Origin of the sequence: Erwinia sp. CGal63 (assembly GCF_037026505.1) — a bacterium.
In the GTDB taxonomy this organism is placed as follows: Bacteria; Pseudomonadota; Gammaproteobacteria; order Enterobacterales; family Enterobacteriaceae; genus Erwinia.
In genome coordinates, this window is sequence record NZ_JAKUMN010000001.1 from 687,116 (window position 1) to 740,341 (window position 53,226).

Consider the following 53,226-nt stretch of genomic DNA (forward strand, 5'->3'; position numbering starts at 1 on the left):
TTTGCCCAAGCAGTCGCGCGGTGCCGAGCATACCGCTGGCGCCGCCGCTGCGATGGCGCGGCGCGGAACTGATTATCGTGTGGTTATTGGGCGACTGAAACAGGCCAAAGCCCGCACCGCAGATAATCATGCGCCAGATAATGCTCCAGTTATCCGGCGAAGTCGGCAGCAGCGCCAGCGAGAACAGGCCGATAGCGAAAAAGACGAGGCCGATGGCGCCCAACAGTCCGGCATGGTAGCGCTCAATCAGCCTGCCCGCGATCGGCGCCATCACCATTGTGGCCAGCGGCCACGGCGTCAGCAGAAGACCGGTTGCCACCTCGTCGCGGTGCAGCACGGTTTGCAGAAAGAACGGCAACGAAACCATCGCCAGCATTTGGGCGCAGAATGAGCAGACCGATGTTCCCAATGAGAGCGAAAAAACCGGGATACGCAACAGATCCACCGGCAGTAGCGGCACCGGCAGACGCAGCTGCCGACGGATAAACAGCGTGCCGATAACCAGCAGCGCGATCAGCTCCGCTGCGATTAACCTGCCGCTTTGTCCCTGAGCGAAACCGCTTAGCGCGGAGATCAGCAGGCCAAAACTCAGGGCGTTCATGACGGCGCTGGGCACGTCGAAACGCTGGCCTTTGGCTTTTTGCGGATTATCCGGCAGAAAGCGTAACGCCAGCACCAGCGCCGCGATGCCTACCGGTACGTTGATCAAAAATAGCCACTTCCATGAGGCTACCGACAGCACGGCGGCGGCGACAGTAGGGCCGGCAGCGGTAGAAACCGCCACAATCAGCGAATTGATGCCCATGCCGCGTCCCAGATGGCGCTGCGGATAGATAATGCGGATCAGCGCCGTATTGACGCTCATCAGCGCCGCGCCGCCGAAACCCTGCAAGACCCTGGCGAAGGTCAGCGTCTCCAGCGAGCCGGAAAGGGCGCAGAGCAGAGAAGTCAGGGTAAAAACCACCAGTCCGCACTGATAGACGCGGCGATAGCCGAGAATATCGCCCAGAAAAGAGAGCGACAGCAGCGAGACGATAATCGCCAGCTGATAGGCGTTAACGATCCAGATAGAGGCTGCCGGACTGGCCTGCAGATCTCTGGCGATAGTGGGCAGCGCGACGTTGGCGATAGCGCCGTCCAGCACGGCGACGGTAATGCCCAGCGCGATAGCCAGAATAGCGCCGTAACGTTGTGGAACGGGCAGGCCGTCCGGTTGCGAAGTTTGCGGCATAGAGGGAAATAGTCAGGAGAGTGAATATCATAATGCTAATCATTTTTCCTGCGCCGCGCTACGGGTAAAGCGTGGCTAACTATCAGCAAATGTGTCCGTCGCGGCGCGAGGTTAACGTTGCGCTGTCAGGATGGCAAAAAGTATAATAAAAATAGTGTTCCATTTTTTATAAAACAGAAAAGGCGAAATAATGGCGAAGGATGAGGTGGATAAACAACCTGATTCGGTTTCCTCCGTACTCAAGGTTTTTGGCATTTTACAGGCGCTGGGCGAAGAGAGAGCGCACGGCATTACCGAGCTTTCCCAGCGCGTCATGATGTCCAAAAGCACCGTCTATCGTTTCCTTCAGACCATGAAGTCGCTGGGTTACGTGGCACAGGAAGGCGACACGGAAAAATATAGCCTGACGCTTAAGCTCTTTGAGCTGGGCGCGAAAGCATTGCAGAACGTTGATCTGATCCGTAGCGCCGACGTGCAGATGCGCGAGCTTTCTCGCCTGACCCGTGAAACCATTCATCTGGGCGCGCTGGAAGAGGACAGTATTGTCTACATACACAAAATCGACTCGCTTTATAACCTGCGCATGTATTCGCGCATCGGCCGGCGCAACCCGCTTTACAGCACGGCTATTGGTAAAGTGCTGCTTGCCTGGCGCGAGCCGGAAGAGGTTAAAAATATCCTTTCCCAGGTCAATTTCCAGCAAAGCACCGTCAGGACGCTGACCTCTGCGGAGGCATTAATAAGCCAGCTGGAGAGAGTCCGCGCGCAGGGCTATGGCGAAGATAATGAAGAGCAGGAAGAGGGATTGCGCTGCATCGCCGTGCCGGTGTTTGACCGCTTTGGCGTGGTTATCGCCGGGCTGAGCATCTCTTTCCCCACTATCCGCTTTACGGAAGAAGAGAAAAGCAGCTATGTTGCCATGCTGCATCGGGCGGCGAGGGTGATTTCAGAACAGATGGGCTACAGGGCTTATCCTTTCTGAATAAGCGGGTCAGCCTCGTGCCGACCCGCGCGCCGTCAATTATCCACGACTTCGCTGCTTTTGCGTAATAATGGGCAGTCGGTCACGCCGATGATGCCGCTGTCGGTATGCAGATACTGCGCGGTGGTCATACCGCGAGCGGTCAGATACTGGCACTGCAGTCCCATCCCGGCGACGTTTTTATGGCTGCCGGCAAGAACGCCATAGCCGGTGACCAGCAAAGCCAGCCAGACCACCGCCAGCAGGGCGACGAAGCGAACGAAAAATCTCATGTTATCTCCTTGGTGCGTCGGCCTTTCCTGCGCTTCGCCGACGTCTGTACATTGTGAGCAGGTACGCAATATCTTGTCAGCATACCGGATTGTTTCCACAGCGCCTGCGCGAAGGTTCCTAAATTTCTGTCAGCCCGCTATCAATTCGTTGATGAACAGGTAAAATTTCGGCTTGCAAAATTATGCGTAACATCAGGAGCGTAGGTATGTTGAATGAGGTCGCGAACGGCGCGGCGGGTACGGGATTGTTTATCGTTATCGCCATCATTGGGCTGTTCGCCTGGTTTCTGGTAAACCGCGCCAGCGTCAGAGCCAATGAGCAAATCCGGCTGCTGGAAGCGCTGCTTGAGGAGCAAAAGCGCCAGAATCAGCTATTGAAAACGCTTGTGGAAGCGCAGGAAAATCCTGCTCAGGCTGCTGAAGGCGCGACGGACGAGTCCGATTTTATTCGCTTAATTCCGGAGCGCTAACCGCTCCGGCACAAGGAGATCCGCATGGCCTGGCAAAATCCCTGGTACGATCCGCAAAAAGAGCATCATACGCCGCAAGGATTCCGTAATCCGGAGCAGGAGCTGCGGCAGCAGGGCGATCTTCAGCGCTGGCGCAAGGAGCGTAAGGCGAAAGGCCTGCCTTTTCCGCCTGCGCAGGGCTATCAGCAATTTATCCATCAGTGGTGGCAGCCCGCTGATTTGAGCGGCGACGAGGACGCGATTTGGTGGCTGGGCCATGCCTGTCTGCTGCTGCGCACGTCGGGAAAATACACGTTAATCGATCCGGCGCTGTCGCCGCGCGTCTCGCCGCTCAGTTTTTACGGGCCGAAACGCAAAACGCCTGCGCCATTAACCATCGAGCAGCTGCCTGCGCTGGATCGCGTGCTGATTTCTCACAGTCACTACGATCATCTGGACAAGCCTACGGTCAAAAAGATCCTGCGGCGTTTTCCCGACGTGCATTTTGTCGTGCCACTGGGGCTGGCGGAGTGGTTTAAAAAACGCGGCGCCAAAAACGTCACGCAGCTGGACTGGTGGCAGAGCGTCGAAGACCGCGAGCTGCAAATCGTTGCGGTTCCGGCGCGTCACTGGAGTATGCGCACGCCCTGGGATCGCAACCGTTCTCTCTGGTGCGGCTGGGTGGTGAAAAGCCAGAAGTTAAACTTCTGGTTCAGCGGCGACAGCGGCTATTCTGAAAACCTGTTGGCTATTCCGCGCAGGCTGGGGCCGTTTAACCTCGCCGCGTTGCCGACGGGCGCCTATGCACCGCAATGGTTCATGCGCGGTCAGCATATGGACCCTGAACAGGCCGTATCGCTGCATCGGGACATGGGCCAGCCGGAAACTATCCCTATCCACTGGGGCGTGTTTGAGCTGGCGGACGAATCGCTGGATGAGCCGCCGCGCGTACTGGCGGAAGCGATGCAGGCGGCCGGGCTTGAAGCACGACGTTTCAGCGCCTGGAAAATTGGCGGCAAAATGTTACTTAATAATATAAATTAAGAATAATCCTAACGGGCGAATTTAAAGCGGGCGCTCGTCAGTTGAGTTGCCCGTTAATCCAAATGGATTGAACCAGGCGCGCTCAATTAACTGATAAACCTTTGCGTTTAAATGGGGCAGGGAAAATTACATTCTCCTGATTTTGGTGCAATTTAAATTTAAATATGTACCGGATGCTTCTTTTGATACGGTAATATCATTATCCACACCGCAGCGTCGTGCCATTTTTAAATGAAGTTTTTTGAGTAAGCAATGCCATATTTTTGCAATAAACCCGGCGGAAGATAGGGGACGGCACGGTGCGGGGCCGTAGACTTCAGCGCGACGGCGGAGTATGATGCTATTCAGAAATTGCGTGACTGCCAGGCCTTTGTGATTCGGTTTTACCCTGTAAACGTTTGGCCATCCCTTTGTTGATGTGCAATAAGCGTCTGGGAAGTTTCAATTATGTGCGACAGCCCGACGACTTTATAAAAATGACTTGCCATTAATAATCGAATATGTGATAACGCTTTTGGTAAAACGGGGTACAGTTCTGTTTATGTATGGCAGCTTCAGTAAAGAAGTTCTGAGTAAAGACGTTACGTTGAATACCGCTTCCTTGCCGAGCCTTAATTCATGCCTCATGCAGTCGTGTCTCTGATTTTTCTGTACGTCACGCCCTCGGGCGAATTAACACTCTAAGGAATTTGCAAAATGGCAAAGATTAAAGGTCAGGTTAAGTGGTTCAACGAGTCTAAAGGTTTTGGCTTCATCACCCCGGCAGACGGCAGCAAAGACGTGTTCGTACACTTCTCTGCTATCCAGGGTAATGGTTTCAAAACGCTGGCCGAAGGCCAGAACGTTGAGTTCGAAATTCAGGATGGCCAGAAAGGCCCTGCTGCTGTGAACGTCACCGCTATCTAATTTTCGATCTTGCCGTTGCCCGCGCGACGGATCAGGCAAGTATCAGAATAGTAAAGCCCTGCCATAACGGCGGGGCTTTTTGCTTTCCGCGCCAGGAAACTCTGCCCTGGCCTGCCGATTTCCGGTAAACTGCCGCCCTTACTGTTTCCGGAGAGTTGTTATGTCTTATCTTTGCCCGCTTTGCCATCATCCCTTGCTGCCCGACTCAGCCGGCTGGCGATGTGAAAACCGGCATCAGTTCGATCGGGCGAAAGAGGGCTATGTCAATCTGCTGCCGGTACAGCACAAGCGTTCAAAGCAGCCGGGCGACAGCGCGGATATGATCCAGGCGCGGCGGGAATTTCTTGACGCCGGCCACTATCAGCCGCTGCAGGCGCGCGTTTGCGAAATTTTTCAGGATAGCCTGCCAGCCAGTGGCGTCAGCGTGCTTGATATCGGCTGCGGCGAAGGCTACTACACGCATGCCGTGGCGGATGCGCTGCAAAAAAGCGGCGAGGCGGAAGTGCACGCGCTGGATGTCTCCAGAGTGGCGGTTCGCGCCGGCGCGAAGCGCTACGGCAATGTTCGCTTCTGCGTGGCCTCCAGCCATCGCTTGCCTTTCGCCGACGGGCAGTTTGACGCCGTACTGCGGATCTATGCGCCGTGCAAAGCGGAAGAGCTGGCGCGCGTGGTGAAGAACGATGGCTATGTGCTGACCGTTACGCCGGGGCCGCGCCATCTGCTGCAGTTCAAAGAGCTTATCTACCAGCAGGCGCGCCTGCACGATGAAACGCCGGAAGCTTTGCAGGGCTTTACGCTGGTGGAAGAGCAGTCGCTTAATTATTTAATGCGCCTGAACAGTGAGACGGCCGCCGCGCTGCTGCAGATGACGCCTTTCGCCTGGCGGGCGCGGCCCGAAGTCTGGGGCGTACTGGCGACCACGCCGCTGTTCGAGGTAGAGACGGATTTCACGCTGCGCCTGTGGCGCCGGACGATCGAGAGGTCGAACGCCGACGAATAACAAAACAGGGCCGGCCGTTATCAGACGGCCTTCTGTAAATGTAAGCAAATATTTTGACGAGGTCTGCAACGCTGTTTACAGTAGAACTCCTTAATTTTAACAGGAGTCACGGGCTTGCGCCCTCCTTATGGATCGTCACCGAAGTCCTTTCACTCAGCTATTGGGCCTGTTGGCCGCTCCGCCTTTCACTGGCGCTTTTTCTCTCTGTCCTGACGCAAGCTGCGCGACGCGGTCGCCTGCTGCCTTTTCCCGTATCTGCTTTCGGAGCCTGTCATGGAATTTCTGTTAGACCCGTCAATCTGGGCCGGTCTGCTGACGCTGGTCGTCCTTGAGATAGTATTGGGTATAGATAACCTGGTTTTTATCGCCATCCTTGCCGATAAGCTGCCGCCAAAGCAGCGTGACAAAGCGCGTCTGATCGGACTGTCGCTGGCGCTGGTAATGCGGCTCGGCCTGCTTTCGCTGATCTCCTGGATGGTAACGCTGACGCGGCCGCTGTTCAGCGTGGCGGATTTCAGTTTCTCGGGACGCGATCTGATCCTGCTGGTCGGCGGCTTCTTTCTGCTGTTTAAAGCCACGATGGAGCTGCACGAAAGGCTGGAAAACCGCGAGCACAGCGGCGAAGGCAGTAAAGGCTACGCCAGCTTCTGGGCGGTAGTGGCTCAGATTGTGGTGCTGGACGCCGTGTTCTCGCTGGATGCCGTGATTACCGCCGTGGGCATGGTCAACGACCTGGCGATAATGATGACGGCGGTAGTGATCGCGATGGGCGTAATGCTGCTGGCTTCGAAACCGCTGACCCGCTTCGTTAACGCGCATCCTACGGTAGTGGTGCTCTGCCTCAGCTTCCTGTTAATGATTGGCCTCAGCCTGGTGGCGGAAGGTTTTGGCTTCCATATTCCGAAAGGCTATCTCTACGCGGCAATCGGCTTCTCCGTGCTGATCGAGCTCTTCAACCAGATAGCGCGGGTCAACTTCAACCGTCATCAGGCCAGAAGACCGATGCGCGAACGTACCGCAGAAGCTATTCAGCGGCTGATGGGCGGCAGACGCGGCCAGGCGGCCAACGGCGAAGAGGAGAGCGAAACGGCGAAGCTGATGCCGCAGGAAGCTTTTAAGGATGAAGAGCGCTACATGATTAACGGCGTGCTGACGCTGGCCTCGCGTTCGGTGCGTAGCATCATGACGCCGCGCGGTGAAATCTCCTGGGTCAATGCCGAACGTCCCGCGGATGAAATCCGTATCCAGCTGCTGGACACGCCACACAGCCTGTTTCCGGTTTGTCGCGGCGAGCTGGATGAGATCATAGGCGTGGTCAGAGCGAAAGAGCTGCTGGTCGCGCTGGATCATGGTATTGATGTCGCTACCTTTGCCGCCGCGACGCCGCCGGTAATCGTGCCGGAAACCCTGGATCCGATCAATCTGCTGGGCGTGCTGCGTCGCGCCAAAGGCAGCTTTGTGGTGGTGAGCAACGAGTTTGGCGTAGTGCAGGGATTGATCACGCCGCTGGACGTGCTGGAGGCGATTGCCGGCGAGTTCCCGGATGAGGATGAAACGCCCGATATCGTCGCTGACGGCGATGGCTGGCTGGTAAAAGGCGGTACCGATCTGCACTCGCTGCAGCAGCTGCTGGATACCCAGATGCTAATCAGACCCGAAGACGATCACGCTTCGCTGGCGGGTCTGCTGATTGCCCAGAAAGGGCAGCTGCCGCAGGCGGGCGAGGTGATTGAGCTGGCGCCGTTCTCGTTCCTGATCGTTTCCGCTACCGACTACCGCATCGATTTAGTGCGCGTCACGCGCGAAAATCCGCATGCGGAGGAAGAGGAATAAGCCTGACTATCAGCCGCCGCCCGGCGGCTGATGCTCGCTCAGCCACTGTGGAAAGCTTTCCAGTGGCATGGGCCGGGCAAAAAGATAACCCTGCAGCACATCCACGCCTTTCTCGCGCAGATAGGCTGCCTGCTCTTCCGTCTCGACACCTTCCGCCACCAGGCTGATATTCAGCCGCTGCGCCAGCGAAATCACCATATCCGTGACTGTGGCGTTGATAGCATCCGTGCCGAGCGCGGCGGTAAACACCTTGTCGATTTTCAGCACGTCCGGGCTCAGCGTCTTGAGATAAGAGAGCGAGCTGTGGCCGGTGCCGAAATCGTCAATCGCCAGCCTGACGCCATTTTGCCGCAGCTGCGCCACCACGCGGCGATCGACTTCCGGCAGCGCGTCGCGCTCTGTCAGCTCCACGACCAGCTGTGGCGCCGGATCGGCAGGCCACCAGATCTCTTTTAAATCCAACAGGATCTGACGGCGATGAAAATGGCTGGAGGCGACGTTGATGGCGATATGAAACTCGGGTTTGGCGGGCAGATGAGGCAGCTGGCTAACCACTTCTTTCAGCACGTAACGCGTCAGCGGCGCGATCAGGTTGTGACGTTCGGCCAGCGGGATAAACAGCTCCGGCGATATCCAGCCCTGGCGAGCGTTATGCCAGCGCAGCAGCAGCTCGATGCCTTCGCACTCGCCGTTGCGGGCGCTGATTAACGGCTGGCAGTAGACCAGAAATTCGCGCGCGTTAATGCCGTAGCTAATCTGCCAGGCGAGACTCATGCGGTTAGCGAGCGCCAGCCAGACAATATAACCGGAGAGCAGGCTCAGCAGCAGCGCCAGCGGTAACTGGTCGGGCAGGGTAGCGAGCGCCAGCCGCGTGGGCGCCGGGCCGAACAGCGTAACGGAAAAAGGATAGCGCAGCGAGGCGTCCTGATAGCTGACCTGATCTTCCGAGGGCTGCGCTTTCTCAATCAGCGGATTGCCGTATTCCAGGCTGCGATTGGCCACGTTGAAAACAACCCGTTCCACCCAGGGCAGCTCAGGCTCAAGCAGATAGTTGCTCATCAATTCGATATTGATTTCCTGCACGATACCGGCTTGACCATGCGTGTCCAGCGGCGTCCACAGCAGCAGCACCGGCGAGCCTTTCAGCAGGTTTTCATCGGTAGTCAGCAACATGCGCTGATTATTTACCGCGAGCTCGGGATAGCTCTCGCTAAAGCCGATATTGGTGCTGCCGAAAATGCTGGAGCAGTACATATTGTTACGATCGACCAGCATGATTGACCGCACTGTCTGCAGCGAGGCGAGTTTCGCCACCAGCGGGAAACGCACCTGCTCACAGGGCAGGCCGACCAGTCCGAGAGTATTGTTGGCCGCCACATCAAGCGGTGAAAACAGGCGGTCGAAACGCTGGATTGCCTGACTGGCGAAAATGCGCGACTGCTGCTCGACATGGTGTTTTTCAATGATAAAGCGCAAAGCCAGGGTAAGGATAAGCACCAGTGCGGCTATGATTACTGCAATGAACAAGCGTCTGCGGCGAAACGCCCCAGTTGCCTCCTGTGACACTTGCATCAGTTACCATCCTTAAAGCGAAACGCGAACCAGGTCGTTATCGGCAAAAACAGAATTAAGTTTAGCGCTGGCGGATGAAAACGAGATGAAAAGTGCGGCCCGGCGATAACGCGCGTGCGGGAAAAGAAAGGAAAACCAGCGCCGCAGCGGGCGCTGGTTAAGGATTAGTCACACTGAACTTTAATCGCCAGTCCGCCACGAGAGGTTTCCCGGTATTTGGCGTTCATATCTTTGCCGGTTTCATACATGGTTTCGATAACTTTATCCAGCGACACGCGGGCTTCGCTGGTGCGGCGCATTGCCATGCGCGCGGAGTTGATCGCTTTGACCGACGCAATGGCGTTGCGCTCGATACAGGGAACCTGTACCTGACCGGCAACGGGATCGCAGGTCAGCCCCAGATTATGTTCCATGCCGATTTCCGCCGCCACGCAGACCTGCTCCGGGCTGGCGCCCAGCAGTTCAGCCAGGCCCGCGGCCGCCATCGAACAGGCAACGCCGACTTCGCCCTGACAGCCGACTTCCGCACCGGAAATTGAGGCGTTCATCTTATACAGAATGCCGACTGCGCCCGCCGCCAGAAAATAACGGATAAAAATATCGGGACTGACCGAGGCGATGAAATGATCGTAATAGGCCAGCACGGCCGGAACGATGCCGCAGGCGCCGTTGGTCGGTGCGGTTACGACTCGTCCGCCTGCCGCGTTCTCTTCATTCACGGCCAGCGCGAACATATTCACCCAGTCGATCACATTCATCGGATCGCTGGAAAGCTTGTCGGAAGAGACCAGCAGGCGACGCAGCGCGGCGGCGCGGCGCGGAACCCGCAGTGGCCCAGGCAGCACGCCTTCAGTGTTCAGGCCGCGATCGATGCAGTCGCGCATACTTTGCCAGACATCGGCGAAATAGCGTTCGATCTCTGCCCGGCTGTGCAGCGCCAGCTCGTTTTTCATCACCATGCCGGAGAGCGACAGCCCCGTATCGTGGCAGTGAGCCAACATCTCTTTAGCGGAGTTAAACGGATAGGGCACCGAGACTTCATTTAGCGATGACTGACCAAAATGCTCTTCATCAACGATAAAACCGCCGCCGACAGAGTAGTAGGTTTTGCTGTAGATCAGCTCGTCGCCGGCGAAAGCGTGAATACGCATACCGTTTTCGTGCAGAGAGAGATTGTCGCTGCGAAACACCATGCCGCCTTCACGCGGAAAATCGACCTCGTGCGCGCCGTCGGCCAGCAGCAGGCGCTGGCGCGTTTCGACATCGCGGATAAAAGCCGGGATACCGTCGATATCCACGCTCTCCGGCGAGGCGCCCGACAGGCCCATAATAATGGCGATATCGGTGTGGTGGCCTTTGCCTGTCAGGGAAAGAGAACCGTAAACGTCCACGGCGATGCGCGTCACGTCGGTTAATTTTCCGTGGCTGACCAGATCGTCAACAAACTGTTTGCCGGCTTTCATCGGCCCCACGGTATGGGAGCTGGATGGGCCTATGCCGATCTTAAACATGTCGAAAACGCTAATCACATTCTGCTCCCGGTCTGCATTCGCTGGATATTAAGTAATGGTAATCATCATGTGAACGATAGTCGCATGAAATAAACTAATCTGCTGTCGAGGGAAAAGTTATCGCTGCCCGCATGGCGCTGGCATCAGGCGGTTTTTCCTGCCCAATCTGCGTTAGGGCAAAATCAATGCCGGGCCGTTAATGGACACCGCCGCGACATTCGCGCTGCAATATAAAGGAATTACGCTAATTGTGAAGGGGAAAAACAAACTAAAACAGGGAATTTCTTCCCTGTTCTGCTTTAAATCACTGGCAAAAACGCTAAGCGGCGCTATTTTGTGCGAAAAGCTACTCCGCCACCTGCAGGCTGAGCTGGCGAATAATGCCGGCGGTCATGCCCCAGATGAAATAGTCGTCAAACCAGGAGAGCCAGACGCGGTGAGCGACGCCGTGCCGATGAATATCCAGCGGCGAATAGCGTCCCAGCCGCAGCGCTTCCTGCAGCGGCATCTCAAACACCGATTCCACCTCCGACTCGCTGGCGTGCCAGCAAATAGTGTCAGGCAAGATGCCCACCACCGGCGTCACCTGAAAACCGGTGCTGCTGGTAACGGGCGGCAGCACGCCGATGACCTTTACGCATTCCGGAGGAATAGCGACCTCTTCCTGCGCCTCGCGCAGCGCGGTGAAAATCAGTGACCGATCTTCTTTATCACGCATACCGCCGGGGAAAGCGACCTGGCCGGCATGTTTGCGTAGCGTAGCGGCGCGTCGGGTCAGCAGCAGACCAGGACGTGTCCGGTTGATAATCGGCACCAGCACCGCAGCCTGGCGAACCGGCAGCTGCGGCGCGGCGGCGTCGGGCCGCTGTAGCTGAAAACGGGTGAGAAAATGCGCCAGCGCTGGTGAGGTTTCAGCCATCGGTTTGCTCCAGACAGGGAAGAATACGTTTCACCTTGTCGAATGTTTCCTGATACTCCGCCTGCTCGTCGCTGTCCGCCACGATACCGCCGCCGGCGGTACAGTAAAGCTGGCCGTTTTCCGCCGTCAGGGTGCGAATAGTAATGCTGGTATCCATGCGGCCGCAGGCGCTGAGGTAGCCGATGCTGCCGCACCAGGCATTACGGCGGTGCGGTTCCAGCTCGTCGATAATCGCCATTGCCCGCACCTTAGGCGCGCCGGTAATCGAACCGCCGGGAAAGCAGGCGCGCAGCAGATCGCAGGGCGTCAGCTCGGGCTTCAGCCTGCCGGTAACGGTGCTGACAAGATGGTGCACCGCCGGAAAAGGCTCTACAACGAACAGCTCCGGCACTTTCACCGTGCCGGGCACGGCCACGCGGCCAATATCGTTGCGCAGCAGATCGACAATCATCAGGTTTTCCGCGCGATCCTTCGGCGATCGCGCCAGCTTTTCCGCCTGCAGCCTGTCAGCTTGCGGATCGCTCAGGCGCGGCAGCGTGCCTTTAATGGGCCGGGTTTCAATTTCGCCCTGCTCGATCTGCAGAAAACGTTCGGGAGAAAGGCTTAACACGGCGCTTTCCGGCAGGCGAAGAAAAGCGCTGAAAGGCGCACGGTTTTGTTTGTTGAGCAGCAGAAACGCCTGCCATTCGTCGCCGCTGTAGCTGGCCTGAAAGCGCTGAGCGAGGTTGATCTGGTAGCAGTCGCCGCTGCGCAGCCAGGCCTGAACCTGGCGGAATTTTTCGCCGTAGCTTTCGCGGCTCATGTTAGAGCGCCATGGGCTGGTCAGGCGAAAAGGCACGGCTGCCTTTGGCTGTTGCTTATCCAGCCAGCTCAGGCGCTTCGCCGGGTCGCCGTGGGTTATCAGCGTCAGGGTACGGCGATGATGATCGGCGATCACGGCCCAATCGTAGAGGCCGACGGCCATATCCGGCGTGGTTAAATCCTGCTGCGCCAGCTGCGGCAGTTTCTCGAAGCGCCTTCCCAGGTCATAGCCAAACAGCCCCAGCGCGCCGCCCTGAAAAGGATAGTCCGCGTGTTCACTCGCCTGCAGGCCGCTTTCGTGAAGCGTCTGTTGCAGCAGGCTAAGCGGATCGTCTGTGCTTTCCGTAATGCCATCGCCATGCTCGATACGGGTCAAACTACCTCTGGTGGTCAGCGTTGCGAGCGGATCGGCGACCATGATATCGAAGCGGTTATCGTTATGCTGCGCGAAACCCGAATGCAGCAGCATCGCCCAGGGCTGATGAGCGACAAGGTTAAACAGATTCCCGAGGCTTTCGGGCGTATACTCCAGGGGATAATAAACAGGTGACATGGCGTAAGCAGATCGGAACCCAAACAGGCAGCAAGCCTGCCATATTTTTCCGCCGCTGGCATCTGTTTGTTACGCGTGGAATAATTCCGGCGACCGAAACAGGAGTAGATATGATTAGTGGTTTACCGGCGCTGTCGCCTGAACAGCAGCAGCAGGCAGTAGAGCGTATTCAGGAACTCATCGCGGAAGGCATGAGTAGCGGGCAAGCTATTCAGCTGGTGGCGGCCGAAATTCGCGAAACCCATACCGGCGAGATGATCGCGGTGCGTTTTGAGGATGAGGATGACGACCCGCTGCAGCCTGAATACGACGACGCTGACGAAGAAGAGTAGTCCTGGCGCGCCAGCCGGCGCGCCATTCGTTTACCTGGCGGCGACGATTTTGATCTCAACCAGATATTTCGGGTTCATCAAACCGGCCTGCACGGTGCAGCGCACCGGCGCGTTACCCGGCGAAACCCAGGCGTCCCAGGCGCGATTCATCGCCGGAAAATCTTCCTTGTGCACCAGAAAAATGGTCGCGTCCAGAATACGGCTTTTATCTGAACCCAGTCGGGCCAGGATACGATCGATGACCGCCAGCGCGTTGGCGGTCTGCGCTTCGGCATCTTCATCCAGGTTTTCCGGCACGCTGGTGTAGTAGATGGTATCGTTATGAATCACCGCTTCGGACATGCGGTGTTCGATAGGTTCAACCCTGATTATTTCCTTAGACATATCAAAACCTTAATTGTTGTTTGCCTCACGCTTAAAGTCAGTGTGGGACAGATTTGGGACATTCTGGTTAAAAATATCATCAATCCGCCTTGCATGCAGGGACAAATGGCCTGATGAAAAGTGAGCATATCGCCTTACCATGTTGATATTTTGCCAGCCGCCCATTTCCTGCAGAACCGAAATAGGGACGCCGGCCATAATCAACCACGATGCCCAGGTATGCCTCAGATCGTGAAATCTGAAATCGTCTATACCAGCCCGCCTTAGAGCAGCTCTCCACCCGGTATTGGTATTGCTTCTTACAGGCCGGGTTGTTTTTGTCACTTCACCATTATCGTGTTTAACTGTATCTACATATGCGAACACGTATTCGTCATTCCTGCCGATATTCTTTCTCAATACCGCGCAGGCTGTATCATTCAGGGCAACGCCAATTGCCCTGCCTGATTTACTCTCGTCCGCATAAATCCACGCCATCCTCTTCTGCAGGTCAATCTGCTCCCACTTAAGGTTGGTGATATTTGAACGCCTCAGGCCGGTACACAGCGCAAACTCTACAGTAGATTTGAGGGGCTCAGAGCACTCCTTAATCAGGCGCTGCGCCTCTTCAGGCTTCAGCCATCTGATCCGCCGTTCCTTTGCTACGGGAACTTTTACAACCGGCGCCCTCTCAAGCGCTTTCCAGTCCCTTTCAGCAGCTCGCAGGAGAGACCTGATGAAAGAGAGGCGCTTTATCCTTGTGCCCTGCGAAGCAAGCTTAGGCTTGTATTCTGGCGCTGGTTTCCCTCTTTTTGCGCAAGCCTCTGCTCTCTGCTTCCAACGGTTAAAGTGATTGCGGTTTTCGGTCTTAGCTACCGCCGCGTAGATTTCCCTTTCAGTGATATCCCTTAGTTGCTTTCCCGCCATCGACTCAAGCCAAAACTTGATTATGTGCTTATCGTCATCGAGACTTTTCTTTTCTGACTTCTCGTGTATCCAGCGGACGCAGTCCTCTTCGAATGTCATAGAGACCGGCTCCCCCAGCTTAACTATTCTCCATGACTCAGCTTTTAGCCTGTCGTGGAGTTCCTGCGCCTGCTGCTTGTCGGGCGTGCCAAGAGATTGCTTAACTCTTTTGCCGCCCGCTGTTGTGAAACTGGCGTACCAAATTTCACCCCTACGGAAGATCGACATGGTGATTTCTCCTCATGTAACGCATCCGCCGCGCTCACGGCGACAGTGTGCAACGGATTATTCAGCGCGGCAATACACGCCTGCCGCGTGACCAGGTAAGGCGATTTGTTTTTGCTCGGGTCTTTGCGTGTTGCAGTAAGGCGCCCGGAGCGAATCCAGTTCCTGGCCGTCGGGCGCGAGATGCCAAGAAACGCGCAGGCCTCATCGAGCGTAAGTGAGTACGCTTCCATATTGACCTCGATTATTTAGTCGCGATGTGTGGGGGAGGGAATTAAGATTTCAGGAATAAAATCTAGTGAGTTTTGTCGCCTTTGCCGGTGTGCTGCCATATAGTCGGCTTCTGATCGGTTAGCGCGATAACCTGGCTAACTGGTATCTGCGTTTCGTTCCACTTAAAGATAAGCGTGCCGTGTGGCCGCAGTACGCGAAAAGCTTCAGTAAATCCCGCCCGAATGTCATCTCGCCATGTTGCTTTGTTCAGCGCGCCGTATTTTTTACGCATCCAGCCATTCTCTCCGGCACGGTCGAGATGTGGGGGATCGAAAACAACCTGGGCGAAAGTGTTAGCCGGGAATGGCAAATGTCGGAAATCCGCTATCACGTCCGGCGCGATATTGAGTAGCCGGCCATCACAAAGCGTGTGGCTCTCGCTGCGCACATCAGAAAAAACTGCTCTGCTGTCCTGCTTATCCAGCCAGAACATGCGGGAGCCGCAGCACATATCTAAAATGGTTGCTTCGCTCAATTCTTTATCTTCTTATCTACCACGCGCACGAAGTAGACCAGCCATTGTCTGGCCGGGTATCTGCCAGGCGGCAGCGCGGTAATTAGTTTGGTGTATTTGTCTAACCGAAGGGTGGTAATGCGGTCGTGCTCGGATTTTGGTTTGCCTTTCTTGGCGCTGATAATTTCCTTTCTGCAACTTCGGGCGACTGACCGCAGGGCGTTCTCAGTCGGCGCGTCCATTAAGCAACTCTCCTTTGCCTCTCTGCACGCGCAAGCCGCTCTGCATCTTCCCGGCACTCTGGCGAGCAATCGCTGGTGCCTGGCTGCGACTTCTCGCTACAATCCCCGTTCCGACAAACCAGCGACGGCGGATCCGGCAACTTGCGATTCTTCAGCGCCAGTTCGCGCTCCCACTCTTCACGTTCAAAGGCTTCATCTGCGATATCACACATAGGTAACTCCTGAAATTTGGGCGTAAAAAAACCGCCTTATTGGGCGGCTCTTCAATTTATCATCGAGGTTTGTGTATTTTTTTTACGTCAGGAAGGTTATAAATGACGCTTCCATAGCTAGTTAGCTCCGAGTATTCTTTTACTTCCAATATTTCTGTTATCAGTCCGCACAGTTTTTCATGATATTCTTTAACATGCTCAATACTTCTATTAACCAGTAAAAGTAAGTTTGAGAATGTTCCATCTTCTAATGTGGCAGCCATAAAGCTTGTACATATTATCCTTTCTACTTTGTAATGCTTATTTCCTTTGTTAAGTACAATTCCGTTTAAGCATTGAAGATAGGCGTTTTCGTCATGAACTATATTCTTGTTTCTCATGTTTTTAAAGTATCTAAATGCTTCTAAAGCTTCCGGTGGCTCGTCTTTAAATACTAACTCGGGGTCGAGCTTTCCTCTGGATACTTGATTTGAGAAACACTTTATGAAATGAATTATAGCAGATCGCCAAAGTGATTCTTGGATTTTGGCCTCCCCTAAAGTTACCACCTTGTTTATTGCATTTAAACTACTTAAAGCAATTTCTAAATCTGTGAGGTGTAATGCATAGTCTGCTAAATCCCCAGAAATATCTTTTGGTAGATTTACAATTTTATCTGCATCCTCTATGCCATGTACTTCTACCTTTCCTTCGTTTATCTCTAGCCACATATAACCACCTTAAAAGGTCAACAGATCATTAGACTGGTTATATATTTACCTACTATTCTTGATACATTCAAGTAGCGTAATATTACGCGGATTCGACTAGCTCGTCGCGGCGGATGCTGTAAACGTTGGTCGCCATGTCCAGCTTTTCGGTGTCGGCAGCCAGCTTGCGGGCGGCGTATTTGTAGAATTTGTCCAGCTCCTCAACGCTCACGGCTTTGCTGGCCGCTTCGGTGAAATCTTTCAGCAACTCCTCCGGCGTTCGGTCAGGCTCCTGACTGGTTTCCTTTGGTGCCGCATCGGCTGGCTTCTGATTGATTAGATTGTTCAAGTCCTGCCGGGTGCGAGCTGGTGTTACGTCGCGCTCAACGCGCTCTTTCTGCTCGAACTCGTCCGGCGTGTAGACGCCCAGGATAACGTCTGGGCAATAGAGGCGGGCCCAGTATTTTACGGCCAGATAAGCCAGCTGTTGCTTTGGCGCTGTCTTCCAGAGCGGGGAGTTACGTGTGGTGACAAACTCCATATAGAGCGGCTCACCCCACGTGATTTCCGTTTCGCCACGCAATACTGCACCGACCCGGACGCACAGGCCTTTCTCATTCGCCGCATTGGCCGGGCCGGGGCGGAAGTTTTCCCAGTTGCCGCCGTATTCGTACTTAAAGCGCCCCTGAACGGCAGTAGAACTGGTCACCACGGCGTTAACCAATTGTGCCTCGTAGCCCAGCGTACCGTTTACCAGATGCGTCTTTTGTGCCACGGCGAACGGGTTCATTCCCCATTGTGCCGCCTGCAGCGCGACAGCCAGACAGTCGGCAGGCTTACCCGCCAGATGTGCCGGAACCGTCGATTTGCCCTCTGCCATGACCGATGCGAACGCCTGCAGCTTCTGCAGACCTGACGGGCTGAAGATGGCCGCTTTGGTGTCGGCCTCGTTAACCGGGGCGTGAATGATTTCGTTGCTCATGAGTGATCCTTTTTCTTCGCCCAAGCCGGGCGGGTGATTTCTTCAATGCCGCCCCAGCTGTTAGTCGTGCGGCATTCGTGATAGGTGTCCAGGCTGCGGCGGAACAGCTCAAACCCGGTGGCGGTGTCTTCTTCGGCCAGCTGAAAAACGCGCGTGGGGTAGCGGCCACAGTCGATGGTTTCGCTCACGGCGATAAAGATAAACATGGGGTATTCGTTGAAGTGTCGGTAAAAGCCCTCGCGGTACATGGCATCCTGCATGTGGTAGCGGAATTCTTCGACGTGGCGCGGGAAGCGATCCATATCCGCGACCTTCTTCACATCGACAACAACCGGCTGCCCGTTGAGGAATTTGTCCGGCCGGAACCGGCACAGCTCGCCGGTTTCATCGTCGTTCCAGTAAATCGACGCTTCGCAATGGCCGTCAGCCTCCAGAAGCCAGCGGGCGGCGGGGTGGGCCAGTGCGCTCTCGCGCATCAGCTTTAATTTCCGGCCCTGTTCGGCATCCATAACCGTCATACCGTTGTGCTCGCAGTCCTTCAGAAATTGCTTTTCTTCCTCCTTGCCTGCCGTGGTGCGCCGGTTAAACTCCGGCGCCACGATAAAGCGCTTATCGAATTCGTCCGGCTCCAGTAGCAGGCAGTGCAGGGCGGTGCCCATGTCCAGGGCTTTCAGCTTTTCGGTATCGACCGGTGCATGCTGCCGCCATCTGAAGATCGCCGGGTTGATCAGGATATCGTCCAGCTGTGATTTGCTGACGCCAGCTCCAGCGTGATAGTCCTCGTTGCTGATGTCGAGATAGAAGCCCGGCACCATCAGTGTCCCTCCAGAAAGCCAATCTCAATAAGTTGGTCGTGTTCTTCAGCCTGCAGGCGCGCCAGCCGATCAACGAAAGCTGCGTATTCGTCCTGAGCGTGGGGGCCACGAAGGAACATGCGCACCTCGACAGGCATATTCAGCATGTTTGCAAAATCGGTAATGCACTCCGGATACTGGTTAGCCATGCTCAGTGCGATAACGTCAACGCGCGAGACGCGCTGCGCTTCCTGCTGCTCTGCTGCGTCCTGCAGATCTTTGTAGCGCTCCTGCTGAATGTAGGCGTTCATGGGCGGCCCTCCGCTCGGAGGATTTCCCAAAGCTTTTGCAGCCAGCTTTTGCGCGGTGGCGGGGTAAAGCTGGCGCTGGTCAGGATGTTGGAGCGGTGAAACTGGATGCTGTGAATAGCGTGGAAAGGGCGACCGCATGCCGCCCCTGCAATAGCGATTTGCATGGGTGATTTCCTTAGTTAGTGGGTTTCATAGCGGAGAGGCCTCTGTGAAGCCGCTTTGTTATGGGCGAAAAAAAGCCCGCTCGGTAGCGGGCTCTCATGTTAAGTGTATTAATTATTATTTTTGTTTAAATGCAATAACGACAGTTATTATTAGACCCAATACACCTAGCGCTAAAGTTCCACATACCCACATAAACATTTGATAGGTACGATCTATTTGATGATCAAAGTTATCAGATAATATTTTTACTTTATCTTCTAAGTTATCAATATCTTTATTAATCATTGGAATGCTAAGGCTTTTTTCTGGATTGGAATTGACTGCGTGGTATAGGTTTTCAATTTTATCATCTAATTTTTCAATTTTTAAATCCAATTGATTTATCTGTATTGCATTTGCGAAATTATAATTTTTTGCTTGGTTTTTTATTTCGTTAGAGATGTTAATTGCTTGGTTAATGAATTCTTTGCTTTCTTGGAATTCTTTCTCCTTTATCTTCATGTTGTACATTTTTTTATAAATTCTGAATTGTCAATTCCATAACTTGCACTTGGCTTTTGCACAGAGAAGTAAAACGAGATAGATATCCCTGCCATTATAAGTCCGATGGACGTACCGAGCGCTATAAAAAGATTGACTCTCCTATTGGTTTTGATATCCATTTTTCTCTACTCTCATTACTTTGATATTAAAAAATAACATATAGTGCAGAGTGATATCTATTGTGCGCTGATATTTTTTATAGTCCTATATCCAGCCTGATACTTCGCAACCTCTGGCAGGCACATCGATGTGCTCTCACACTTACTGCGCACGCTCGGAGCGTTTACTGCTTTCAGTACGCGGTCAGAGCAGCCGGTCATGGCCTGCGTTAGTTTGCGTTCAAAGCGCTGCTGCCCGATCTGCTCAGCTGATTTCTTGGCGTTAAATGCAGCCATACGGCGTTGGTTACGGTTCATGGGTTTTCCTCAATGAGTGCTTGGGTGGTGAGGTGGCGTGACATTGTGGCTCTGGTCTCAGCTGCGCCGACTGCCATCCCGATTCGCTCATGCTCTGAGAAGCAATCCGCGTTACTTTTAGGCTCGGACACCTCACCCCGAAGCACTCGCCTCGGCCTGTGTATTCACAGGGTCATATTGTTAAAGAGCAGAATCAGCAGACTGCGTAACGGAGTGTCGTGCTGATGGGGCTAATATACAAAATGTATCCCCATCTATCAATACGTAATGTATACTTATTTTATGCTGTATACGTTATGTGATGTTTTTAAAGGTAATTATTTTTTTCAGGAGGAAATGCATTAGAGCGGGAAGGCAAATCGCAGGCACAAAAAAAGCCCGCAGGGGGCTGCGGGCAAACGGTAGCTGTCATCGTTGTTTTGTGAGTCATATGTTAGACGCTCTGACTATGTAGGTATTGATTTCAGTCAAACGGATTCACAAAGGCGCCAAAAGGACACAAAAAATCCCGCTCGGGGCGGGCTACAGGGGGGTAAAATCTGCGCGGTTGCTAGGGTCGGCTGCTATTTAGCATCAACAATATATAGCCTATTTATTTGACCCTTTTTCACAGTAGCCTTCGCAGTAATCGTGAAAGCAGATGAGGGATCACCTTTCGTCGAAATATAGGCACTTAATGCATTGAGGTAGGGATTATTCTTTTTGCTGGCCGCAGGATCGCTGATCTCAGAAGTTATCCGCTTTCCGGATTCATCCCCCTCTAGTAATATTTTTGCGGTCATATTCTGTGCATCAAATTCTGTAAGGTAAGCGCGGTACTCTGTCAATCCTAAAACTTCATCATCATCAAGTTTGTCGATCTGAGATTTGTCGCTCTCATCTACACTCAAAAGGCATCCATCTTTGTTAGTAGAAATGCTAATTTTATCACACGTATTACCAATCGGAGAAACTGCCTGCCGGACGGCTGGGCGCAGCTCTACAGCCATCTTATCAATCACAGAGATTAATTTATCGATGGTGCCAGAATCCTTGTTACCAAGCGCCTCAATGGCTTTTTCCAGAACCTGCTGTAGAGCTTTCATTTCATCTTTCTTATTAGAATTTCTCGCAAAAATATACTGAAGTATTGCTCCCAGTATAGTTGCCGCGATCCCTGAGAACAACTGGTTCTGGGTTACAAAATTTAAGGCGGCTTCGAGGGTGAAGCAATTTGCTTTAGCCTCTCTCGCGTACACCTTAACTTCCTGATAATTCGATAATTTACTATATTTTTGTGTAGCTGAAAAAGACGCAGCAGTGGATAAAACTTTAGAGAACCCTTTAAGAGACTCCCCTAGACAGTTGAGGTCAATTTCATGATTTTCAGCATCCTTACCGTCGTACCGCAATGATATTTTTATATCCTGTAAAGCATTGTCTTCCATAACCTATTCCTCAAATATATGTTGTTTTGTTTACCCAAACTTCTCTTCCGGCCACTGAGCGTAAGCTTCAGGCTTTACGTTTTCGATACAACCATAAGGCTACCAGAGCGGCCACAGCAGAGAGTGCAGCTTTAGCAGCAATGACCGTAAACTCAAAGTTGTCCATAGCCTCTTCGCCATCACCACTGATGTGAACGTGATGCTCAACTAAGCTGCTCAATAAGCTATCAGGGATAAAAACCATTGCGGCGACAAAACCGATAAAAAAAATGATAATTTTCATCTTACTTCACACTTAGAAAAGTCCGGAACTCCACGGACATCAATCCGACCATACGCCATAAGACCTTTGCCACCCGGAACGCGGATTTTTTTACGGTTTAACAGCGATTTCCTCAAAGTTTGAAAATCAGACGATCTGTAGAATGTAATGCAACCCCATGATACGCCGGAGCCATCAGTATTGAGAGGATGCAATCGAAAGCTCCCGCGGCGAGCGCCGTTTACAAAAACATAGTCGCTCATTGTTTCCGAACTATACAGACCAAACCATTCTGAATGGTGATTTTTATAAAGGTGAGCCAGATCAATCGCTTCTGCTCGCAACTGGTTAAACCAACTGCCTGTTGGCCTGTCGACAATCCAATAAGTGCCGGGTGGGATTGCAGCCTTCTCAATGTCTGAGCAGTTGGGTTTGTTAATAAAGCGCTCAATACCCGACAGAACATCAAAAGAGCCCACCCCATAACAATTTAATTTTAGGCTCTTACCATCTTGAGAAAGTCTTCCATAATCCATCATGCAGATCTGCACTTTTAATACTCCTGAAATCAGTGTTACTACCCATTTCCTTTAGAAGCGGTAACCTAAATAAGCCGCATCTTCGTCTCAATCGCTACACCAATGATTCGGCAATTGCCGTTGATAGGCACCATAGGCCACTGCGGGTTAAGGCCTCGTAGGTACTTCTGGCTGCCGTCTATAACCAGCTTCTTGAAAGTTGCCTGGTTATCATCAACCAATTTTGCCACGACCAGGCTGCCGTTTACCGGTTCCCGACCGGTATCGAACAGCACGAACGTACCTTCCGGGATGCTGAGGCCCATAGGTGCAGTCATAGAATCGCCGTCAACCTCAAGCCAGAATGCGTCACCTTGTGTGCTGGCGTCTGATTCGAGCCATAGGTCAACGTCCTTAAGAGTGTAAGGCTCGCATGCCTCAGCCCATGTCCCAGCCTGAACTTTGCTCAGAACAGGGTAACGGCTACTCGGGGTATATGGCTCATACCCGTCCACATTACTAATGGGACCTGCTGGCGCTATGGTTCCATCATGGTTTACAACGAACTCCTTCAGGCCAAGATAGCGCATAATTTTAGCTATATCTTCGAGGCTTGGCTCTCTGCGCGCGTTTAACCAATGACTGACAGCACCCTTGGTGATGCCAAGGTGCTCAGACAATTTCTCTTGCCCGATCCCCATGTCACGCATGCGGATTTTAGCGAGCTCATTCCATTTCATATTCATGACTGAATCATACAATCCGTATTGTTTTGCGCGAGACACATTTTGTATATTTAACTTGATGTAATCAGATACAAAATGTATACTTTGATTTTTAAGGAGGAGCCTATGAACAACTTACGAGTTATCCGTAAGCGACTGGGGCTGACACAGGGTGAGATTGCAAGCGAGCTCGGTCTGACCAAAGGCGCGATCGGTCATTATGAAAACGGACGCCGTAGCCTGAATGTTTCCCAGTGCCGACTACTGGTGACGGTATTTAACAAGTATGGCGCATCTGTCGGGATAGATGACCTATTCCCGCCATCAGCAGCATAAGCAACACCGCTCTTTATCAATCTGACTCTCCCTTGGAATACCAGGGAAAACCAAATGTGGCACCCCACGGTGCCGTCACGTAACTAATCAACCTGGACATATTAATAAATGGAACACGCAAATCCACGCAAATCAGGAAGTATTGCGTTTATCGGGCGCCACCTTCTGGCTTCCGCTCATCAGGCACTGACTAATACCCGCCAGTCAGTCGTCGCCATGCTGCTCGGAGTAGCTGATTCAACCGTCCTTCGCCGTACCGAAAAATATCCGGAAATTATGGAAACTCTCGCCGCCAGCGGTGTAGAGGATTTTGTGATGCGCGGAGAAAAGAAGATGCCGCTGGAAACCTACCGGCACCTGATCTGGATACAGCTTGAATACTCGCGACTGCAGTTGGAAATGACAAAAGAAAAAGCCCCGAACTGCGGGAACAGTTTCGAGGCCTGATGCGAAAAGTTTGGATCAATTCACAGGAGTAATTATGAGTTCTTTATCACTGCTTTACAAGGCAAAAGACAAAAACGGCACTGAAACGACCGTTAAAAAAACGTTTCTGGTACCGCTGAGTGAGCTGTATGTCGAGCCGGGCTATAACGTGCGTGAAATCGACCAGGAGCATGCTGCCGAATTCCGCGATGCGTTTATCGCTGGCGAGTTTGTCCCGCCTCTGGCGGTGCAGGTAACGGAGCAGGGCGTGAAGGTTATCGACGGCCATCACCGCTATTACGGGGCCATGATGGCTACCGATGCCGGGCATGAAGTCGCCAGACTGGAATGCAAAGATTTTGTTGGTACCGAAGCCGATCGCATCGCTTTCATGGTTACCAGCTCGCAGGGTAAAGCGCTGGCGCCGCTGGAGCGCGCAGCGGCATATCAGCGCCTCAGCAATCAGGGCTGGGAGCCAGCGGAGATAGCGAAGAAGGTGAAGCGCTCCGTGGCTGACGTGAATTATCACCTGCAGTTGCTGGAATGCGGCGACGGCCTGATCGCAATGGTCAAGTCCGGCGAGGTGGCACCGACAACGGCGGTTGCTCTTTCTCAACAGCACGGTGCCGCAGCGGAATCAGTAGCGCTGGCGCAGATGGACAAAGCCCGCGCCGCCGGTAAGAAGAAGCTCACGAAAAGCGACGCCATGCCTCAATTCAGCGCGAAGAAAGCCCGGCGTCTGGTTGAGCTGCTGGTTGATGCGCTGTATGTGAACGAAGAGGTTATTGAATCACTCGTTCTTGCTTCTGGCACGGCTGACGAAATTCAACGCATTTTGGCTGAATACCGCGCTGGCATTCCAACTAACGGCGGGGAGGCTGCATGAATCTCGCTTATTCCAACGTAACACCATTACGGCCTGATAAGCAGGCCGCTGACAGACCGGAGGCAACCGGTAAGGGGTTTGCCTTGCTGCACAGAAAAATAATGGAACTGCCTTTCTACAGGACGGATTCTGACGCTGTTCACCTGTGGATACACTTCATCCTCTCTGCTAACCACTCTGCCGGGACGGTCTCGACGGAGTTTGGCGAGCTGCTGTGCAGGCGAGGGGAGTTCATTACCGGACGCCATACCCTGGCACAGGAAACCGGTATCGATCCGAACCGGATAAAATACCTGCTGTTGAAGTTCGAAAAACTGGGGATGATCAGCAAGGAATCGAACAAGAAATTCTCGAAGATTCTGGTCACAAAATACGACGATTATCAGCAAAAAGTTGTGCCAACAGATTGCCATCAAAGTGCCATCGCAAACCCGCATACAGCAAGGGCTGGCGGGGAGGTTGTGCCAACAGATTGCCATCAAAGTGCCACAAACAATATAACATCTAATACTAACGTATTAGATTCTCGTCAGAGAAATCTCCCTCCTGCTGTCCAGCAAACGAAACCGCAACGACCTGAAGCAGCCATTCAGTCACCGAAAGGCGACAAGTGGGGAACTGCTGACGACCTCAAGGCGGCTGAGTGGATGTTCGAAGTGGTGAAATCAATCGAGCCGTCTGCCAAAAAACCTGCTTTCGCAGGCTGGGCAAACGACATCCGGCTGATGCGCGAGAAAGACGGGCGCGACCATCGCGACATGTGCAGCCTGTTTCGCTGGGCCAGCCAGGACAGCTTCTGGTGCGGCAACGTGCTTTGTCCTGCAAAGCTTCGTGAAAAGTGGTCACAGCTGGCGATTAAGCGAGATAAGGCTAAATCTGGTACCGGCGGCAAGCAGGCGCTGGACTTCAACAACACTGACTGGGCAGAGGGGTTACAGCTATGAGAAATGTCGTTACCGCCATCCAGAACCGCGATGGCCAGGCGCTGCAGCAGATGTACGCTGCTGAAAAGCCAAAGCAGCAGGTGCCTGAGCAGGCGATCCACATCTTCAACGAGCTTTTCCGTCAGCTGAAAGCGGCCTTCCCGGCGCTAATGGCGAATATCAAAACTCAGGACGAGCTGAACGAGCTGCGGCGACAGTGGGTGCTGGCGTTTGCCGAAAACGGAATTACCAGCATTGACCAGGTTAACGCCGGTATGAAGCTGGCCCGCCAGCAGGAAACTCCGTTCCTCCCGTCGCCCGGCCAGTTTGTCGCCTGGTGCCGCCAGGGTGAAGCCAGCCGCTATGGCCTGCCAGATGCCGAAGCGCTTTACGACATGGTGATGGAGTACAGCGCGCGCCGTGGCTTCTACGACAGCCCGGAAAAATACCCGTGGAAGAGCAACGAGTGCTGGCTGATGGTTCCGGCCCTGTATTCGCAGATGCGTGCCATGAACCTGACACCGGCAGAGCTGCGGCAGAAGTGCGTGAAGGAATTGCGCTCGATGGCAAAACGCCTGGACTCAGGTGAGAAGATAGGCGCGCCGGTCGCACAGATACCGAAGCTGCACTGCCCCGTTAGCAACGAGAAGGGCCTGGATAAAATCGCAGAAATCCGGCGGAAACTTGGAATGCGAAAGGTGCAGCCATGAGCAACGTAACGCAGCTGATAATCGAGCCGCCGTTATTAAGCACGGCACGCAATCTGGCGCTGGCAATCGTGAAGCTAAGCAATAAACCTAACGCTACGCTGGCCGACGCTCAGGACACGATACATGCAATGGGAATGCTGGCGCGCGAAGCTCACGATTACATCGTAGATGCTGAATTTGAAGAGCGGAAACCAGAAAACAAAGGGAGGGGATAATTCAAAAGCATTACAAGGTAAATGCTTTGCTATTTTTCTTCACAATTTAGTTTCATTTGGCATAAGTGACACTATTCTTTTTAACTAACTTAATGATTACTCTGTCATTGAACGTGCTGGCTTTCCAAATACGTGAGGGTGTCATGGACAGTAGATTTATAGCGGTCATAGCGCTTGAAGGTAAAGCTCTGGAATGGGCAGCTTTAAAATCTATTGGTGGAAAATGGCCCGCCAATTTACACGGGCGCTGGGACAAAGCAGGGTTTTTGATAAGCAATCTGAACATTTATATCAGCGGTGGCGGTCGTGAGAACACATTTGTGGCTTTCATCGACGAGCGCACACCTTCAATGGGTCGCGATTTGCCTGAAGCTGTTTTCAGAACTGTCGTTCAGTCAGTGATGGGTGATGTAGTGCTCATACCCGGATCAGTACTTGAGGGCGATTCAAACCAAAATTTATCAGGAGAAAATCATGAAAGCTGAAATCATCCCAATTAAACCCCGTCCGGATCATCTTTCTGAAGTGAGCGCAGGTCTGGCGCTTCTGAAGATGTTCCATGAAACAGGCGGACACAACAAGCAAACTATCGAGCTGATTATGGCTAAGATGGAAGATGACCTGGCCAAGGCGCAGGAGAGCACTTACCGGAGGTGAGTCGTGCAGGACTTTTGTTTGCACAAATCCACCCTGGGGCAGTTTACCAAACACATCTTCGACCTCGTATCTTCCGGCAAGCGCTGGCGCATCAAAATCACAGAATGGCGTGATCGACGCAGCATCCCTCAGAACTCCTTACAACACTTGTGGTACGCAGAGCTGAGCGCTTATTTAATTAAGCGCGGTAAGCCCTTTGCATCTCCTGAATGGGTTAAGGATGCGATGAAACACACCTATCTGGGCTACGAGACGCGCGAAATGGTCGATGTGGTAACGGGTGGACGAACCCAGGTACAGACGCTACGGCATACGGCAGATCTCGATACAGGCGGAATGCATCACTACCTGACACAGGTGGAAGCATGGGCACTGAATGTCGGCTGCCGGCTGACCGTTCCGGCTGACAGCGAATACAATCAACTCAGGAAAAAGCAGGTCGCATAATGAAGGCAACCGCCAATAAGCCAAAACGACGGCGCTGTAAAATATGTCGTGAATGGTTTCACTATCAGGATTTCAGAACCTGGTGGTGTTGCCCTGAACACGGAGCGCGATTCGCTCTTCAGAAAAGGGAGGCAGACCGAGAGAAAAAAAGAAAAGACGAAGCGCAGCAGGAAAGACGAAGCATTAAAATCCGCAAGCTCGCAGTACAACCCCTCAGTTACTTCCATAAACAAGCCCAGGCAGCCTTTAACGAATTCATCCGCACCCGCGACGCCGGACAGCCCTGTATCAGCTGCGGCCGCAACACAGGCGCGAAGATGAATGCCGGTCACTACCGCACGGTAGGAGCCAGCAAAGAAACCCGCTACGACGAAAGCAACTGCCATCTCCAGTGTGAACACTGTAACTCCTACCTGTCCGGCAATATTGGTGAATACAAGCCAAGGCTCATAGCGAAGATTGGGCAAGCTGCTTTCGAGGGTCTTATGGGCCCGCACGAGCTTAAGAAATGGACGCGGGAAGAGCTGCAGGAGCTGGCGCGGAATTACAGGCAGAAAACCAGAGAGCTGATTAAACAAAGAGAGACAGCATGAGAATAGAGCGTGACTATCAGCAAATCGTTCGACTGGCTGGCGTTCGCAGTTCCGCGGATATGCGTCGGCTATTCGGCACTGGCTGGAAGACGATAAATAAATCGCAGCAGGCCTGGGTGCGGCATCTCCTAACGGTCTGGGGCGATCACATGTCCGGCGACGAATACGAGCGCAGCGAAGTGAACGTTATCGGCCGCCTGATGATGCGCTGTGAATGGAGTGAGCAAAAGGGCAGGCAGATCGAAAAGGTCGTTACAGAGCTGCACTGTGAAGGCTACAGGGGGGAAGAGCTAATGCGGAAAGCACGCGATATCCTGGTCCCGCAATCCGCTGCAGGCAACATCATCGCTCTCGCCAAAGAATCAGATGATGCCGCCTTCATGGAATCGGTCATTGTGAAAACGTTCGGCCGGGATAACCCGATCCGTTCTGTAGTCAGATTACGATACTGCAAGTGCAAGAGCGCGCAAAACATCGCGTCATCGCTTATTTACTTCACAGGCATCACCCAAAAAGAAGCCCGTAACAGAATGGAATGGGCATCAGATATCCTTGAAGGAGAATTGTATTACGCCGTGAAGCGTGAAATGGAGAAAGAATATTCTGCAACTGCTGCCTGATGGCACGAATAGCTAAAGACATTGGGCAGGAATCCTGGCAAATTGCGTATATGCTCGGGAAGTAAAGCGTACTGAGCTAACGAATGAAGAAGAAAGCCCTGGCCTAACCGCCGGGGCTTGTGAATACATAGAGCATTATAAGTTAGAAACTAATTGCCTCTCAATAACGTACATTCCTTGAGCATTGGGGTCTTAACAATATCGCCAGCGCCTAAGCATTGAGCTTTGATTCTATACCCTGATTTTAAACCAGCCAGAGAGCTTTCTTCTGATTTGTTAAATTTCAGCTGTGGCGAACTGAATTCATTTTCAACCGATAATGATACGTATGGTTCATTTAAAATATCAGTGCTTATTTCACTAACGGTTCCTTCTAGTAAAAACCATTTATTTTTGTATTTTATATCTGCAGCAACTGTGTTTTCATCATATTCATCAGAAAGCTGCTGAGCCGAAAATGTATTAAGTACGTCTGCTGATGGGCGAGAATCAGTCTGTCGCTCTTTTAGTGATTGCGACGATCCATATGAGCTAGAAGTAGGCTTTGTATCGGGTAAAGTGCGATTCCACCAAATAATTGAAAGCACAAAATAACCAAAGCCAATAGCTCTTGCTTTCGTAGAGTACCCTTTACGGAGTAAAAACCATATGAAGATGATAGGCACGAAAACTATTCCAATGACAAGTAAGATCCCAACAGGTCGGGGTTTCTTGTTTTCTGGGCTGGCACTATTAATTATCTTCTTTGTAGGAGCTCCGCAGTAAGGGCAAGAAGCCGCCGTATCACTTATCTCTTTTGAGCATTCGTAACATTTTATCAATGCCATTATTCATGCACCTCTTACTCTAAATGTTAAAATTAAATTACCTTCCTGCATCAATGAATTTTATTTCTTGTCGAAATTAATGCCTAGCCAATCAGGTAAGCTACTGATTCTTCAAGTGCAAGGTAGTTAATTAATGCCGATTGAACTAACTCTATTGGATTATAATTTCTTATCGGCATCTATGTAGAGATCTTTAGGGTAAAGCAAGCTACTGGTAATGGCCTCAATCTAAACGGCAATAACATTTTCAAGGCTCACTTCGGCGGGCCTTTTTTTTGCGCCCACTCCGGATTTCCCCATGTGACAGGGGTGGAGCGCTTTTTACATGGATTTCGATCGGTGACTGACGCACGGCGGGAAGATTTCTCAGGTGACATTGAGAAGTTTAACCGGACTCGCTCAGGTCACAATCTCATCAAATCCTAAAGCGAGTCCCCTGTAATGGGGGTGGAAATGCGCAAGATGCCAGATAAAGATCCGGGCTACTGGGCCAGCCTGATAGCCTGGCTTTATGCCCATAAGAGTGAATCAGGATACGCGGCGCTGGCCGGGGCTATGGCTCTGCTCAGGGCGTCGTATTTCGGTAAAGACACATGGCCGCGCCGGTTAATGGATGCCGCTATGTGCAGTATGTTCGCCTTTTTCGTGAAGCCAACCCTTCAGGTCATCATCTCTATCTTCGGCTGGAATGTCGGGGACGACTTCGCTTGGGTGGCAGCAATCCTTATTGGCTTCATCGGTGTCGATTACATCTCGTTCCGGTTCAAGAAGCTTACCGATCGGAAATTTGGAGGCGCGGATGAAAATCAGCAATAACGGCATTGCCTTTATCAAACGTGAAGAGGGCGAAAGACTACTGGCCTATCTTGATTCGGTTGGCGTCTGGACTATCGGCGTCGGGCATACCGGCACAGTAGACGGGAAACCAATCGCAAAAGGGATAACCATCACGCCCGCTCAGTCAACCAGCCTGCTGTTAAGCGACTTGGCCTGGGTAGAGTCAGCCATTAACGGAAATGTGAAAGTGCCGCTCACGCAGAATCAGTACGACGCGCTGTGCAGCTTTGTTTTCAACGTGGGCCGGACATCTTTTGTTAACTCCACGCTGCTGAAAAAGCTTAATGCGAAGGACTACGCGGGCGCCGCTGACCAATTTCTACAGTGGAAGCGCGCCGGTACAATCGCGGATCTGCTTTTGCCGCGGCGCAAGCGAGAAAGGGAGCTGTTCAAAACATGAAAATTATCGGCCTCTTCAGGAATTACTCTTACCTCATCGTGATCGGACTCATTTGCGTCTGCCTGTGGGGGCTTAATGCCCGCAACGCACAGCTGACGGCCACTAACGAAAGACTGGAAAAGCTCTCAAACAGCAAAGACGACCAGATTAACGATCTGCGTTCTAAAAACGATGGCCTGGCATCTTCAGTAAATGACCTGGTCACAGCAGTGAATAAGCAAAACGCCGTCATGTCTCAGGTAGTCGAGCAACGGGCAGAAACAGCACAGCAAAACAGGAAGCTTCAGAGTGAAATTAAACGTTACCTTGCGGCGGACAAGTGCGCTGTTGCTCCTGTTCCCGCTGGCGCTGCTGACCGGTTGCGCGACGCAGCAAAAACCGCAGGTGCAGTACCGGACAATCAGCCAGCCAAATCTGCCGATCCCCACTGAGTTGACCAGTCCGATTGATGTGCCGCCGGTGCCGGACAATATGACGTTCGGCCAGGCGGTGGAGTTATCAGCAGAGCTTTATGGACTGCTGGGGCAGGCCAATATTGACCGGGCGGCGATCCGCAGCATTGAATCAACCCGCCAAGGTAAATAACCCATGAGCGAAGCAAAACCGCAGGATGGAAGTACTGTTAAGGGCTATCGCACATTAACAGCAGGCGACATTGAGGTGATGAACCGGCTGAAAGATGTGAGCCGCCATTTTCTGAGCCTGCTGGAGACGTCCAAAGAAACTGGCGCAGACCCGCGATGGGCTGCGATGGCAAAGACTGAAATGCAAAAAGCCTGCATGTTCGCCTGTTGCGCCGCGGCTCAGCCGGATGACGATTGCTGGGGTCATCACAAGGCGCATTTGTGGATGCGCCCGATGACGGTTGCAAAGTTACCGAATTGCAAATGCCTTCCACTATTTAATAGATAGCATTCTGCTATGCTAAAAAAGCAATCACTTACTCCTTTCCAAACTTCTTTCTGAGGTATGATATGCGTGGAAATATTAAGAAAATCACCTTTATTATTCAATACCCTGATGGCTCAGAGAAAATAGCAGAAATGGAAGGTATTGATAATGTTTATGCTATCTATTTTAACGAATGTGTAATGAATGGAGATATGATAAAAGAATTTAATGTATCACAGGATTGGACCCAGAACCCGACCATGATGATTCATTCAAAAGAAGGTGTTTTTGCAAATTGTAAAATAAATCAATGTCGTATCAACTGGGGTGGGTAATAGAAGTAGGGTCGCTACGGTGACCCTAATCAATAGTAATGCATATGATTGTAAGGTGCTAATTACTTCCATTCTAAAATAAATTAAGGGAAGTAGTCACTGGATAACAGAGATAAAGCTTGGTCTCTAGCATCTTTAGCCAATTCTAGACCAGCACGGAAATGCTTTATAGCTTGAGTATCCCCCCCCGCTATAGAGTTTATTAGTTGATTGAAAAGTACTGATACGGTTGATCTATAAGCGCTATTTATTGCATCTTCCGTCAAGTTCATAATCGTCTCCTATATAAAGACAAAGAGATTTTAATGGGTTTAAACATTTAATATAGATTGATGCTGAAAGCATTAATTTATCAGTCGTCACAAAAACGCTACCGAGCATTTTTTATTGAAGCAAGCATGATCACAACCTCAAATGCTCTGGTAATCGGGGCTAACTCTTTCAGCGGTATCTGGGTGCCTGGCGCGCTGAGCATTGGCAGGGCAGTTAAGGCGGGCATCAAGGCTATCGATCTGACCATGATGAACCTCGACAGTCGCATCTCATATAATGGCCCGGCGCATCTCTACTGGGACGAATCAGGCATGCTGGTAACCTCTGCCGCTAACGCCTGGCCGCTGGAATACCGCAACGGTCTGGCTATCGGCAGGCATCAACCAGAACCGGCATCAACGAATATTCAGGTGAACGGTCGCGCGATTGCTGAGAGTACCAACGTGCAGAAGTCCGGCACGTTCTCTATCGTGGTAGACCAGACCGGCGCACCGGACGGTAGAGCGATTGGGCGCCTGCCGGTGGCCGCCAGTAGCTACATGGTCAGTCAGGACGTAGGCGGCGCGCAGATAGTACCGCTGGCCCGCTACAACCTCACCAGTAAATGGCAGCGCATGGCTGCAGCCGCAAGAGTGACTGATTCCAGCCGTGTTCGAATCTGGTTAGGGCGCAATGCAGACGCCAGCAACGGTCAGCCGTCCTTGTGGCTTACACAGAGCGCTAACGTGGCCGCCGGTAATTACGTGTTCTCATGGTTCGTTAAGGCCAGCGATGACAGCGTAACGTTCCCTGCAGGCCTGGGAATGATAGAGATAGGAAACTATCCCTATGCAACGTCTCCGATCGTCACTGAGTCCACCTCAACGGTCACGCGCGCGGCATCATCGGTAACTGTCCAGAGAGACGGCAACGCCAGCAGCATCAGGATTTATTTCAGCGACAACACCAACACCACCATTCAATTTAACGGTGCCGCATCGGTAACTGTCCCGTTTGCTACCACTCACTGGGGAGAGAGATACATGACGCGCATTGAGTACGAGGCATAACGATGGCGACCGAGACAATCACGCTCACCGATAGCGAATACACGCAGATTACTGATGGCACTAACAACGCCTATATGACCGTTGTAAGCTGGCCTGGATTCTCTGAGGTGTGTTGGGCTGACTCTTCATCAAAGCCTGCGGCTAACGCTCCAGCGCACGATGAGACGGGAAAGATAGGGTTTGCCGCGCCGCTGCAGGTATGGGCAAAGGCCAAGAGAGGCAGCGCCCTGATCAACGTTACCTGCTGGAGTTCCTGATGCCTTCTGCCATCCCTCGCGCATGCCGTAAGCTTGGCTGCCGTAAGACAACCACTGATCGCTCTGGCTACTGTGATGATCATCGTCATGAAGGTTGGCAACAGCATCAGCGTGGACAAAGCAGGCACCAGAGAGGATACGGCAATAAGTGGGTCATTATTCGTGCCCGCATCCTGAAGCGTGATCGTCACATCTGCCAGCAATGCCTGAAGAACGGCAAGCCTGTACCTGCATCCACGGTAGATCACATCAAACCCAAAGCACATGGCGGCACAGACGGTGATAGCAACCTGCAATCGTTGTGCTGGCCGTGCCATAAGGACAAGACGGCGAAAGAAAAATCCAGAAATTAGCTATTTTACTTTTTTGAAAACTCGCAGACGATAACTCCTTTATTAAACAAAGGAGAAAGTTATGAGTTTGCAACGAGGTGAAGCATCTGCATTTATGACCAAGCTGGTTAACGATACAGCGAGCTATGTGACTCTGATAGCGGCTATGACATTCATTGTGATTTTGGCTGATAAACATGGATATTCCGGAGCAGGAAAAGTAATGGTTTACTTCTTTGGGCTAAGCGCAATGGTTATGCTCGGATACTGGATTTCGAATGTTTTAGAACAATGCCAAAGTTTTATAAAGCAGAGAAGAGGCTTTGTGCCGGGATTACACGTAGCAGCAATATCGTTCGTTACTGTCCTCAGCTGCCTTAGCGCTTTGATTATCGCTATTACCACTCTTGAGCAGACACTTAAATAGTGGGAGGGCGGGGGAAAAGTTCAGGGCCTGCTCCCCAAAGGACCGCCGCCTAAGTTTTTCTCGCATCGCCGCAGGTTAGAAACCTTTTTTATGGGTACCCCCAAAGTACCCTTTCAGTGGAGTTTCCCCAATGTCAGGACCACCGAAAACCCCGTCACACCTGGTTTTGGTGAGGGGGAACCCATCCAAGCGCCCGATTAACCAGAACGAGCCCAAACCAGAGAAAGGGGTACCCAATACTCCGAAGCATCTCGACAAAATGGGCAAGTACTGGTTCCAGCAGATTGCCCAGGAGCTTGACGGTATAGGTGTGCTTACCCAGCTCGACGGTAAGGCGCTTGAGCTGCTGATAGAAGCCTATACCGAATATCGCCGCCATTGCGAAACGCTCGATACGGAAGGTTATACGTACCGGGTGGAGACACAAACCGGCGACGTGATGATAAAAGCGCATCCGGCTGCAGCAATGAAGTCGGATGCCTGGAAACGCATTCGCGCCATGCTGTCAGAGTTCGGCATGACCCCGGCCTCGCGCAGCAAGGTTAATGCTGGTGGCCCCGATAAGGTCGATCCGCTGGAAGAATTCCTGAAAGCGAGGGACTGATGGCTAAAGTTGCAGACGGCATCCGCTACGCCGAGCGCGTGATGAGCGGCGAAATCGTTGCGTGCAAATACGTTAAGCAGGCCTGCGCCCGTTTTCTGGACGACCTGCAGGTCGGCGAGCAGCGCAATGTTTTCTTCAGTGAAAGCCGCGCCCAGCACATCCTCAATTTCTATAAATTCGTGCCGCACGTTAAAGGCGATCTGGCCGGTAAGCCGATTGACCTGATGGACTGGCACATCTTCATCCTGATTAACATTTTTGGCTTCGTGGTGCCGCAGATAAACGAGCTAACGGGCGAGCAGGTGCTGAACAGCAAAGGCAAGCCGGTCATGGTTCGCCGCTTCCGTACGGCTTACAACGAGGTAGCGCGTAAAAACGCCAAATCAACGCTGTCCTCCGGCATCGGCCTGTATATGGCGGGTGCTGACGGGGAAGGCGGGGCCGAGGTGTATTCCGCCGCCACCACACGGGATCAGGCGCGTATCGTTTTTAACGACGCCGTGAACATGATTAAGCAGTCCCGCGCCGCGCTGGGCAGGCTGTTCGACTACAACAAGCTCGCGATTTTTCAGGAGCGCACCGCCTCAAAGTTTGAGCCGCTCTCCAGCGATGCCAATAACCTCGACGGCCTGAATATCCACTGCGCGATCGTTGATGAGCTTCACGCGCACCGCACCCGCGACGTGTGGGACGTTCTGGAAACCGCAACCGGCGCCCGCTCGCAGTCCTTGTTGTTTGCCATCACCACCGCAGGATTTAACCGCGAGGGCATCTGTTACGAGCTGCGCGACTACGCGGTGAAGGTACTGAGCGGCGTGGTGGATGACGACACCTTTTTTGGGATTATTTTTACCCTGGACGAGGGCGACGAGCCTTTCGACGAAAAGGTGTGGCAGAAGGCCAATCCGGGCCTGGGCATCTGTAAGCGCTGGGACGATCTGCGCCGCCTGGCCAAAAAGGCCCAGGAACAGATTTCTGCTCGCAACAACTTCTTCACCAAGCACCTGAATATCTGGGTCAGTGCCGAGTCGGCATGGATGGATATGGTGAGGTGGGAGGAATGCGAATCGCTGGCACCGGCGCATGAGCTGAAAACGTACCCGATGTGGGTCGGCGTGGATCTGGCAAACAAAATTGATATCTGTGCGGCGGTGAAGGTATGGCGCGCACCTGCAGGTCACGTTCACGCAGACTTTATGTTCTGGCTCCCTGAGGGCCGGCTGGATCGCTGTTCCCGGCAGATGGCCGAGCTGTACCAGAAATGGCGCGACAGCGGCCACCTGACGCTCACGGACGGTGACGTTGTGGATCACGCCGTTATCAAAGAAGACCTCCTGAAGTGGATTGCCGGTGAAAACCTGCGGGAAATCGGTTTTGACCCGTGGGGCGCAACGCAATTCAGCCTGTCGCTGGCGGAGGAGGGTGTGCCGATGGTGGAGGTGGCGCAGACGGTGCGCAATCTCTCTGAAGCCATGAAGGAAACGGAGGCGCTGGCCTATGCCGGGCGCCTGCATCACAACAATCACCCGGTAATGACCTGGATGATGAGCAACGTCACCGCAAAGACCGAAAAAAACGACAACGTGTTCCCCAATAAATCGACGCCAGAGGCAAAAATAGACGGCCCGGTCGCCATGTTTACCGGGCTCAGTCGTCTGATCCTCAACGGCGGAGAAGAGCCGCAGGACTTAAGCGGCTTCTTTGATAACCCGATAATGGTAGGTTTCTGATGAAAGAGAGCAAACAGCCCGGCAAGGTGAAAAGCGCGCTGCTGAACTGGCTGGGCGTACCGATCGGGCTGACTACCGGTACGTTCTGGCAGGAGTGGATGGGTTTAAGCAGTAGCGGAAAAGTGGTGTCGGCTGAAAAAGCAATGCACCTGTCCGCCGTCTGGGCCTGCGTCCGGCTGCTGAGCGAGTCCGTCTCCACGCTGCCGCTGAAGATTTACGAGCGCCAGCCGGACGGCTCGCGTAAGCCCGCTACGTCGCACCCGGCTTATCAGGTGCTGTGCCGCCGTCCGAATATGGAAATGACGCCGTCGCGTTTCATGCTGATGGTGGTGGCCAGCATCTGCCTGCGCGGCAATGCGTTTGTCGAAAAAAAGATGATCGGCAACCGTATGGTATCGCTGGTACCGCTGTTGCCCCAGAACATGGTCGTAAAGCGGCTGGATAACGGCAATCTGGAATACACCTATACCGAGGCACAGGCGCAGCGCGTCATTCCGGTAAAGAACCTGATGCACATTCGCGGCTTTGGCCTGGATGGCGTCTGCGGCATGATGCCGATGGCCGAAGGACGGGATGTGATTGGTTCCGCAATGGCCATTGAAGAGTCAGCGGCAAAACTCTTTGAGAATGGGCTACAAAGTTCCGGGTTTCTGTCAGCAGAGCAGGCGCTTAATGACGATCAGCGAGAGCGCATCCGGGGTTATGTCCAGAAGTTTATCGGATCGAAAAACGCTGGAAAGGTAATGGTTCTCGAAGGTGGCATGAAGTACCAGGGCGTCACGATGAACCCTGATGATGCCCAGATGCTTGAGTCTCGCGCATTCAGCATTGAGGAGATTTGCCGTTGGTTCCGCGTGCCGCCGTTTATGGTCGGTCATGCTGATAAGCAGAGCAGCTGGGCGTCAAGCGTTGAGGGCATGAACCTCCAGTTTCTGACCAACACGTTGCGCCCGCTGCTGGTGAATATTGAGCAGGAGATTTCCCGCTGCCTGCTGGACGGCGACGAAGACCTTTTCGCGGAATTCTCCGTTGAAGGCCTGCTGCGTGCCGACAGCGCCGGGCGCGCTGCGTACTACACGACCGCGCTGCAAAATGGCTGGATGTCACGTAATGACGTGCGTCGCCTTGAGAACATGCCGCCGATTGAAGGTGGCGAGCTTTACACCGTCCAGCTGAACCTCACACCGCTGGAAGACTTGAAAGCCAACAGTCAGGCCGCTCAGGCCGCGCAGTTGCTGAAGCTGCATAACCATATTTTTCCCGACATACCTTTCGAGCAATCCCCGCTGAAACAGGCGGCTTAGGAGCTATTCCATGACACTGAAAAGCCTTCCGGCAGCACCGGCGGGGCGGCCTTCTGCACTCTCAAAACGGGATTTGCCGTCTGCTGCTATGGAGCGCTGGAACGGCGGCATCAAGGCCGCAAACGCTGACGACAACAGTATCTCTGTTTTCGACGTAATCGGCGCCGACTACTGGGGCGATGGCGTAACGGCCAGCCGCATCGCCGGTGCGCTTCGTTCAATGAACGGCGCGGATGTCACCGTCAATATCAACTCGCCTGGCGGCGATATGTTCGAAGGCCTGGCGATCTATAACCTGCTTCGCGAGTACAAGGGAAAAGTCACCGTCAAGGTGATGGGCCTGGCAGCTTCTGCTGCCTCAATAATCGCGATGGCCGGTGATGACGTACAGATCGGGCGCGGTGCCTTCCTGATGATCCACAACTGTTGGGTTTATGCGATGGGTAACCGTCACGACCTGACGCAAATCGCAGCGGATATGGAGCCTTTCGATAAGGCGATGGGCGATATCTACGCAGCGCGCACGGGCCTCAGTATGGAGGAAGTGGCCGCCATGATGGACGGCGAAACCTACATTGGCGGCAGTGACGCGGTTGATAAAGGCTTTGCCGATCGCCTGCTGTCTGCTGACGAAATTTCTGACGACGACGACAGCCCGGCCGCCGCGCTGCGCAAGCTTGACGCGCTGTTAGCAAAAACCGATACCCCGCGCTCCGAGCGTCGAAAACTGCTTAAAGCTTTATCCGGCAGCAAGCCAGGCGCTGCTGCCAGTCCTGAAGGTATGCCGGGCGCTACCGACGAAATCAACCCTGAAAATATTACACAACTTCAAAACGCGCTGGCCGCGTTTGGCAAATAAGGAATCACCATGTCAGATGTAAACGAATTACTGAAAAAAGTCTCCGCGAAGCTGGAAGAAGTATCCGGCACCTTCAGCCAGAAGGCCGAAGACGCCCTGAAAGAGGCGAAGAACTCCGGCCAGCTTTCTGCCCAGACTAAGGACGCCGTGGACAAAATTGCCACCGAGTTCAATGCGCTGAATGAAGCGAATAAAACTCTTAAGGCTTCCCTGGGCGAGCTTGAACAGCACGTTGCCAACATGCCGCTGGCAAACGCAAAAAAGGTCGTCGAGTCCGTGGGTCATACCGTGATCAGCTCAGAAGCGCTGAAGGCATTTGCTGCCAGCGTGGAAGGGGGCAAGCGCGTCAGCGTGCCGGTTAACGCTGCGCTGCTGTCAACGGGCGTCGCTGACGGTGTAGTTGAACCTCAGCGCCAGCCGGGTATCGACACCGCGCCGAAACAGCGCCTGTTTATCCGTGACCTGATCGCGCCGGGTCGTACCAGCGCGCCGGCCATCTTCTGGGTACAGCAGACCGGCTTCACCAACAAGGCCGCTGTGGTACCGGAGGGTACGACCAAACCATACAGCGATATCGAATTCGCCACGCAGATCACGCCGGTAACCACCATCGCCCACATGTTCAAGGCGTCTAAGCAGATTCTTGACGACTTCGCGCAGCTGCAGTCCACCGTGGATGCTGAAATGCGCTATGGCCTGAAGTATGTCGAAGAGCAGGAAATTCTGTTCGGTGACGGCACCGGCGCACACCTGAAAGGCATCGTGCCGCAGGCGTCCGCTTTCGCTGCAGCGTTCAGCGTTGAGCAGCAAAACGGTATCGACGATCTGCGTCTGGCCATGCTGCAGGCGCAGCTGGCGCGCTTCCCGGCGTCCGGCCACGTTCTGCACTTTATCGACTGGGCGAAGATCGAGCTGACCAAAGACACGCTGGGCCGCTATATCCTGGCGAACCCGTCAGCGCTCACCGGCCCGACGCTGTGGGGTTTGCCTGTTGTGGCCACCGAGGCCGCCGCGTTCCAGGGCAAGTTCCTGACCGGCGCTTTCAATGCCGCCGCGCAGCTGTTCGACCGCGAAGACGCCAACGTGGTTATCTCCACTGAGAACGCCGACGACTTCGAGAAGAACATGATCTCTATCCGCTGCGAAGAGCGTCTGGCGCTGGCCGTTAAACGCCCAGAGGCGTTTATTTATGGCGCCTTTACCGCACCGGCAGCCGCCGGCGCATAACCCATGACGGCGGCCTGCGGGCCGTCAATGCAATGAGGAAAAAGCCATGAAACTGCGATCCATCAAGCCTATCTACCACCAGGGCGAAGTCCTGACCGAAGGCACGGCGTTTGAAACGCTGGAGCAGCACGGGCGCGAGCTTATCCAGCGGGGCTATGCCGAAGAGGCCGGCGCTAAAAAACAGTCCGGGGACGAAGGCAGCGCCAAAGGCAAGACGAAAACGAAGTAAGGAGTGATTATGCTGACCGTTGATCAGGTAAAGCATCACTGCAACATCGAGCAGGACTTTACCGAGGATGATACCTGGCTGGCGGCCCGCATAAAGGCGGCGGTGCGGTACGTGGAAAACTCTACCCGCCGCACGCTTTATGAAGATGCCGCCGATCCTCTTTATCTTGCCGATCCGGACGCGCTGCTGTACGGCGAGGACATTGAAACCGCCATGCTGATGCTGATCGCACACTGGTATGCAAACCGCGAGGCGGTGGTGACCGGCGTCAGCGTGACCACGCCAGATTTCGCTGTTGAAGCGTTCCTTCAGCCCTACCGGATTTATGGCGTATGAGGGCGGGACCGATGCGTTACCGGGTGACGCTGCAAAAACCCGCCAGCGGCCGCCTGCCGTCCGGCCAGCCCGCTACCGGCTGGGAAAATGTGGCAAGTTGCCGGGCTTCCATAGCCGACGTGTCCGGGCGTGAGCTGCTGAACGCCGGTGCCGAGCTGTCCGGCACTACCACCCGCATCTGGCTCCGCAACAACCTGCGCGAGGCCATATCAACCGGCTGGCGCGTGGTGCATAACCCGCCGACCGGTGCCGGCGAGGTGTACGACATCAAATCGGCCATCACCGCCGAAAACGGTACCCGGCTGGAGCTGCTTTGTGAGAAGGGGGTGAAAAAGTGATTGATACCCGTCTGGATTTCTCCGGGCTGACTGACATTGCCAGAGACCTGGAAACGCTCAGCCGCGCGGAAAATAACAAGGTGCTGCGTGATGCCACGCGCGCCGGCGCCAGTGTGCTGCGTGATGAAGTCATTGCCAAAGCGCCCGTGCAGACCGGAAAACTTAAGAAAAACGTCGTTGTGATGACGCAGAAAGCGCGGCGCCGGGGGGAAATCTCTTCCGGCGTGCATATTCGCGGGGTGAATCCCGGCACCGGCAACAGTGATAACACGATGAAGGCCAGCAACCCGCGTAACGCCTTCTACTGGCGCTTTGTGGAAATGGGTACGTCAAAGATGGCGGCGCATCCTTTTGTGCGTCCGGCTTTTGACGTCAGGCAGGATGAGGCATCGCGCGTTGCGCTGGCCCGCATGAATCAGGCCATTGATGAGGTGCTTTCAAAATGACTGAGGCCGATATTTATCCCCTGATCGGCAGCCTGGCGGGCGGGAACGTTTTCCCTTACGTTGCACCTTCCGGCACCGCCGCGCCGTGGGTGGTTTTCCTGCTGCCCACAGCCGTATCCGGCGACGTGTTCTGCGACCAGGCAGAAACGGCCAGTACGCTGCAAATCGACGCCTGGGCGCAATCCGTTGATGAAGCGCGGGCGCTACGAAGCCAGATCCGCGCGGCGATCGCGCCACTCAGTCCCGTCTCGCTTAACGAACTAAATGACTACGAGCCCGATACGTCGCTTTACCGCGCCACGCTTGAAGTTCAAATCTGGGATTAACCCCGAACAGGCCGCCTCCGGGCGGCTTTTTACTATCCGGAGATAACCATGTCCTCAAAGTATGAAAAAACGCAGGGAACGAAAATCAACGTTTCCGCCGATGCGGCCACGGAAGCCAACCCGACCGGCGCCACCTGGCAGAGTATCAACTGCTCCACCAAAGAGCTTAGCTACACCGGCGGCCAGAAGTCCGATATCGAAACCACCACGCTGTGCTCCACCGAGCAGGAAATGACGAACGGCCTGGCTGCACCCGGTGAGGTAACGCTGTCCGGTAACTGGTCAGCGGACGAGATCGGGCAGAGCACGCTGCGAACTGCCTATGAAACCGATGCGGTACACGCGTTTCAGGTGATCTTCCCGTCGGGTAACGGCTATGCCTTCCTGGCCGAAGTACGCCAGAACAGCTGGAGCCTGTCCACGGCGGGCGTGGTCACCGCATCGTTTACCCTGCGCGTGAAGGGCAAGCCTGTGGCGATCGTACCGGCACCGGCGGCAGCATAATAACGGCGGCTCAGGCCGCTTTCCCCGCATTAGTCAGAGAGTTATTAAATGGCAAAGAAGGCATCAAACAACCCTTTACGCGCGCTGGCGCTGGCACCTATGGCCGGATTTCGCAGCAAGGTTATCACCGTTCCTGAATGGGAAAATACCAGCGTAAAACTGCGCGAGCCGTCAGGTCAGGCCTGGCTGGAATGGCAGCAGATAATTAACCCAAATCCGGAAGGCGAGCCGGAGACGCTGACCGCCGCCGAACGTGCCCTGCGCAACAAAAGCGCCGACGTGGTGCTGTTTATCGACGTGCTGCTTGATGAAGAAGACATGCCGGTGTTTACCGCTGAAGACAAGCCGCTTATTGAAAATATCTATGGCCCGGTACATGCCAGGTTGCTTAAGCAGGCGCTTGATCTGAGCACGTCGCAGGCGGCCGCTGAGGCAAAGTAAAAGAGCCCGGCACTTTCTTTCTAATGACGCTGGCGCTGCGGCTGGGGCGCACTCTCCATGAGCTGAAAGAGACGCTGACCGCCAGCGAGCTCCGGATGTGGATTGAATATGACAGGGTAAACCCCATCAGCGACCGGCGCGGCGATATTCAGTCTGCCCAGGTGGTCACCGCCGTCCTTAACTCGCAGGGGGCGAAGGTCAAAATGGAAGACGTTCTGCTGCAATGGCGCGAGCCTGATCCGGTTGAGGAAAGTGGCGGGCTTGAGAATTTCTTTGCTGCGCTGTCCGGCTAGCGCAACACTAACAGGGTGATTTATGGCTACGCTGCGCGAACTTATTATCAAGATTTCGGCAAATTCCAGCTCGTTTCAGTCCGAGATTGCGCGCGCGTCGCGGATGGGCTCTGATTACTATAAAACCATGGAACAGGGCGGGCGCAAAGCCGCCGCCGCTACGCGGGAAACGCAGCGATCGCTGGGAGAGCTTAACTCTCAGCTGGCGTCCGTGCGCTCTACCGCAACCGGTATGGCGGGCGCTTTCGCTGGCGCTTTTGCTACCAGTCAGCTGATCCATTATGCGGACACATGGAACCAGCTCAGCGGTCGCCTGCGGCTGGCATCGACTTCAGCTGACGATTTCGCCAGCTCACAGCAGACGCTGATGACCATCAGTCAGCGCACCGGCACATCGTTTGAAGCCAATGCGAACCTTTACAGCCGTATTGCCTCATCCCTTCGTGATGCGGGCTATGCGTCTGCGGATGTGGCAAAAGTCACAGAAACCGTGGCAACATCCCTGAAGCTTTCCGGCGCCAGCACGGAAGAGGCCAGTTCGGTTATTACCCAGCTCAGCCAGGCGCTGGGATCGGGCGTGCTGCGCGGTGAGGAATTCAACGCCATTATGGAAAGCGGCGGGCGGCTGGCTAAGTTTCTGGCTGACGGCCTGCATACATCCATTGGCGGCCTGCGCAACATGGCCAATAACGGCGAGCTGACCACCGATAAAATCGTGCCGCTGCTGACCAACGTTGAGCAGTTGCGTAAAGAGTTCGACACGCTTCCGGCATCAATAAGCGGATCGGCTCAGAAGGTGGAAAACGCCTTTATGCAGTGGGTCGGTGGCGCTAACAATGCCGTAGGCGCATCTTCTTCCCTGTCAGGCGTACTGGATGGTCTGGCAAAAAACATTGATACCGTCGCCAACGTGGCAGGCGCGCTGGTTGGCCTGGGCGTGGCGCGTTATTTCGGCAACATGGTTTCCAGCGTTACCACGGCGACCGCTTCGGTTATCTCCAATACGGCAGCCGAGGTTGCGCTGGCGCAGGCGCAGGTTCGCGGCACGCAAGTCAGCGTGGCCACTGCGCGGCAGGCAGTCTATCGTGCGCAACAGGCGCGGGCTGCGGCAGCAGGCATTGAGGCCCAGATTGCAGCTGAGAGGCAACTGGCAGCAGCGCAGGCAGGGCTTAATACCTCGATTGCCAGCAGGAGCGCGGCAGCAACACGTCTGACGGAAACGGCATCAGTTATGTCACGTCTTGGCGGTGGCGTGCTGGGTATACTTGGCGGCTGGCCGGGTGTAATTATTGCCGCAGGAACCGCTCTCTACGGTGTTTCTCAGCATATGGAGCAGGTGCATAACGAGGCTGTGGGCTTTGCTGACAGCCTTGATACCATTAACGGCAAGCTGCAGAAAATGTCGGTAGCGGGACTGCGATCAACCTCTGCCGATGCGCGCGGCTCGCTGGATGCGCAGAAAAAAGATCTGGCTGATATTGACGAGCAGATCCGTAAGACGCGTGACAGCCTCCGCAGCATGCAGGACATGGAAAAGCAGTACGATGAGCACCCCTGGCTGGCGCGCATTAATAACCTCATGTCTCTTGAGGAGCTAACAAGAAAACAGCAACAGGCTACGGATGAACTAAACCGACTGGAATATCAGCGGGAGCAGGCATCATCTAAGGTAGAGCAGACACAGAAACTGGTAAATGACGCCAGCGATTTAGCCACCAAAAAAGCTATTGAGCAGGCTGGCGCTGTTTCCATCCTTAAGGGCGCTTACGATCTCCTTAACCGCTCAATGAGCGCTACCGGCAACGCGACGCCGCCTCAGTATACCGGGCCTGTTGTTTCGCTGGCAAAAGCCACACCTCAGCAGACGACTGCACTGGAAAAGGCCCGGCGCGATAACGAGCTGGCCAGCCTGTCAGGGCTGCAAAAACTACATGCACAACATCAGTACGAAGCCGATGATCTGAAGCTTACCGGCGCGCTGTATACGCAGTACGTTTATAACAAAGACCAGGCGGCAAAGAAGGATGCCGAATCAGCACAGGCTAAAAAGGACGACACAGCCGCAACTAACGCTCAGAAGAAAGCAGCACGTGAAGCAGCACAGACGGCAGAACAGTACTCACGTAAGATTGCCGATCTAAGTGTTGCCACGGAGGTTCAGCGCGTCAGAGCTACTCAGGGAGAAAAAGCCGCTGACCTTTATGCTGCTTCGCATGAGAACGGGACGAGGTGGAGCGACGAGCAGCGCAAATCTATAGAGGCGGGAGCGGTTGCTCTGGCTAAGTGGACGCAAAAAGCAGATGAGGCAGTGCGCAAGCAGCGCGAAATGGCTGATGCACTAAAAGACCTGAAAGATGCTACTCGAAAATATCAGGATGATGCCACGTTAACGACGGAAACTGCCGGTATGGGCGATCGGCAGCGTGACAGATTCAACGAGCAGCAGCAGGTCGAGCGTGTTTTTGATAAAACAGACAAGGGCGCAGAAGCCATTGCCGCGCGCAATGCGGCACTGGATGCGCTGGATAAAAAGTACCAGGCAACTGCTGCCGCAGAATCCAGCTGGCTGAACGGCGTTTCCCGCGGCTATGAAAACTGGCTCGAAAGCGCCAGCAATATCTCCGGCACGGTTTCACAGGGGATCACGTCCACGATGGACAGCACGCTGGATAATATGGCAGCCGGACTGGCAGGGAGTAAGGCCGACTGGAAAAGCTGGGGACTGTCTGTCCTGCAGATGATTTCCAAGGTGGCGCTACAGATGGCTATTGTTAATTCTCTCCAGGCGGCGGGTGGGTCTGCGCTTTCAGGCATATTCAGCGGGCTGGCAAGCGGTATCGGCGGCGCAGCTACGGGATCGGCCGGGGCAGCAGGAGGAACAGGAGCCCTGGGAATGTCTACCAGCTTCAGTGCCTATGACGGCGGCGGCTTTACCGGCGCGGGCGGAAAATATGATCCGGCCGGCATTGTGCACCGTGGCGAGTTCGTCTTTACCAAAGAAGCCACTGACCGGATCGGCGTATCCAACCTGTACAGCATGATGAAAGGCTATGCCAGCGGTGGCGTGGTAGGTGGCTCGGCGGGTATCAACGCGTTTTCCTCTGGCGTAAATGCGGCTTCCGGTAACGGCATAGGAGGAATTCAGGTTAACGCGCCTGTGACGATTGTGCAGGATAGCGGAGGAAGTGATATTAATAAGGCTAATTCAAACAGCACAGCTAAACAATTACAGGTAATTATTCAAACAGAAATTTCAGGTAGGCTTCGCAAAGAGATGCAAGCTGGAGGGTTACTATACAAAAGACAATGATTTTTTGATAAGAGGGACATAAATAATAACTTAAATCAAATTTAAGGAATTAATAAAAATAGCTTTGTCATTTAGTGCTTTAGGATTATTCTTAGATGGTTGCTTACTTATTGAAATACATTAAAGGAAAATGATGAAAAGGTTGGTCGCTTTAGCTGTTACTTGTGCTCTTTTAACTGGATGCTTACATACTACTCCAATGCCTGTGCAAATTTCGCAACCCGGCGATGAAATGATGTCTTGTCAGTCAATCATTTCTGAAATGGGGAATATGACTAATGAAGTCAAACAAAGTGACAGCGACCATACCAAGCAAGTTGCGACTAACTCAATTTTGGGCGTGACAGGCTTTTTACTCCTTATTCCATGGTTTTTCATTGATACGAGTGACGCTCATACTGTCGAAGGTGGCGCTGCTAAGACACGCTTGAAAAAGCTGAACCAAATCTATACTGATAAAGGATGCGCCAAGTCCCAGCCGCTTGCTTTAGAAATGCCACGTTAAATTTAAATAAATTATTTTTAAATAAACCCGCTTCTGGCGGGTTTTTTATTGGCCGGAGAAAATATGGCAATCGACACATTTACCTGGTGTCCGCAGGTGCAGGCCAGCGAGCAACTGGCGGTTGCGACACTTCAGGCTCAGTTTGGTGACGGCTATAAACAGGTGGCCAGCGCAGGGATAAACACGGCGGTGGAAGTATGGGCGCTGTCCTGCAACGGCGATAAAGCCGACATGCTGGCGCTGCGATCGTTTTTAAAATCGCATGTGCTGGCTTCTTTCTGGTGGACTAACCCCTGGGGCGAAAAACATCTCTACCGAGTAAAGTCTGATTCCATTAACCCAAAGTTCATCAATGGAAACTTTGCTGAAATTACTTTCACATTCGAACAGGCCTTCGCGCCTTAAATTTCCCTTCTGGTAACCGGGTCGCTCAGGCGGCCCTTTTTTATGGGCTGAATATGAGCTTCACACAGGACATACAGCAGCTGGAGCCGGGCCAGCTTATCCAGCTGCTGGAAATTGACGGCACCGCCTTTGGCCTGGACAACATCCTGCGCTTCCATGCGCACAATATCGCTTCAGAAGGCTGGGCCTCATTCGCCGCGGATAACCTGCCGTCGATTATCTGGCAGGGCAACGAGTATGAGCCTTATCCCTATGAGCTGAAGGGACTGGAACTATCCAGTACCGGATCGCAACCTACGCCGACGCTGTCCGTGGGCAACGTCGGGAATTACGTTACTGCGCTGTGCCTGCAGTTCGACGACCTGGTGAAGGCGAAGGTTAAGGTTCACACCACGCTGGCGCGGTATCTGGATGCGGCCAACTGGACGGCGGGCAACGCGAACGCGCAGCCGACGGAAGAGCGCGTGCAGCTTTTCTACGTGAATGCCAAGACCACCGAAACCCGGACTCAGGTGGATTTTGAGCTGTGCTCGCCGTTTGACGTGCAAAGCCTGCAGCTACCCTCGCGGCAAATCACGCCGGTCTGCACATGGTGTATGCGCGGCTGGTACCGCACCGGAACTGGCTGTGACTACAACGGCACGCGCTACTTTCTGAAAGACGGCACGCCGACGAATAACCCGGCACTGGACGTGTGTGGCGGACGCCTGAGCGACTGCAAACTGCGGTTTGGCGACGATCAGCCGCTGCCGTTCGGTGGCTTCCCGGCGGCAAACCTTCAGGGGAGATAGCAATGCGGAAAAAAATCATGGATGCCATTACGGCCCACGTGCAGGCGGAATATCCAAACGAGGCCTGCGGCGTGGTGGTGCAGATCGGCCGGGCGCAGGAGTACCTGCCGTGCCGGAATATCTCCGACACGCCGACCGAGAGTTTTACCCTGGCGCCGGACGATTACGCCGCGGCGGAAGCGCAGGGCGATGTGCTGATGATTATTCATTCCCACCCGGATGTCGTGCAGCTGGTGGCGTCAGAGGTTGACCGCATCCAGTGCGATCACTCTGGCGTGGAATGGGGGATTATGTCGTGGCCGGACGGCGATTTCTGCACGCTTTCGCCACGCGGCGATCGGGAGCTGGCAGGTCGGCGCTGGGTATTAGGTCACGCGGACTGCTGGACGCTGGTGATGGATTATTACCGGCAGGAGCATGGTTTGGCGCTGAATAACTGGTCGGTGGATTACGAGTGGTGGAAAGACGGCAAGGAAAACCGCTATGACGACAACTGGCAGGCTGAAGGATTTGTCGAGGTGCCGCGCGATGAAATGCAGCCGGGCGATATGGTGATGATGCAGGTCAGCGCACCAGTCACCAACCACGCCGCCATATATCTCGGCGACAACATCATCCTGCATCACGCCTTTGGCAGCCTGTCGGCACGGGTGCCATACGGCAAATACTACCGGGATCGAACGGTGCGCGTCGTGCGCCGGAAGGAGTTAATGGATGCTTAAGACACTGACGCTCGGCGGCGCGGCGGGCAAGAAATTTGGCAAAACGCACTCCTACCACGTTGCCGACTTGCGCGAGATGCTGCGCGCCATGTGCGCCACCGTGCCGGGATTCAAAAAGTATATGTCGAATGCGCATCTTAACGGCGTGCGCTTCACGTTCTGGTGCGGCAGCAACAATATCGGCCTGGCGGAATTTGATATGTCTGGCGGGGCGGAGGAGTACCACATGATGCCGGTTATCGAAGGGCGTAAAAGCGGCGGCGCACTGCAGATTGTAGTCGGTGCGGTGGCGCTGGTCGCGGCGTTCTTTACTGCCGGTGCTTCGCTGGGGGCCTGGGGCGCTACGATGGGGCTGGCAACCGGCGCCGCAGCGGCAACAGGCGGAACCGCGCTGGCGGTAACTGCCCTGACCGGAATGGGGCTGTCGATGATGCTTGGTGGTGTGGTGAGCATGTTAACTCCGCAGCCAAAATACAACATCGGCTCGGCTTCCAGCACCGATAACCAGCCCAACTACGCGTTTGGCGCGCCGGTGAACACCGTTTCTATGGGCTATCCGGTACCGCTGCTGTACGGCAGTAGAGAGATAGGCGGCGCGATTATCAGCGCGGGAATTTTCTCCAGCGACCAGCAGTAAATCACATCAGCTTCAGGTCACCTCCGGGTGGCTTTTTTTATGGGTGGAATATGCAATTACTCCAGGGCGCGACGATGATCCATGGCCGCAAGGGCGGCGGTGGCAGTGCGCATACGCCAGTCGAAGAACCAGACGACCTCCTGTCGGTAGCGAAACTAAAAATGCTGCTGGCCATCTCTGAGGGAGAGATTCAGGGCGAGCTGACCGCGCAGCAAATTTTCCTGAACGATACGCCGCTGGCTAACGATGACGGTTCATACAATTTCAGCGGTGTAAAGTGGGAATACCGCACCGGCACGCAGGATCAGGCCTACATACAGGGCCTGCCGGAAATTGATAACGAGCTGAGCATCGGCGTGCAGGTAAAGGCCGCTTCACCCTGGGTGCGCCAGTTCACCGATCTGAATCTCGACGCGGTGCGCGTAAAGCTGAGCCTGCCAGCGCAGTATGCCTATAAAGACAACGGCGATATGGTTGGCACCGTTACCCAGTATGCGATTGACCTGTCTGTTGACGGCGGCGCCTGGCAAAACTTCGTCAATGCCTCGTTTGACGGAAAAACCACCTCAGAATATCAGCGCGATCACCGTATCGATCTGCCTTCTGCTGCGTCCGGCTGGTCGGTTCGCGTCCGGCGCATCACCGCTGATTCCACCTCAACGAAACTGGTTAACGCTTTTAGCGTGTACTCCGTCGCAGAGGTAATCGACAGCAAGCTGCGTTATCCCAACACGGCGCTGCTGTACATGGAGCTGGACTCCAGCCAGTTTAACGGTAGCGTACCGAAAACGACCTGCAAGCCTAAGGGCAAGCTGGTGCGGGTACCCACAACCTACGATCCGATCACACGCACCTACGTCGGCACCTGGGCGGGCGACTTCCGCTGGGCCTATTCCAATAACCCGGCGTGGATTTTCTACGACCTGGTGCTTGATGAGATTTACGGTATGGGCAACCGCGTCGATGCGACCATGATCGACAAATGGGAGCTGTACGCCATTGCGCAGTACTGCGATGAAATGGTGCCGGACGGCGCTGGCGGCACGGAGCCGCGCTTTACCTGCAACGTTTATATCCAGAGCCAGCAGGACGCTTATAACGTGCTGAAGGACATAGCGGCGATTTTTCGGGGTATCACGTTCTGGGGTAACGACCAGATTTATGTGAAAGCTGACGTGCCGCAGAACGATGTGGATTTCGTCTATCACGCTTCTAACGTTATCGACGGCCTGTTTACCTATGCGGGCGGCACGTACAAGAACCGTTACACGTCCTGTCAGGTGTCCTGGTCCGATCCGCAGAACCACTATTCCGACACGTTTGAGGGCGTTTACGATACTGACCTGGTGCAGCGCTACGGCGTCAATGAAACGCAGCTGACGGCCATCGGCTGTACGTCGCAAAGCGAGGCGCACCGCCGGGGCCGCTGGGCTATCCTGTCGAACGCTAAGGACGGGACTATCTCGTTTGGCGTTGGCCTTGACGGTTATATCCCGCTGCCGGCTGAAATCATCGGTGTGGCCGATCCGTACCGGGCGGGCAAGCCGAACGGGGGCCGCGTCAGCGCTGTTAATGGTCTGAGCATCACCCTCGACCGGGCTGCTGATTATGCTGCCGGCGATCGCCTGGTGCTGAATCTGCCGGACGGCAGCGCGCAGACGCGAACCATAGCTTCTGTCAGCGCCGATAAGAAAACGATGCGCGTCAGCACCGCCTACAGTCAGACACCAGCTGCTGGCGCGGTATGGGCTATCGACAGCGACAACCTGGCTATCCAGTACTTCCGCGTGACCTCCATCGCGTCCGGCGACGACGGAACTTTTACAGTGTCAGGCGTGCAGCATGACCCGAACAAATATCGCTATATCGATGACGGCGTGAAGATCGACCCGGCACCGATTACCGTGACGCCGCCCGGCGTAATGCAGGCGCCTAAAAACATTATCATCACCGAAGTGGATCACGTCGCCCAGGGCCTTACCGTGGCCTCCATGCAGGTGACGTGGGATAAAGCAGACAATGCCATCCGCTATACGGCACAGTGGCGCAAGGACAATGGCGACTGGGTGAATGTGGGACAGGTCAGCTCGCAGGGCTTCACCATTCAGGGTATTTACGCAGGCGTTTATAACGTGCGCGTACGGTCAGTGAATGCGATGGAGGTGTCCTCGCCGTGGGGCTATGCCGAATCCGCCACGCTTAACGGCAAGGTCGGTAAGCCCGGCACGCCGGTCAGCCTGAAGGCCACGGATGATGTGGTGTGGGCTATCGACATTACCTGGGCGTTTCCGGATGGCTCCGGAGACACGGCTTATACCGAAATACAGCAGGCCACCACGGCAGACGGCCAGAATCCGCTACTGCTGGCTTACGTGCCTTATCCCGGCGTGAGCTATCAGCAAGGACCGATGCCCGCAGGCGTTCGCCGCTGGTACCGCGCGCGACTGGTGGATCGCATCGGTAACAAGGGAGACTGGACGGCTTTTGTCGGCGGCATGTCGTCCGTAGACGCGACAGCGCTGCTTGGCGATATCACTGATAAATTCCTGACTGCAGAGGATGGCAAGGCGCTGTTAGCGGAACTGGAAACCGACCCGGAGGCGCTGCTGCAGAGCATGCTGGCGACCTATGAAACGGTGGATCAGCAATGGGCTACGTACGGAGAGAACCGGGCAGGTATCCTGCAGGCACAGAAAGTAGCCGCCGATGCGGAAAGTTCCGTAGCGCAGCTGGAAACGGATGTTGTAGCGCAGTATGCGGAGACCCAAGCTGCGCTGCAGCAGAAATTTACGGCCTACGCTGATGCGTCCGGCGGCTCGGCGATCTATACGCTGAAAACAGGGCTACGCTACGGCGGCACGAACTACGACGCAGGCCTGTCTGTGGCCGTCACCATCAACGGCTCTTCCGTCGATACCCGCCTGGCCGTAAATGCCAACCAGTTTGTGGTAATCAGCGGCAGCAGCGGTAACTATTACTCCCCGTTTGTCATCAAAGACGGGCAGACGCTCATCAATCAGGCCTTTATCGGCGAAGGCTGGATAACCAACGCTATGATCGGTAATTACATCCAATCTAATAACTATGTGGCAGGAAGCACGGGATGGAATATTAACAAGGCAGGGACGTTTGAGATAAATGGCTCGGTGGCAGGGCAGGGAAGGCTACTTATTTCTAACAACAGGATTGTGTCTTACGACGAGAACAACAACCCTGCCGCAGTAATGGGACAGCGCCTATGAGCATGGGGCATCAAGCTTTTGTAAAAGGGACGTCATTTGACGTCCTTAATGCGATGTCATTTAACTTTGTTGCAGAAGTAACAGACATATCAGGCTCTGACAGCAAAACTTATTCGCTGCCAGGATTCACTCTATCCGCCGCTTTGATGAATACGTTTGCCACAGCAGGGACGACCAGCCGCAGTTATACGGTATCGGTTAGCGGTCAAACTGTTTCATGGAACGTCGCTAACGGCTGTAAGATGATGGTTACTGCCACGCCCACATCGGGTGCGGGCAGCAGCCTTTATTTCGGATTCACGCTTTATGACTACAGCACGAATCCGCCGACTTTTAAAATAGCGCCTGATTTCACTCCTTATAATCTGGCACAGGTGATAGATCTAACGCCTGGCTATGGGCAAATACTCCAGACAACCATTCCGGCATCCATGCCAATGATAGCTTTCCACCGCGCGCTAAATGGAGGCTATGACCATGTCTGGTGGGAAGAAGTTAATCAGAACGGATACTGGGCATTAAAATTCAGGGGAAATACGGGCCTTAACGCAATGCAGTCATGCC

The 53,226-nt window shown here is 54.0% G+C and carries 71 protein-coding genes (2 of these 71 only partly in view); 48 read left to right on the forward strand and 23 right to left on the reverse strand.

The genetic code is table 11. From position 1 onward, the window contains the following. Positions 1–1,231 carry the 5' portion of an MFS transporter gene (locus tag MKZ79_RS02945; protein WP_336140067.1) on the reverse strand. Its footprint begins 152 nt before the window's first position, so 1,231 of the gene's 1,383 nt are visible here — the first part of the coding sequence; its start codon is at positions 1,229–1,231; its stop codon lies beyond the left edge, outside the window. Between the two features lie 190 nt (positions 1,232–1,421). On the opposite strand from MKZ79_RS02945, the gene kdgR reads away from it, so the two are divergent. Beyond that, positions 1,422–2,213, forward strand: a complete 792-nt coding sequence (gene kdgR, locus MKZ79_RS02950) for a DNA-binding transcriptional regulator KdgR (RefSeq protein ID WP_336140068.1) — start codon at positions 1,422–1,424, stop codon at positions 2,211–2,213. Positions 2,214–2,248: 35 nt separating this feature from the next. On the opposite strand, the gene MKZ79_RS02955 is transcribed toward kdgR, so the two are convergent. Beyond that, positions 2,249–2,485, reverse strand: coding sequence for a YobH family protein (locus MKZ79_RS02955; protein WP_336140069.1), 237 nt, complete (start codon positions 2,483–2,485; stop codon positions 2,249–2,251). A gap of 206 nt (positions 2,486–2,691) precedes the next feature. Here MKZ79_RS02955 and MKZ79_RS02960 point away from each other — a divergent pair, with 206 nt between their 5' ends. From MKZ79_RS02960 to MKZ79_RS02980, 5 genes are all read left to right on the forward strand, one after another. Next, positions 2,692–2,955 (forward strand): YebO family protein, encoded by a 264-nt coding sequence (locus MKZ79_RS02960; protein WP_336140070.1) that lies wholly within the window; start codon positions 2,692–2,694, stop codon positions 2,953–2,955. Between the two features lie 24 nt (positions 2,956–2,979). Then, positions 2,980–3,978, forward strand: coding sequence for an MBL fold metallo-hydrolase (locus MKZ79_RS02965; protein WP_336140071.1), 999 nt, complete (start codon positions 2,980–2,982; stop codon positions 3,976–3,978). Positions 3,979–4,674: 696 nt separating this feature from the next. Next, positions 4,675–4,884: a transcription antiterminator/RNA stability regulator CspE gene (gene cspE, locus MKZ79_RS02970; protein WP_001062678.1), complete on the forward strand. Its 210-nt coding sequence runs from the start codon at positions 4,675–4,677 to the stop codon at positions 4,882–4,884. A 160-nt stretch (positions 4,885–5,044) separates the two neighbouring features. After that, entirely contained in the window at positions 5,045–5,884 is an 840-nt protein-coding gene (gene rlmA, locus MKZ79_RS02975) for a 23S rRNA (guanine(745)-N(1))-methyltransferase (RefSeq protein ID WP_336140073.1), read from the forward strand. Positions 5,885–6,157: 273 nt separating this feature from the next. After that, complete coding sequence (locus MKZ79_RS02980; protein ID WP_336140074.1) at positions 6,158–7,717, forward strand: TerC family protein; 1,560 nt, start codon at positions 6,158–6,160, stop codon at positions 7,715–7,717. 9 nt (positions 7,718–7,726) lie between these two features. Here MKZ79_RS02980 and MKZ79_RS02985 read toward each other — a convergent pair whose 3' ends face one another. The 4 genes from MKZ79_RS02985 to pabB all read right to left on the reverse strand — a co-directional run bounded on the left by MKZ79_RS02985 (position 7,727) and on the right by pabB (position 13,073). Next, positions 7,727–9,289 carry an EAL domain-containing protein gene (locus MKZ79_RS02985; RefSeq protein WP_336140076.1) on the reverse strand — a complete coding sequence of 521 codons (1,563 nt, stop codon included), beginning with the start codon at positions 9,287–9,289 and terminating at the stop codon, positions 7,727–7,729. Between the two features lie 164 nt (positions 9,290–9,453). Further along, positions 9,454–10,818 (reverse strand): L-serine ammonia-lyase, encoded by a 1,365-nt coding sequence (sdaA, locus tag MKZ79_RS02990; RefSeq protein WP_336140077.1) that lies wholly within the window; start codon positions 10,816–10,818, stop codon positions 9,454–9,456. 328 nt (positions 10,819–11,146) lie between these two features. After that, entirely contained in the window at positions 11,147–11,719 is a 573-nt protein-coding gene (locus MKZ79_RS02995; protein ID WP_336140078.1) for a CoA pyrophosphatase, read from the reverse strand. Then, positions 11,712–13,073: an aminodeoxychorismate synthase component 1 gene (gene pabB / locus MKZ79_RS03000; RefSeq protein ID WP_336140079.1), complete on the reverse strand. Its 1,362-nt coding sequence runs from the start codon at positions 13,071–13,073 to the stop codon at positions 11,712–11,714. Before pabB ends, MKZ79_RS02995 begins: the two co-directional genes overlap by 8 nt. Positions 13,074–13,183: 110 nt before the next feature. On the opposite strand from pabB, the gene MKZ79_RS03005 reads away from it, so the two are divergent. Further along, positions 13,184–13,405: a YoaH family protein gene (locus tag MKZ79_RS03005; protein WP_336140080.1), complete on the forward strand. Its 222-nt coding sequence runs from the start codon at positions 13,184–13,186 to the stop codon at positions 13,403–13,405. Between the two features lie 30 nt (positions 13,406–13,435). On the opposite strand, the gene MKZ79_RS03010 is transcribed toward MKZ79_RS03005, so the two are convergent. The 16 genes from MKZ79_RS03010 to MKZ79_RS03085 all read right to left on the reverse strand — a co-directional run bounded on the left by MKZ79_RS03010 (position 13,436) and on the right by MKZ79_RS03085 (position 22,993). Further along, positions 13,436–13,789 (reverse strand): RidA family protein, encoded by a 354-nt coding sequence (locus MKZ79_RS03010; protein WP_336140081.1) that lies wholly within the window; start codon positions 13,787–13,789, stop codon positions 13,436–13,438. 9 nt (positions 13,790–13,798) lie between these two features. Then, positions 13,799–14,956 (reverse strand): site-specific integrase, encoded by a 1,158-nt coding sequence (locus MKZ79_RS03015; protein ID WP_336141334.1) that lies wholly within the window; start codon positions 14,954–14,956, stop codon positions 13,799–13,801. Next, positions 14,839–15,192 carry a helix-turn-helix domain-containing protein gene (locus MKZ79_RS03020; protein ID WP_336140082.1) on the reverse strand — a complete coding sequence of 118 codons (354 nt, stop codon included), beginning with the start codon at positions 15,190–15,192 and terminating at the stop codon, positions 14,839–14,841. The genes MKZ79_RS03015 and MKZ79_RS03020 overlap by 118 nt, the downstream gene beginning before the upstream one ends. 62 nt (positions 15,193–15,254) lie before the next feature. Next, the gene (locus MKZ79_RS03025) at positions 15,255–15,707 is read right to left on the reverse strand and encodes a class I SAM-dependent methyltransferase (protein ID WP_336140083.1); all 453 of its coding nucleotides are present in this window, start codon (positions 15,705–15,707) and stop codon (positions 15,255–15,257) included. Further along, complete coding sequence (locus MKZ79_RS03030; protein WP_336140084.1) at positions 15,704–15,928, reverse strand: hypothetical protein; 225 nt, start codon at positions 15,926–15,928, stop codon at positions 15,704–15,706. Before MKZ79_RS03030 ends, MKZ79_RS03025 begins: the two co-directional genes overlap by 4 nt. Beyond that, on the reverse strand, positions 15,928–16,140 hold the full coding sequence (locus tag MKZ79_RS03035) for a hypothetical protein (RefSeq protein ID WP_336140086.1): 213 nt from the start codon (positions 16,138–16,140) through the stop codon (positions 15,928–15,930). Before MKZ79_RS03035 ends, MKZ79_RS03030 begins: the two co-directional genes overlap by 1 nt. Before the next feature lie 59 nt (positions 16,141–16,199). Next, entirely contained in the window at positions 16,200–16,850 is a 651-nt protein-coding gene (locus tag MKZ79_RS03040; RefSeq protein ID WP_336140088.1) for a hypothetical protein, read from the reverse strand. A gap of 82 nt (positions 16,851–16,932) precedes the next feature. Continuing rightward, a complete protein-coding gene (locus MKZ79_RS03045; protein ID WP_336140089.1) occupies positions 16,933–17,811 on the reverse strand; it encodes a RecT family recombinase in 879 nt (292 codons plus the stop codon). Then, entirely contained in the window at positions 17,808–18,626 is an 819-nt protein-coding gene (locus MKZ79_RS03050) for a PD-(D/E)XK nuclease-like domain-containing protein (protein ID WP_336140091.1), read from the reverse strand. Before MKZ79_RS03050 ends, MKZ79_RS03045 begins: the two co-directional genes overlap by 4 nt. After that, a complete protein-coding gene (locus tag MKZ79_RS03055) occupies positions 18,626–18,916 on the reverse strand; it encodes a hypothetical protein (protein WP_336140093.1) in 291 nt (96 codons plus the stop codon). The genes MKZ79_RS03050 and MKZ79_RS03055 overlap by 1 nt, the downstream gene beginning before the upstream one ends. Before the next feature lie 279 nt (positions 18,917–19,195). Beyond that, entirely contained in the window at positions 19,196–19,591 is a 396-nt protein-coding gene (locus tag MKZ79_RS03060; protein ID WP_336140094.1) for a hypothetical protein, read from the reverse strand. Between the two features lie 209 nt (positions 19,592–19,800). Further along, positions 19,801–20,040 carry a transcriptional antitermination N peptide gene (locus MKZ79_RS03065; protein ID WP_336140095.1) on the reverse strand — a complete coding sequence of 80 codons (240 nt, stop codon included), beginning with the start codon at positions 20,038–20,040 and terminating at the stop codon, positions 19,801–19,803. A 563-nt stretch (positions 20,041–20,603) separates the two neighbouring features. Then, the gene (locus MKZ79_RS03070; RefSeq protein ID WP_336140097.1) at positions 20,604–21,467 is read right to left on the reverse strand and encodes a DUF7946 domain-containing protein; all 864 of its coding nucleotides are present in this window, start codon (positions 21,465–21,467) and stop codon (positions 20,604–20,606) included. 67 nt (positions 21,468–21,534) lie between these two features. Next, entirely contained in the window at positions 21,535–21,750 is a 216-nt protein-coding gene (locus tag MKZ79_RS03075) for a hypothetical protein (protein WP_336140099.1), read from the reverse strand. Next, positions 21,747–22,280 carry a DUF2778 domain-containing protein gene (locus MKZ79_RS03080; protein WP_336140101.1) on the reverse strand — a complete coding sequence of 178 codons (534 nt, stop codon included), beginning with the start codon at positions 22,278–22,280 and terminating at the stop codon, positions 21,747–21,749. The genes MKZ79_RS03075 and MKZ79_RS03080 overlap by 4 nt, the downstream gene beginning before the upstream one ends. A 53-nt stretch (positions 22,281–22,333) precedes the next feature. Then, positions 22,334–22,993, reverse strand: coding sequence for a LexA family protein (locus MKZ79_RS03085; RefSeq protein WP_336140103.1), 660 nt, complete (start codon positions 22,991–22,993; stop codon positions 22,334–22,336). Positions 22,994–23,098: 105 nt separating this feature from the next. Here MKZ79_RS03085 and MKZ79_RS03090 point away from each other — a divergent pair, with 105 nt between their 5' ends. From MKZ79_RS03090 to MKZ79_RS03140, 11 genes are all read left to right on the forward strand, one after another. After that, complete coding sequence (locus tag MKZ79_RS03090; RefSeq protein WP_336140105.1) at positions 23,099–23,308, forward strand: helix-turn-helix transcriptional regulator; 210 nt, start codon at positions 23,099–23,101, stop codon at positions 23,306–23,308. A 108-nt stretch (positions 23,309–23,416) separates the two neighbouring features. Beyond that, positions 23,417–23,755, forward strand: a complete 339-nt coding sequence (locus tag MKZ79_RS03095; RefSeq protein ID WP_336140107.1) for a hypothetical protein — start codon at positions 23,417–23,419, stop codon at positions 23,753–23,755. Positions 23,756–23,789: 34 nt separating this feature from the next. Beyond that, positions 23,790–24,620 carry a ParB/RepB/Spo0J family partition protein gene (locus tag MKZ79_RS03100; protein WP_336141335.1) on the forward strand — a complete coding sequence of 277 codons (831 nt, stop codon included), beginning with the start codon at positions 23,790–23,792 and terminating at the stop codon, positions 24,618–24,620. Beyond that, positions 24,617–25,564 carry a hypothetical protein gene (locus MKZ79_RS03105; RefSeq protein ID WP_336140109.1) on the forward strand — a complete coding sequence of 316 codons (948 nt, stop codon included), beginning with the start codon at positions 24,617–24,619 and terminating at the stop codon, positions 25,562–25,564. Before MKZ79_RS03100 ends, MKZ79_RS03105 begins: the two co-directional genes overlap by 4 nt. Then, positions 25,561–26,253, forward strand: a complete 693-nt coding sequence (locus tag MKZ79_RS03110; RefSeq protein ID WP_336140114.1) for a replication protein P — start codon at positions 25,561–25,563, stop codon at positions 26,251–26,253. The genes MKZ79_RS03105 and MKZ79_RS03110 overlap by 4 nt, the downstream gene beginning before the upstream one ends. Continuing rightward, complete coding sequence (locus MKZ79_RS03115; protein WP_336140118.1) at positions 26,250–26,468, forward strand: hypothetical protein; 219 nt, start codon at positions 26,250–26,252, stop codon at positions 26,466–26,468. Before MKZ79_RS03110 ends, MKZ79_RS03115 begins: the two co-directional genes overlap by 4 nt. A 143-nt stretch (positions 26,469–26,611) precedes the next feature. Then, a complete protein-coding gene (locus MKZ79_RS03120) occupies positions 26,612–26,953 on the forward strand; it encodes a hypothetical protein (RefSeq protein WP_336140120.1) in 342 nt (113 codons plus the stop codon). After that, complete coding sequence (locus MKZ79_RS03125) at positions 26,943–27,125, forward strand: hypothetical protein (protein WP_336140122.1); 183 nt, start codon at positions 26,943–26,945, stop codon at positions 27,123–27,125. The genes MKZ79_RS03120 and MKZ79_RS03125 overlap by 11 nt, the downstream gene beginning before the upstream one ends. A gap of 18 nt (positions 27,126–27,143) precedes the next feature. Next, the gene (locus MKZ79_RS03130) at positions 27,144–27,572 is read left to right on the forward strand and encodes a YbcN family protein (protein ID WP_336140123.1); all 429 of its coding nucleotides are present in this window, start codon (positions 27,144–27,146) and stop codon (positions 27,570–27,572) included. Then, a complete protein-coding gene (locus MKZ79_RS03135) occupies positions 27,572–28,165 on the forward strand; it encodes a recombination protein NinG (protein ID WP_336140124.1) in 594 nt (197 codons plus the stop codon). Before MKZ79_RS03130 ends, MKZ79_RS03135 begins: the two co-directional genes overlap by 1 nt. Continuing rightward, a complete protein-coding gene (locus MKZ79_RS03140) occupies positions 28,162–28,785 on the forward strand; it encodes a hypothetical protein (RefSeq protein WP_336140125.1) in 624 nt (207 codons plus the stop codon). The genes MKZ79_RS03135 and MKZ79_RS03140 overlap by 4 nt, the downstream gene beginning before the upstream one ends. A gap of 149 nt (positions 28,786–28,934) precedes the next feature. Here the strand turns inward: MKZ79_RS03140 and MKZ79_RS03145 are convergent, their stop codons facing one another. Continuing rightward, positions 28,935–29,612, reverse strand: coding sequence for an OB-fold protein (locus MKZ79_RS03145; RefSeq protein ID WP_336140128.1), 678 nt, complete (start codon positions 29,610–29,612; stop codon positions 28,935–28,937). Positions 29,613–30,065: 453 nt separating this feature from the next. On the opposite strand from MKZ79_RS03145, the gene MKZ79_RS03150 reads away from it, so the two are divergent. The 30 genes from MKZ79_RS03150 to MKZ79_RS03295 all read left to right on the forward strand — a co-directional run. After that, positions 30,066–30,428: a phage holin, lambda family gene (locus MKZ79_RS03150; RefSeq protein ID WP_442897119.1), complete on the forward strand. Its 363-nt coding sequence runs from the start codon at positions 30,066–30,068 to the stop codon at positions 30,426–30,428. Beyond that, entirely contained in the window at positions 30,412–30,849 is a 438-nt protein-coding gene (locus tag MKZ79_RS03155) for a lysozyme (RefSeq protein WP_336140129.1), read from the forward strand. The genes MKZ79_RS03150 and MKZ79_RS03155 overlap by 17 nt, the downstream gene beginning before the upstream one ends. Further along, a complete protein-coding gene (locus tag MKZ79_RS03160) occupies positions 30,846–31,280 on the forward strand; it encodes an Rz lytic protein (RefSeq protein WP_336140131.1) in 435 nt (144 codons plus the stop codon). Before MKZ79_RS03155 ends, MKZ79_RS03160 begins: the two co-directional genes overlap by 4 nt. Beyond that, the gene (locus MKZ79_RS03165) at positions 31,234–31,434 is read left to right on the forward strand and encodes a hypothetical protein (RefSeq protein WP_442897120.1); all 201 of its coding nucleotides are present in this window, start codon (positions 31,234–31,236) and stop codon (positions 31,432–31,434) included. Before MKZ79_RS03160 ends, MKZ79_RS03165 begins: the two co-directional genes overlap by 47 nt. 3 nt (positions 31,435–31,437) lie before the next feature. Further along, positions 31,438–31,761, forward strand: a complete 324-nt coding sequence (locus MKZ79_RS03170; protein WP_442897121.1) for an Acb2/Tad1 domain-containing protein — start codon at positions 31,438–31,440, stop codon at positions 31,759–31,761. Between the two features lie 62 nt (positions 31,762–31,823). Next, positions 31,824–32,075, forward strand: a complete 252-nt coding sequence (locus MKZ79_RS03175; protein WP_336140133.1) for a hypothetical protein — start codon at positions 31,824–31,826, stop codon at positions 32,073–32,075. Between the two features lie 398 nt (positions 32,076–32,473). After that, on the forward strand, positions 32,474–33,397 hold the full coding sequence (locus tag MKZ79_RS03180) for a hypothetical protein (RefSeq protein ID WP_336140134.1): 924 nt from the start codon (positions 32,474–32,476) through the stop codon (positions 33,395–33,397). Positions 33,398–33,653: 256 nt separating this feature from the next. After that, complete coding sequence (locus tag MKZ79_RS03185; RefSeq protein ID WP_336140136.1) at positions 33,654–34,007, forward strand: HNH endonuclease; 354 nt, start codon at positions 33,654–33,656, stop codon at positions 34,005–34,007. 61 nt (positions 34,008–34,068) lie between these two features. Beyond that, positions 34,069–34,413: a hypothetical protein gene (locus MKZ79_RS03190; protein ID WP_336140137.1), complete on the forward strand. Its 345-nt coding sequence runs from the start codon at positions 34,069–34,071 to the stop codon at positions 34,411–34,413. A gap of 130 nt (positions 34,414–34,543) precedes the next feature. Continuing rightward, positions 34,544–35,017: a phage terminase small subunit P27 family gene (locus MKZ79_RS03195; RefSeq protein WP_336140138.1), complete on the forward strand. Its 474-nt coding sequence runs from the start codon at positions 34,544–34,546 to the stop codon at positions 35,015–35,017. After that, the gene (locus MKZ79_RS03200; RefSeq protein ID WP_336140139.1) at positions 35,017–36,747 is read left to right on the forward strand and encodes a terminase large subunit; all 1,731 of its coding nucleotides are present in this window, start codon (positions 35,017–35,019) and stop codon (positions 36,745–36,747) included. Before MKZ79_RS03195 ends, MKZ79_RS03200 begins: the two co-directional genes overlap by 1 nt. Further along, complete coding sequence (locus MKZ79_RS03205; RefSeq protein ID WP_336140140.1) at positions 36,747–38,051, forward strand: phage portal protein; 1,305 nt, start codon at positions 36,747–36,749, stop codon at positions 38,049–38,051. Before MKZ79_RS03200 ends, MKZ79_RS03205 begins: the two co-directional genes overlap by 1 nt. 10 nt (positions 38,052–38,061) lie before the next feature. Beyond that, positions 38,062–38,910, forward strand: coding sequence for a head maturation protease, ClpP-related (locus tag MKZ79_RS03210; protein WP_336140141.1), 849 nt, complete (start codon positions 38,062–38,064; stop codon positions 38,908–38,910). A 9-nt stretch (positions 38,911–38,919) separates the two neighbouring features. Further along, positions 38,920–40,137, forward strand: a complete 1,218-nt coding sequence (locus MKZ79_RS03215) for a phage major capsid protein (protein ID WP_336140143.1) — start codon at positions 38,920–38,922, stop codon at positions 40,135–40,137. Positions 40,138–40,183: 46 nt separating this feature from the next. Then, positions 40,184–40,366, forward strand: coding sequence for a DUF7210 family protein (locus MKZ79_RS03220; RefSeq protein ID WP_336140144.1), 183 nt, complete (start codon positions 40,184–40,186; stop codon positions 40,364–40,366). Positions 40,367–40,375: 9 nt separating this feature from the next. Next, complete coding sequence (locus MKZ79_RS03225) at positions 40,376–40,702, forward strand: head-tail connector protein (protein ID WP_336140145.1); 327 nt, start codon at positions 40,376–40,378, stop codon at positions 40,700–40,702. Positions 40,703–40,713: 11 nt separating this feature from the next. Further along, positions 40,714–41,040 (forward strand): phage head closure protein, encoded by a 327-nt coding sequence (locus MKZ79_RS03230; protein ID WP_336140146.1) that lies wholly within the window; start codon positions 40,714–40,716, stop codon positions 41,038–41,040. Beyond that, on the forward strand, positions 41,037–41,486 hold the full coding sequence (locus MKZ79_RS03235; RefSeq protein ID WP_336140148.1) for an HK97-gp10 family putative phage morphogenesis protein: 450 nt from the start codon (positions 41,037–41,039) through the stop codon (positions 41,484–41,486). Before MKZ79_RS03230 ends, MKZ79_RS03235 begins: the two co-directional genes overlap by 4 nt. After that, complete coding sequence (locus MKZ79_RS03240) at positions 41,483–41,812, forward strand: DUF3168 domain-containing protein (RefSeq protein ID WP_336140150.1); 330 nt, start codon at positions 41,483–41,485, stop codon at positions 41,810–41,812. The genes MKZ79_RS03235 and MKZ79_RS03240 overlap by 4 nt, the downstream gene beginning before the upstream one ends. A gap of 48 nt (positions 41,813–41,860) precedes the next feature. Beyond that, positions 41,861–42,316, forward strand: coding sequence for a phage tail tube protein (locus MKZ79_RS03245; protein ID WP_336140151.1), 456 nt, complete (start codon positions 41,861–41,863; stop codon positions 42,314–42,316). A gap of 48 nt (positions 42,317–42,364) precedes the next feature. Then, positions 42,365–42,757: a phage tail assembly chaperone gene (locus MKZ79_RS03250; protein ID WP_336140152.1), complete on the forward strand. Its 393-nt coding sequence runs from the start codon at positions 42,365–42,367 to the stop codon at positions 42,755–42,757. Positions 42,758–42,780: 23 nt separating this feature from the next. Further along, on the forward strand, positions 42,781–43,050 hold the full coding sequence (locus MKZ79_RS03255; RefSeq protein WP_336140153.1) for a phage tail assembly protein T: 270 nt from the start codon (positions 42,781–42,783) through the stop codon (positions 43,048–43,050). Positions 43,051–43,072: 22 nt separating this feature from the next. Continuing rightward, positions 43,073–46,360, forward strand: a complete 3,288-nt coding sequence (locus tag MKZ79_RS03260; RefSeq protein WP_336140154.1) for a phage tail tape measure protein — start codon at positions 43,073–43,075, stop codon at positions 46,358–46,360. 133 nt (positions 46,361–46,493) lie between these two features. Further along, a complete protein-coding gene (locus MKZ79_RS03265) occupies positions 46,494–46,865 on the forward strand; it encodes a hypothetical protein (RefSeq protein ID WP_336140155.1) in 372 nt (123 codons plus the stop codon). Positions 46,866–46,928: 63 nt separating this feature from the next. Continuing rightward, entirely contained in the window at positions 46,929–47,270 is a 342-nt protein-coding gene (locus MKZ79_RS03270; protein WP_336140156.1) for a phage tail protein, read from the forward strand. A gap of 53 nt (positions 47,271–47,323) precedes the next feature. Further along, a complete protein-coding gene (locus MKZ79_RS03275; protein ID WP_336140157.1) occupies positions 47,324–48,061 on the forward strand; it encodes a phage minor tail protein L in 738 nt (245 codons plus the stop codon). A gap of 2 nt (positions 48,062–48,063) precedes the next feature. After that, positions 48,064–48,783: a C40 family peptidase gene (locus MKZ79_RS03280; RefSeq protein WP_336140158.1), complete on the forward strand. Its 720-nt coding sequence runs from the start codon at positions 48,064–48,066 to the stop codon at positions 48,781–48,783. Beyond that, on the forward strand, positions 48,776–49,420 hold the full coding sequence (locus MKZ79_RS03285; RefSeq protein WP_336140159.1) for a tail assembly protein: 645 nt from the start codon (positions 48,776–48,778) through the stop codon (positions 49,418–49,420). The genes MKZ79_RS03280 and MKZ79_RS03285 overlap by 8 nt, the downstream gene beginning before the upstream one ends. A 50-nt stretch (positions 49,421–49,470) precedes the next feature. Beyond that, entirely contained in the window at positions 49,471–52,662 is a 3,192-nt protein-coding gene (locus tag MKZ79_RS03290) for a host specificity protein J (protein ID WP_336140160.1), read from the forward strand. After that, a protein-coding gene (locus MKZ79_RS03295) for a hypothetical protein (RefSeq protein WP_336140161.1) crosses the window boundary here: on the forward strand, positions 52,659–53,226 show its 5' portion. It continues 404 nt past the right edge of the window; only the first 568 of its 972 coding nucleotides appear in the window; the start codon lies at positions 52,659–52,661; the stop codon falls past the right edge of the window. The genes MKZ79_RS03290 and MKZ79_RS03295 overlap by 4 nt, the downstream gene beginning before the upstream one ends.

Excerpts from the sequence above, each read along its gene's own strand:
- MKZ79_RS03035 (WP_336140086.1), bottom strand. The coding sequence starts at position 16,140 with ATGTGTGATATCGCAGATGAAGCCTTTGAACGTGAAGAGTGGGAGCGC.
- MKZ79_RS03200 (WP_336140139.1), top strand. The coding sequence starts at position 35,017 with ATGGCTAAAGTTGCAGACGGCATCCGCTACGCCGAGCGCGTGATGAGC.
- MKZ79_RS03040 (WP_336140088.1), bottom strand. The coding sequence starts at position 16,850 with ATGTGGCTAGAGATAAACGAAGGAAAGGTAGAAGTACATGGCATAGAG.
- MKZ79_RS03195 (WP_336140138.1), top strand. The coding sequence starts at position 34,544 with ATGTCAGGACCACCGAAAACCCCGTCACACCTGGTTTTGGTGAGGGGG.
- MKZ79_RS03030 (WP_336140084.1), bottom strand. The coding sequence starts at position 15,928 with ATGGACGCGCCGACTGAGAACGCCCTGCGGTCAGTCGCCCGAAGTTGC.
- MKZ79_RS03175 (WP_336140133.1), top strand. The coding sequence starts at position 31,824 with ATGCGTGGAAATATTAAGAAAATCACCTTTATTATTCAATACCCTGAT.
- MKZ79_RS03245 (WP_336140151.1), top strand. The coding sequence starts at position 41,861 with ATGTCCTCAAAGTATGAAAAAACGCAGGGAACGAAAATCAACGTTTCC.
- MKZ79_RS03060 (WP_336140094.1), bottom strand. The coding sequence starts at position 19,591 with ATGTACAACATGAAGATAAAGGAGAAAGAATTCCAAGAAAGCAAAGAA.
- MKZ79_RS03220 (WP_336140144.1), top strand. The coding sequence starts at position 40,184 with ATGAAACTGCGATCCATCAAGCCTATCTACCACCAGGGCGAAGTCCTG.
- MKZ79_RS03150 (WP_442897119.1), top strand. The coding sequence starts at position 30,066 with ATGCGCAAGATGCCAGATAAAGATCCGGGCTACTGGGCCAGCCTGATA.
- MKZ79_RS02965 (WP_336140071.1), top strand. The coding sequence starts at position 2,980 with ATGGCCTGGCAAAATCCCTGGTACGATCCGCAAAAAGAGCATCATACG.
- MKZ79_RS03240 (WP_336140150.1), top strand. The coding sequence starts at position 41,483 with ATGACTGAGGCCGATATTTATCCCCTGATCGGCAGCCTGGCGGGCGGG.
- MKZ79_RS03050 (WP_336140091.1), bottom strand. The coding sequence starts at position 18,626 with ATGGTGCCGGGCTTCTATCTCGACATCAGCAACGAGGACTATCACGCT.
- MKZ79_RS03225 (WP_336140145.1), top strand. The coding sequence starts at position 40,376 with ATGCTGACCGTTGATCAGGTAAAGCATCACTGCAACATCGAGCAGGAC.
- MKZ79_RS03155 (WP_336140129.1), top strand. The coding sequence starts at position 30,412 with ATGAAAATCAGCAATAACGGCATTGCCTTTATCAAACGTGAAGAGGGC.
- MKZ79_RS02955 (WP_336140069.1), bottom strand. The coding sequence starts at position 2,485 with ATGAGATTTTTCGTTCGCTTCGTCGCCCTGCTGGCGGTGGTCTGGCTG.
- MKZ79_RS03075 (WP_336140099.1), bottom strand. The coding sequence starts at position 21,750 with ATGAAAATTATCATTTTTTTTATCGGTTTTGTCGCCGCAATGGTTTTT.
- MKZ79_RS03270 (WP_336140156.1), top strand. The coding sequence starts at position 46,929 with ATGGCAATCGACACATTTACCTGGTGTCCGCAGGTGCAGGCCAGCGAG.
- MKZ79_RS03185 (WP_336140136.1), top strand. The coding sequence starts at position 33,654 with ATGCCTTCTGCCATCCCTCGCGCATGCCGTAAGCTTGGCTGCCGTAAG.
- kdgR (WP_336140068.1), top strand. The coding sequence starts at position 1,422 with ATGGCGAAGGATGAGGTGGATAAACAACCTGATTCGGTTTCCTCCGTA.
- MKZ79_RS02980 (WP_336140074.1), top strand. The coding sequence starts at position 6,158 with ATGGAATTTCTGTTAGACCCGTCAATCTGGGCCGGTCTGCTGACGCTG.
- MKZ79_RS02995 (WP_336140078.1), bottom strand. The coding sequence starts at position 11,719 with ATGGCTGAAACCTCACCAGCGCTGGCGCATTTTCTCACCCGTTTTCAG.
- MKZ79_RS03160 (WP_336140131.1), top strand. The coding sequence starts at position 30,846 with ATGAAAATTATCGGCCTCTTCAGGAATTACTCTTACCTCATCGTGATC.
- MKZ79_RS02985 (WP_336140076.1), bottom strand. The coding sequence starts at position 9,289 with ATGCAAGTGTCACAGGAGGCAACTGGGGCGTTTCGCCGCAGACGCTTG.
- MKZ79_RS03095 (WP_336140107.1), top strand. The coding sequence starts at position 23,417 with ATGGAACACGCAAATCCACGCAAATCAGGAAGTATTGCGTTTATCGGG.
- MKZ79_RS03260 (WP_336140154.1), top strand. The coding sequence starts at position 43,073 with ATGGCTACGCTGCGCGAACTTATTATCAAGATTTCGGCAAATTCCAGC.
- cspE (WP_001062678.1), top strand. The coding sequence starts at position 4,675 with ATGGCAAAGATTAAAGGTCAGGTTAAGTGGTTCAACGAGTCTAAAGGT.
- MKZ79_RS03250 (WP_336140152.1), top strand. The coding sequence starts at position 42,365 with ATGGCAAAGAAGGCATCAAACAACCCTTTACGCGCGCTGGCGCTGGCA.
- MKZ79_RS03230 (WP_336140146.1), top strand. The coding sequence starts at position 40,714 with ATGCGTTACCGGGTGACGCTGCAAAAACCCGCCAGCGGCCGCCTGCCG.
- MKZ79_RS03085 (WP_336140103.1), bottom strand. The coding sequence starts at position 22,993 with ATGAATATGAAATGGAATGAGCTCGCTAAAATCCGCATGCGTGACATG.
- MKZ79_RS03285 (WP_336140159.1), top strand. The coding sequence starts at position 48,776 with ATGCTTAAGACACTGACGCTCGGCGGCGCGGCGGGCAAGAAATTTGGC.
- MKZ79_RS03090 (WP_336140105.1), top strand. The coding sequence starts at position 23,099 with ATGAACAACTTACGAGTTATCCGTAAGCGACTGGGGCTGACACAGGGT.
- MKZ79_RS03065 (WP_336140095.1), bottom strand. The coding sequence starts at position 20,040 with ATGAACCGTAACCAACGCCGTATGGCTGCATTTAACGCCAAGAAATCA.
- MKZ79_RS03190 (WP_336140137.1), top strand. The coding sequence starts at position 34,069 with ATGAGTTTGCAACGAGGTGAAGCATCTGCATTTATGACCAAGCTGGTT.
- pabB (WP_336140079.1), bottom strand. The coding sequence starts at position 13,073 with ATGTCACCTGTTTATTATCCCCTGGAGTATACGCCCGAAAGCCTCGGG.
- MKZ79_RS03180 (WP_336140134.1), top strand. The coding sequence starts at position 32,474 with ATGATCACAACCTCAAATGCTCTGGTAATCGGGGCTAACTCTTTCAGC.
- MKZ79_RS03125 (WP_336140122.1), top strand. The coding sequence starts at position 26,943 with ATGAAAGCTGAAATCATCCCAATTAAACCCCGTCCGGATCATCTTTCT.
- MKZ79_RS03110 (WP_336140114.1), top strand. The coding sequence starts at position 25,561 with ATGAGAAATGTCGTTACCGCCATCCAGAACCGCGATGGCCAGGCGCTG.
- MKZ79_RS03135 (WP_336140124.1), top strand. The coding sequence starts at position 27,572 with ATGAAGGCAACCGCCAATAAGCCAAAACGACGGCGCTGTAAAATATGT.
- MKZ79_RS03210 (WP_336140141.1), top strand. The coding sequence starts at position 38,062 with ATGACACTGAAAAGCCTTCCGGCAGCACCGGCGGGGCGGCCTTCTGCA.
- MKZ79_RS03290 (WP_336140160.1), top strand. The coding sequence starts at position 49,471 with ATGCAATTACTCCAGGGCGCGACGATGATCCATGGCCGCAAGGGCGGC.
- MKZ79_RS03105 (WP_336140109.1), top strand. The coding sequence starts at position 24,617 with ATGAATCTCGCTTATTCCAACGTAACACCATTACGGCCTGATAAGCAG.
- MKZ79_RS03255 (WP_336140153.1), top strand. The coding sequence starts at position 42,781 with ATGACGCTGGCGCTGCGGCTGGGGCGCACTCTCCATGAGCTGAAAGAG.
- MKZ79_RS03215 (WP_336140143.1), top strand. The coding sequence starts at position 38,920 with ATGTCAGATGTAAACGAATTACTGAAAAAAGTCTCCGCGAAGCTGGAA.
- MKZ79_RS03100 (WP_336141335.1), top strand. The coding sequence starts at position 23,790 with ATGAGTTCTTTATCACTGCTTTACAAGGCAAAAGACAAAAACGGCACT.
- MKZ79_RS03145 (WP_336140128.1), bottom strand. The coding sequence starts at position 29,612 with ATGGCATTGATAAAATGTTACGAATGCTCAAAAGAGATAAGTGATACG.
- MKZ79_RS02960 (WP_336140070.1), top strand. The coding sequence starts at position 2,692 with ATGTTGAATGAGGTCGCGAACGGCGCGGCGGGTACGGGATTGTTTATC.
- MKZ79_RS03205 (WP_336140140.1), top strand. The coding sequence starts at position 36,747 with ATGAAAGAGAGCAAACAGCCCGGCAAGGTGAAAAGCGCGCTGCTGAAC.
- MKZ79_RS03010 (WP_336140081.1), bottom strand. The coding sequence starts at position 13,789 with ATGTCTAAGGAAATAATCAGGGTTGAACCTATCGAACACCGCATGTCC.
- MKZ79_RS03120 (WP_336140120.1), top strand. The coding sequence starts at position 26,612 with ATGGACAGTAGATTTATAGCGGTCATAGCGCTTGAAGGTAAAGCTCTG.
- MKZ79_RS03140 (WP_336140125.1), top strand. The coding sequence starts at position 28,162 with ATGAGAATAGAGCGTGACTATCAGCAAATCGTTCGACTGGCTGGCGTT.
- MKZ79_RS03020 (WP_336140082.1), bottom strand. The coding sequence starts at position 15,192 with ATGGAAGCGTACTCACTTACGCTCGATGAGGCCTGCGCGTTTCTTGGC.
- MKZ79_RS03045 (WP_336140089.1), bottom strand. The coding sequence starts at position 17,811 with ATGAGCAACGAAATCATTCACGCCCCGGTTAACGAGGCCGACACCAAA.
- MKZ79_RS03070 (WP_336140097.1), bottom strand. The coding sequence starts at position 21,467 with ATGGAAGACAATGCTTTACAGGATATAAAAATATCATTGCGGTACGAC.
- MKZ79_RS03275 (WP_336140157.1), top strand. The coding sequence starts at position 47,324 with ATGAGCTTCACACAGGACATACAGCAGCTGGAGCCGGGCCAGCTTATC.
- MKZ79_RS03005 (WP_336140080.1), top strand. The coding sequence starts at position 13,184 with ATGATTAGTGGTTTACCGGCGCTGTCGCCTGAACAGCAGCAGCAGGCA.
- MKZ79_RS03170 (WP_442897121.1), top strand. The coding sequence starts at position 31,438 with ATGAGCGAAGCAAAACCGCAGGATGGAAGTACTGTTAAGGGCTATCGC.
- MKZ79_RS03280 (WP_336140158.1), top strand. The coding sequence starts at position 48,064 with ATGCGGAAAAAAATCATGGATGCCATTACGGCCCACGTGCAGGCGGAA.
- rlmA (WP_336140073.1), top strand. The coding sequence starts at position 5,045 with ATGTCTTATCTTTGCCCGCTTTGCCATCATCCCTTGCTGCCCGACTCA.
- MKZ79_RS03115 (WP_336140118.1), top strand. The coding sequence starts at position 26,250 with ATGAGCAACGTAACGCAGCTGATAATCGAGCCGCCGTTATTAAGCACG.
- MKZ79_RS03265 (WP_336140155.1), top strand. The coding sequence starts at position 46,494 with ATGAAAAGGTTGGTCGCTTTAGCTGTTACTTGTGCTCTTTTAACTGGA.
- MKZ79_RS03055 (WP_336140093.1), bottom strand. The coding sequence starts at position 18,916 with ATGAACGCCTACATTCAGCAGGAGCGCTACAAAGATCTGCAGGACGCA.